Source organism: Cryobacterium cryoconiti (genome assembly GCF_004403065.1).
Taxonomy (GTDB): domain Bacteria; phylum Actinomycetota; class Actinomycetes; order Actinomycetales; family Microbacteriaceae; genus Cryobacterium; species Cryobacterium cryoconiti.
In genome coordinates, this window is the sequence record NZ_SOHA01000006.1 from 1 (window position 1) to 57,671 (window position 57,671).

The 57,671-nt window shown below is 69.7% G+C and carries 47 protein-coding genes and 2 tRNA genes (1 of these 49 running past the window's edge); 32 read left to right on the forward strand and 17 right to left on the reverse strand.

What is annotated here, in order from left to right; genetic code table 11:
• A partial coding sequence (gene galU, locus E3T49_RS04055; protein ID WP_134423686.1) for a UTP--glucose-1-phosphate uridylyltransferase GalU occupies positions 1 to 964 on the reverse strand: 964 nt, incomplete at its 3' end.
• A 156-nt stretch (positions 965 to 1,120) separates the two neighbouring features.
• Between galU and E3T49_RS04060 the strand changes: the two genes are divergently transcribed.
• Entirely contained in the window at positions 1,121 to 2,242 is a 1,122-nt protein-coding gene (locus E3T49_RS04060) for an LCP family protein (RefSeq protein ID WP_166785463.1), read from the forward strand.
• Between the two features lie 203 nt (positions 2,243 to 2,445).
• Here the strand turns inward: E3T49_RS04060 and E3T49_RS04065 are convergent, their stop codons facing one another.
• The 5 genes from E3T49_RS04065 to E3T49_RS04085 form a co-directional block, all read right to left on the reverse strand.
• Complete coding sequence (locus tag E3T49_RS04065) at positions 2,446 to 2,931, reverse strand: VanZ family protein (RefSeq protein ID WP_134423688.1); 486 nt, start codon at positions 2,929 to 2,931, stop codon at positions 2,446 to 2,448.
• 436 nt (positions 2,932 to 3,367) lie between these two features.
• On the reverse strand, positions 3,368 to 4,846 hold the full coding sequence (locus E3T49_RS04070) for a DHA2 family efflux MFS transporter permease subunit (RefSeq protein ID WP_134423689.1): 1,479 nt from the start codon (positions 4,844 to 4,846) through the stop codon (positions 3,368 to 3,370).
• A gap of 82 nt (positions 4,847 to 4,928) precedes the next feature.
• Positions 4,929 to 5,002, reverse strand: a tRNA-Pro gene (locus E3T49_RS04075).
• Positions 5,003 to 5,195: 193 nt separating this feature from the next.
• Positions 5,196 to 6,179, reverse strand: coding sequence for a metallophosphoesterase (locus tag E3T49_RS04080; RefSeq protein ID WP_134423690.1), 984 nt, complete (start codon positions 6,177 to 6,179; stop codon positions 5,196 to 5,198).
• Positions 6,176 to 8,740, reverse strand: a complete 2,565-nt coding sequence (locus tag E3T49_RS04085; RefSeq protein WP_134423691.1) for a transglycosylase domain-containing protein — start codon at positions 8,738 to 8,740, stop codon at positions 6,176 to 6,178. The genes E3T49_RS04080 and E3T49_RS04085 overlap by 4 nt, the downstream gene beginning before the upstream one ends.
• Positions 8,741 to 8,790: 50 nt before the next feature.
• Between E3T49_RS04085 and E3T49_RS04090 the strand changes: the two genes are divergently transcribed.
• Together E3T49_RS04090 and E3T49_RS04095 are read left to right on the forward strand one after the other, a co-directional pair.
• Positions 8,791 to 8,958, forward strand: a complete 168-nt coding sequence (locus E3T49_RS04090; RefSeq protein WP_134362172.1) for a Sp36 family protein — start codon at positions 8,791 to 8,793, stop codon at positions 8,956 to 8,958.
• Positions 8,959 to 8,961: 3 nt separating this feature from the next.
• Positions 8,962 to 9,432 (forward strand): RidA family protein, encoded by a 471-nt coding sequence (locus E3T49_RS04095; protein ID WP_134423692.1) that lies wholly within the window; start codon positions 8,962 to 8,964, stop codon positions 9,430 to 9,432.
• Positions 9,433 to 9,504: 72 nt separating this feature from the next.
• On the opposite strand, the gene acs is transcribed toward E3T49_RS04095, so the two are convergent.
• Positions 9,505 to 11,460 (reverse strand): acetate--CoA ligase, encoded by a 1,956-nt coding sequence (gene acs, locus E3T49_RS04100; protein ID WP_134423693.1) that lies wholly within the window; start codon positions 11,458 to 11,460, stop codon positions 9,505 to 9,507.
• Between the two features lie 451 nt (positions 11,461 to 11,911).
• On the opposite strand from acs, the gene E3T49_RS04105 reads away from it, so the two are divergent.
• From E3T49_RS04105 to E3T49_RS04125, 5 genes are all read left to right on the forward strand, one after another.
• On the forward strand, positions 11,912 to 13,162 hold the full coding sequence (locus E3T49_RS04105; protein ID WP_134423694.1) for a TadA family conjugal transfer-associated ATPase: 1,251 nt from the start codon (positions 11,912 to 11,914) through the stop codon (positions 13,160 to 13,162).
• Positions 13,159 to 14,199 carry a type II secretion system F family protein gene (locus E3T49_RS04110; RefSeq protein ID WP_134423695.1) on the forward strand — a complete coding sequence of 347 codons (1,041 nt, stop codon included), beginning with the start codon at positions 13,159 to 13,161 and terminating at the stop codon, positions 14,197 to 14,199. Before E3T49_RS04105 ends, E3T49_RS04110 begins: the two co-directional genes overlap by 4 nt.
• A gap of 255 nt (positions 14,200 to 14,454) precedes the next feature.
• Positions 14,455 to 14,625, forward strand: a complete 171-nt coding sequence (locus E3T49_RS16815; RefSeq protein ID WP_420898529.1) for a DUF4244 domain-containing protein — start codon at positions 14,455 to 14,457, stop codon at positions 14,623 to 14,625.
• Positions 14,626 to 14,653: 28 nt separating this feature from the next.
• On the forward strand, positions 14,654 to 15,001 hold the full coding sequence (locus E3T49_RS04120; RefSeq protein ID WP_241972634.1) for a TadE family type IV pilus minor pilin: 348 nt from the start codon (positions 14,654 to 14,656) through the stop codon (positions 14,999 to 15,001).
• Between the two features lie 50 nt (positions 15,002 to 15,051).
• On the forward strand, positions 15,052 to 15,474 hold the full coding sequence (locus E3T49_RS04125) for an Rv3654c family TadE-like protein (RefSeq protein ID WP_241972635.1): 423 nt from the start codon (positions 15,052 to 15,054) through the stop codon (positions 15,472 to 15,474).
• Positions 15,475 to 15,501: 27 nt separating this feature from the next.
• Here E3T49_RS04125 and E3T49_RS04130 read toward each other — a convergent pair whose 3' ends face one another.
• Positions 15,502 to 15,741 carry a hypothetical protein gene (locus E3T49_RS04130; protein ID WP_134423698.1) on the reverse strand — a complete coding sequence of 80 codons (240 nt, stop codon included), beginning with the start codon at positions 15,739 to 15,741 and terminating at the stop codon, positions 15,502 to 15,504.
• A gap of 138 nt (positions 15,742 to 15,879) precedes the next feature.
• Here E3T49_RS04130 and topA point away from each other — a divergent pair, with 138 nt between their 5' ends.
• The 17 genes from topA to E3T49_RS04215 all read left to right on the forward strand — a co-directional run bounded on the left by topA (position 15,880) and on the right by E3T49_RS04215 (position 36,992).
• Complete coding sequence (topA, locus tag E3T49_RS04135; protein ID WP_134423699.1) at positions 15,880 to 18,894, forward strand: type I DNA topoisomerase; 3,015 nt, start codon at positions 15,880 to 15,882, stop codon at positions 18,892 to 18,894.
• Positions 18,891 to 19,553, forward strand: coding sequence for a dTMP kinase (tmk, locus tag E3T49_RS04140; protein WP_241972636.1), 663 nt, complete (start codon positions 18,891 to 18,893; stop codon positions 19,551 to 19,553). The genes topA and tmk overlap by 4 nt, the downstream gene beginning before the upstream one ends.
• A 70-nt stretch (positions 19,554 to 19,623) precedes the next feature.
• Positions 19,624 to 20,787 (forward strand): DNA polymerase III subunit delta', encoded by a 1,164-nt coding sequence (locus E3T49_RS04145; protein ID WP_134423700.1) that lies wholly within the window; start codon positions 19,624 to 19,626, stop codon positions 20,785 to 20,787.
• Positions 20,788 to 20,851: 64 nt separating this feature from the next.
• On the forward strand, positions 20,852 to 22,405 hold the full coding sequence (locus tag E3T49_RS04150) for an alpha/beta hydrolase (protein ID WP_174722379.1): 1,554 nt from the start codon (positions 20,852 to 20,854) through the stop codon (positions 22,403 to 22,405).
• A 45-nt stretch (positions 22,406 to 22,450) separates the two neighbouring features.
• Positions 22,451 to 23,089 (forward strand): TetR/AcrR family transcriptional regulator, encoded by a 639-nt coding sequence (locus E3T49_RS04155; RefSeq protein ID WP_134423701.1) that lies wholly within the window; start codon positions 22,451 to 22,453, stop codon positions 23,087 to 23,089.
• A 47-nt stretch (positions 23,090 to 23,136) separates the two neighbouring features.
• Positions 23,137 to 23,212, forward strand: a tRNA-Thr gene (locus E3T49_RS04160).
• A 280-nt stretch (positions 23,213 to 23,492) separates the two neighbouring features.
• Positions 23,493 to 24,491: a Gfo/Idh/MocA family protein gene (locus E3T49_RS04165; RefSeq protein ID WP_134423702.1), complete on the forward strand. Its 999-nt coding sequence runs from the start codon at positions 23,493 to 23,495 to the stop codon at positions 24,489 to 24,491.
• Between the two features lie 183 nt (positions 24,492 to 24,674).
• Positions 24,675 to 26,987 (forward strand): putative bifunctional diguanylate cyclase/phosphodiesterase, encoded by a 2,313-nt coding sequence (locus E3T49_RS04170; RefSeq protein ID WP_166785464.1) that lies wholly within the window; start codon positions 24,675 to 24,677, stop codon positions 26,985 to 26,987.
• Positions 26,988 to 27,058: 71 nt separating this feature from the next.
• Entirely contained in the window at positions 27,059 to 29,344 is a 2,286-nt protein-coding gene (locus E3T49_RS04175; protein WP_134423704.1) for a putative bifunctional diguanylate cyclase/phosphodiesterase, read from the forward strand.
• A gap of 88 nt (positions 29,345 to 29,432) precedes the next feature.
• A complete protein-coding gene (gene dacB, locus E3T49_RS04180) occupies positions 29,433 to 30,845 on the forward strand; it encodes a D-alanyl-D-alanine carboxypeptidase/D-alanyl-D-alanine endopeptidase (RefSeq protein WP_241972637.1) in 1,413 nt (470 codons plus the stop codon).
• Positions 30,846 to 30,873: 28 nt separating this feature from the next.
• A complete protein-coding gene (locus tag E3T49_RS04185; RefSeq protein ID WP_134423706.1) occupies positions 30,874 to 31,464 on the forward strand; it encodes an isochorismatase family protein in 591 nt (196 codons plus the stop codon).
• Positions 31,465 to 32,331 (forward strand): alpha/beta fold hydrolase, encoded by an 867-nt coding sequence (locus E3T49_RS04190; protein ID WP_241972638.1) that lies wholly within the window; start codon positions 31,465 to 31,467, stop codon positions 32,329 to 32,331. It abuts the gene before it with no gap.
• A gap of 101 nt (positions 32,332 to 32,432) precedes the next feature.
• Positions 32,433 to 33,800 (forward strand): MFS transporter, encoded by a 1,368-nt coding sequence (locus tag E3T49_RS04195; protein WP_134423707.1) that lies wholly within the window; start codon positions 32,433 to 32,435, stop codon positions 33,798 to 33,800.
• 132 nt (positions 33,801 to 33,932) lie between these two features.
• A complete protein-coding gene (locus tag E3T49_RS04200) occupies positions 33,933 to 34,769 on the forward strand; it encodes a DUF4397 domain-containing protein (RefSeq protein ID WP_134423708.1) in 837 nt (278 codons plus the stop codon).
• Between the two features lie 14 nt (positions 34,770 to 34,783).
• A complete protein-coding gene (locus E3T49_RS04205; RefSeq protein ID WP_134423709.1) occupies positions 34,784 to 35,440 on the forward strand; it encodes a class F sortase in 657 nt (218 codons plus the stop codon).
• 15 nt (positions 35,441 to 35,455) lie between these two features.
• Complete coding sequence (locus E3T49_RS04210) at positions 35,456 to 36,112, forward strand: RNA polymerase sigma factor (protein WP_241972639.1); 657 nt, start codon at positions 35,456 to 35,458, stop codon at positions 36,110 to 36,112.
• Positions 36,099 to 36,992: an anti-sigma factor domain-containing protein gene (locus E3T49_RS04215; RefSeq protein WP_134423710.1), complete on the forward strand. Its 894-nt coding sequence runs from the start codon at positions 36,099 to 36,101 to the stop codon at positions 36,990 to 36,992. Before E3T49_RS04210 ends, E3T49_RS04215 begins: the two co-directional genes overlap by 14 nt.
• A 77-nt stretch (positions 36,993 to 37,069) precedes the next feature.
• Here the strand turns inward: E3T49_RS04215 and hpaD are convergent, their stop codons facing one another.
• The 7 genes from hpaD to E3T49_RS04250 all read right to left on the reverse strand — a co-directional run bounded on the left by hpaD (position 37,070) and on the right by E3T49_RS04250 (position 45,627).
• Complete coding sequence (gene hpaD, locus E3T49_RS04220; protein WP_134423711.1) at positions 37,070 to 38,146, reverse strand: 3,4-dihydroxyphenylacetate 2,3-dioxygenase; 1,077 nt, start codon at positions 38,144 to 38,146, stop codon at positions 37,070 to 37,072.
• Between the two features lie 111 nt (positions 38,147 to 38,257).
• A complete protein-coding gene (hpaE, locus tag E3T49_RS04225; RefSeq protein WP_134423712.1) occupies positions 38,258 to 39,775 on the reverse strand; it encodes a 5-carboxymethyl-2-hydroxymuconate semialdehyde dehydrogenase in 1,518 nt (505 codons plus the stop codon).
• 2 nt (positions 39,776 to 39,777) lie between these two features.
• On the reverse strand, positions 39,778 to 40,737 hold the full coding sequence (dapA, locus tag E3T49_RS04230; RefSeq protein ID WP_134423713.1) for a 4-hydroxy-tetrahydrodipicolinate synthase: 960 nt from the start codon (positions 40,735 to 40,737) through the stop codon (positions 39,778 to 39,780).
• A gap of 148 nt (positions 40,738 to 40,885) precedes the next feature.
• Positions 40,886 to 41,638: a GntR family transcriptional regulator gene (locus tag E3T49_RS04235; protein WP_134423714.1), complete on the reverse strand. Its 753-nt coding sequence runs from the start codon at positions 41,636 to 41,638 to the stop codon at positions 40,886 to 40,888.
• Complete coding sequence (locus tag E3T49_RS04240; protein WP_134423715.1) at positions 41,635 to 43,164, reverse strand: fumarylacetoacetate hydrolase family protein; 1,530 nt, start codon at positions 43,162 to 43,164, stop codon at positions 41,635 to 41,637. Before E3T49_RS04240 ends, E3T49_RS04235 begins: the two co-directional genes overlap by 4 nt.
• Positions 43,165 to 43,177: 13 nt before the next feature.
• Positions 43,178 to 44,524, reverse strand: coding sequence for an MFS transporter (locus tag E3T49_RS04245; protein WP_134423716.1), 1,347 nt, complete (start codon positions 44,522 to 44,524; stop codon positions 43,178 to 43,180).
• Positions 44,525 to 44,751: 227 nt separating this feature from the next.
• Positions 44,752 to 45,627: an IclR family transcriptional regulator gene (locus E3T49_RS04250; RefSeq protein ID WP_241972640.1), complete on the reverse strand. Its 876-nt coding sequence runs from the start codon at positions 45,625 to 45,627 to the stop codon at positions 44,752 to 44,754.
• A gap of 570 nt (positions 45,628 to 46,197) precedes the next feature.
• Between E3T49_RS04250 and E3T49_RS04255 the strand changes: the two genes are divergently transcribed.
• The 7 genes from E3T49_RS04255 to E3T49_RS04285 all read left to right on the forward strand — a co-directional run bounded on the left by E3T49_RS04255 (position 46,198) and on the right by E3T49_RS04285 (position 54,262).
• A complete protein-coding gene (locus E3T49_RS04255; RefSeq protein ID WP_134423717.1) occupies positions 46,198 to 46,878 on the forward strand; it encodes a hypothetical protein in 681 nt (226 codons plus the stop codon).
• Between the two features lie 451 nt (positions 46,879 to 47,329).
• Positions 47,330 to 48,127 carry a TrmH family RNA methyltransferase gene (locus E3T49_RS04260; protein WP_134423718.1) on the forward strand — a complete coding sequence of 266 codons (798 nt, stop codon included), beginning with the start codon at positions 47,330 to 47,332 and terminating at the stop codon, positions 48,125 to 48,127.
• A gap of 85 nt (positions 48,128 to 48,212) precedes the next feature.
• Positions 48,213 to 49,406 (forward strand): thiolase family protein, encoded by a 1,194-nt coding sequence (locus tag E3T49_RS04265; protein WP_134423719.1) that lies wholly within the window; start codon positions 48,213 to 48,215, stop codon positions 49,404 to 49,406.
• Between the two features lies 1 nt (position 49,407).
• A complete protein-coding gene (locus tag E3T49_RS04270) occupies positions 49,408 to 50,265 on the forward strand; it encodes an SDR family NAD(P)-dependent oxidoreductase (protein WP_134423720.1) in 858 nt (285 codons plus the stop codon).
• A gap of 112 nt (positions 50,266 to 50,377) precedes the next feature.
• Positions 50,378 to 51,427, forward strand: coding sequence for an iron ABC transporter substrate-binding protein (locus E3T49_RS04275; RefSeq protein ID WP_134423721.1), 1,050 nt, complete (start codon positions 50,378 to 50,380; stop codon positions 51,425 to 51,427).
• Between the two features lie 10 nt (positions 51,428 to 51,437).
• A complete protein-coding gene (locus tag E3T49_RS04280; protein ID WP_420898528.1) occupies positions 51,438 to 53,081 on the forward strand; it encodes an ABC transporter permease in 1,644 nt (547 codons plus the stop codon).
• On the forward strand, positions 53,078 to 54,262 hold the full coding sequence (locus tag E3T49_RS04285; protein ID WP_134423722.1) for an ABC transporter ATP-binding protein: 1,185 nt from the start codon (positions 53,078 to 53,080) through the stop codon (positions 54,260 to 54,262). The genes E3T49_RS04280 and E3T49_RS04285 overlap by 4 nt, the downstream gene beginning before the upstream one ends.
• A gap of 5 nt (positions 54,263 to 54,267) precedes the next feature.
• Here the strand turns inward: E3T49_RS04285 and E3T49_RS04290 are convergent, their stop codons facing one another.
• Together E3T49_RS04290 and E3T49_RS04295 are read right to left on the reverse strand one after the other, a co-directional pair.
• The gene (locus E3T49_RS04290; RefSeq protein WP_134423723.1) at positions 54,268 to 56,625 is read right to left on the reverse strand and encodes an arylsulfatase; all 2,358 of its coding nucleotides are present in this window, start codon (positions 56,623 to 56,625) and stop codon (positions 54,268 to 54,270) included.
• Between the two features lie 28 nt (positions 56,626 to 56,653).
• A protein-coding gene (locus E3T49_RS04295; protein WP_478213376.1) for a formylglycine-generating enzyme family protein crosses the window boundary here: on the reverse strand, positions 56,654 to 57,671 show its 3' portion. The gene runs 11 nt beyond the window's last position; only the last 1,018 of its 1,029 coding nucleotides appear in the window; its start codon lies off the right edge, out of view; its stop codon occupies positions 56,654 to 56,656.

Consider the following 57,671-nt stretch of genomic DNA (forward strand, 5'->3'; position numbering starts at 1 on the left):
CCGCGGCCGCCCCGACTGCGGCCGCCCCGACCGCGGCCGCCCCGACTGCGGCCGCCCCGACCGCGGCCGGCTCTACGTGCGAGGCGACGAACGCGTGCAGCCACGCCCGCAGGTCGGGGCCGAGATCCTCGCGTTCCACCGCAAGCTGCACGATGGCCTTGATGTAGTCGAGGCGGTCGCCCGTGTCGTAACGACGGCCGCGGAAGATGACCCCGTAGACCCCGCCGGTGGTCTCCGGGGTCACCGCCATCTCCTGCAGGGCGTCGGTGAGCTGGATCTCGTTGCCCTTGCCCGGCAGGGTGCGCTCGAGCACGTCGAACACCTCGGGGCGCAGCACGTAACGGCCGATGATGGCCAGGTTCGACGGGGCATCCTCGGTGCTCGGTTTCTCGACCAGCCCCGTCACCCGCACCACATCGGGGTCGTCGGTGGCCTCCACCGCGGCGGCGCCGTAGAGGTGGATCTGCGACGGATCGACCTCCAGCAGCGCCACGATGCTGGCGTTGCGCTTGCCCTGCTCCGCCAGCATCCGGGTCAACAGCTCGTCGCGCACGTCGATCAGGTCGTCGCCGAGCAGCACCGCGAACGGCTGGTTGCCCACGTGCATCCGTGCGCGCAGAACCGCGTGGCCGAGTCCGAGCGGATCGCCCTGCCGCAGATAGTGGATGTCGGCGAGCCGAGTCGGGTGGCGCACCTTCGCCAGCCGGTCGTGGTCACCCTTGATCTCGAGCAGCGACTCGAGTTCCGTCATGCGGTCGAAGTGGTTCTCGAGGGCGTTCTTGTGCCGCCCGGTGACCATCACGATGTCGGTCAGACCGGCCGCGGCCGCCTCCTCCACAACGTACTGGATCGCCGGCTTGTCGACGACCGGCAGCATCTCCTTCGGCATGGCCTTCGTGGCCGGAAGAAAACGGGTTCCCAGACCTGCCGCGGGAATGACGGCTTTCGTGATCACGGTGCTCATGAGACTCACAGTAGGGGTCAAGGCATGCCGCCGTATAGCGCCCGGCGCCCTTTCCGTGCCGGCCCGGATTGTTTCCTCGATCGGTATATCTCCCGGTGCAGAGCCGGGCTAGGGTGTCGGCACCGTTCGCTCGAGCGGCCACAGGAGGCAACCCGTATGCCGCACGAAACCCAGGATTCCCCGCGCCCGAAAACGTCCGGCCCGGCCGGCGAGGCCCCGCGCAAACGACACCCGTGGCGCATCGCCCTGGCCGTGCTCGGAACGGTGCTGATCGGCGCCGTCGCCACGGGCGGCATCTACGCATTCAGCCTCACCCGCGCCTTCGACAACGGAACCGAGAAGATCCCGAACGCCTTCCCCGAGGAGGCCTCCCGCCCGTCGGGGGCGCCGGCCGACACCGCAACGGATGCCCCTGCCTCCGCCTCCGCCGACCCGGCCGCGGACCCGGGCGCGGTTCCCGCCGGGCAGCCGCAGAACATCCTCCTGCTCGGATCGGACACCCGCGGTGCCACCGGAAAGAACCTCGCCGACATCCGTGGCGAGCGTTCGGACACCATGATGGTGGTGCACGTGCCGGCCGATCGCAAGAACCTCTTCGTCATGTCGATCCTGCGCGACAGCTGGGTCGAGGTGCCCGGGCACGGGCAGGCGAAGATCAACGCCGCGCTGTCGTGGGGTGGCGTGCCGCTGGCCGTGCAGACCGTGGAGAACCTGCTGGGCACCCGCATCGATCATGTGGCCGTGGTCGATTTCTCCGGGTTCGAACAGGCAACGGATGCCCTCGGCGGCGTCGACATCAACAACCCGATCGGCTTCGACTCGTCCCATCTCAAGGGGCACTACTTCGGTGCGGGCGGGCAGCATCTGACCGGCGCCCAGGCGATCGCGTTTGCGCGGGAGCGGTATGCGTTCCAGGACGGTGACTTTCAGCGGGTGCGCAACCAGCAGCTCATCATCAGCGGCCTGCTGTCGGCGGCGATGCACAAGTCTGTGCTGACCGACCCGGTGAAGACGTCGGGTCTGCTGGAGACGGTCACGCCGTTCCTGGCCGTGGACGAGGGCTTCGACTCCGCCTACCTGACCGCTCTGGCCTGGCAACTGCGTGAGGTGCGGCAGCCGCAGGTCACCTTCTTCACGATGCCGACCGACGGCACGGGAACGTCGGGCGACGGCCAGTCCATCGTGAACGTGGACTGGGACGGCCTCGCCGCCGTGCGGGAGGGCTTCCAGACCGACACGCTCGCCGGCTACCGTCCCGAGCTGCAGACCCTCGGGTAGCGGCGGGTCCGGTGCCGCTCCTCGGGTAGTGGTGCCCCCTGCTGCAGCCCCTGGGGTAGCGGCGGGCGGCTGCTCCGCGGGTGGCTGCCCGAGCTCCCCTGGCATAACTCCTGCAAATTGCCGCCGGAAGGCTGTTTTGGGGCTGAATGGGGCACATCCGTCACAATTTGCAGGAGTTATGCACGCGCGGTGGGGGTAAGGCGTCAGCGCGCGCGGTCGCCGCGCAGCAGAACCAGCCCGATCCCGGCGCCGACGGCCGCCCCGATGGTGTTCGCGATCACATCGGACAGGGTGGCGTAGCGGGCCGGCAGGAAGATCAGCTGCGCGAGCTCGATGGTGCAGCTCGCCGCGAAACCCGTCAGCACGGCCAGCCACCATCCGCGCGCCCCGGCCAGGATCATGACGAAGAGGCCGACCGGAACGAACAGCAGAACATTGGCGGCGAATTCGGCCAGGCTGTAGCGCAGCCAGCCGGGAGCACCGCGCTCCTGCAGCCAGTCGATGACCGACAGCAGCGCGGCGTAGGAGTCCCGGTCGACCGGCGCCGGCCAGAACGCGATCAGCACCAGCGCGGTCAGGTAAACCAGCATGAGCCGGGGCGCCCAGCGGCGAAGCCGAGTTCGCGCGGATCCATCCCGCACGGCCAGACGGGTCCGCGTCGGCGGGGGAGTGCGACTCGAATCGGTCATGACTCCCTCCCACACAGCGCAGTCGGTGAACCGACGGCGCCGGGACCCGACCGCAACACTGACGACCTCACCACCCTAGACGCGTCCGCCCGCGCGGGCGAGGTGCCGGGCTCCCGACCGCCCGAGTCCGGGCATCCGTTCGCGGTCGCGGCTCGCGCGCCCACCGCCCAGACGGATGCCTCAGCAACTGTTCGCGTTTCGGACGAATGTTGCCGATACACGGGCAACATACGTCCGAAACGGCAACACTTGCGAGGGAGAGCGGCGCGGCAGGGCAGCAGCCGGGCAAAGCGCGGCAGCACCGCCGCCATCGTGCGGCCTCGCGAGACGGATGCCTCGCCAACTGTTCCCGTTTCGGACGAATGTTGCCGGCACACGGGCAACATACGTCCGAAACGGCAACACTTGCGGCGGAGAGCGGCGCGGCCCGCGCGCGCTACCGCGCCGGCGCCGGCGCCACGCGCTTCGGCAGCACGAACACGAGCAGCAGCGCGAGCACGCTGAACGCGGCGCTCACACCCATGGCAGCGGTGGCGCTGTCGGTGAAGCCGGCGGCGAGGGCGGCCGGCGACGGGCCGGCCACGACCAGCGTGCCGAAGAACACACTGCCGATCACGGCGATGCCCACGGCGCTGCCGACCCGTTGCATGACGCCGACGACGCCGCTGGCGGCACCGGCCTCGGAGCGGTCCACGGTCGCCACGATGAACTGCGCGTTCGGCGCGATGAAGAATCCGCTGCCGAGGCCTGCGATGAGCAGCGGCGGCAGGAGCTCCCAGTTGGTGATGGCGGGGCCGATCAGCAGCAGGGCGAGCCAGATCCAGACCAGACCCACGGTGACCAGGCTCACGCCGATCACCAGGACGGTGCGGCCGAGCCGCTGCGCCAGCCGGTTGCTCTGTGAGGCGCCGATGATGGTTCCGAACGCGAACGGGATCGACACCAGCCCCGACTCGAGCGCGGTGTGTCCGAGTCCGGCCTGCCAGAGAATCGAAATGGTGAAGAAGATGCTGGTGAACGCCGCGAAATAGACCAGCGCGAGCACAATTCCACCGGTGAACGCCGGATGCCGGAACAGCTTCGGCGGCACCAGCGGGCTTCTGCCCCACCTGGTGTACGCCACCTCCCAGAAGCCGAACGCCACGATCAGCAGTGCGCCCGCGACGAGGGTCAGGTAGGTCCAGAGCGGCCAGCCGCGGTCCTCGCCCTCGATCAGCGGAACCAGCAGCGCCACGAGCCCGGTGGAGATGAGCACCAGGCCCACCCAGTCGATGCCGCCGCTCTTGGTGCCGGGAGCGCGCTGGGAGCCGGCCGGCAGCAGGATCGTCGCCGCGACGAGGGCGACGATGCCGATCGGCAGGTTGACCCAGAAGACCAGGCGCCATCCGTTCTCGTCGCCGAAGGCCTCGATGATCAGGCCGCCCAGGATCGGGCCGAGCGCGGTGGAGACACCGATCACCGACCCCATGATCGCGAACGCCTTGCCGCGGGCCAGCGGCGGGAACAGGATCTGGATCACAGCGGTCACGGCCGGCACGAACATGCCGCCGGCGAGCCCCTGCACGACCCGGGCGATGATCAGCTGCAGGTCGTTCTGCGCGAGCCCGCAGGCGAGACTGGCCAGGGTGAACAGCAGCAGACCGGTGAAGAAGACCCATTTGTGGCCGATGCGATCGCCGAGCCGACCGGCCGGGATCAGCGCGATCCCGAAGGCGAGCGCGTAGCCGGAGATGATCCAGGAGAGGGTGGCCTCCGAGGCGTCCAGGCTGGTACGGATGGTCGGCAGCGCCACATTCACGATCGTGGTGTCGAGCAGTGCCATGAACATGCCGGCCAGCAGCACGATCAGCGCCTGCCAGGCATTCCGCGGAATGACGACGGATGCGGGACGCTCATCCGGGCGGGAATCGGTCATGACGTGATCCTCTCGAGCAGAGCGAAAGCGAAAGTGCCAACACAAAACCCCCACTCCGTAGAGTGGGGGTTTTGTGTATCTGTCGGGGTAACAGGATTTGAACCTGCGACCTCGTCGTCCCGAACGACGCGCGCTACCAAGCTGCGCCATACCCCGATGGCCCGTAAGCCTTGTCAAGTATAACCCCACGGATGCCCCACCTCGACCACGGTGGTCGACCCGGTGGTCGAGCCTGTCGAGACCCGAGACCCGAGACCCGAGACCCGAGACCCGAGACCCGGTGGTCGAGCCTGTCGAGACCCGAGACCCGGTGGTTGAGCCTGTCGAGACCCGAGACCCGAGACCCGCGCTACGCCGCAGTCAGCGTCAGCAGCGTCGCCTCCGGGGCGCAGGAGAACCGCACCGGAGCATAGATCGACGTGCCGAGCCCCGCGGACACGTTCAGGTACGACGTGTGCAGGCCGGAGTCCCAGAGGCTGAGCCCCTTGACCTGCTTGCGCGGGATGTCGCAGTTGGTGACCAGGGCGCCGTAGCCCGGCACGCAGACCTGACCGCCGTGGGTGTGCCCGGCCAGGATCAGCTGGGCGCCGTGGTTCACGAACGAGTTCAGCACCCGCTGGTAGGGCGCGTGGGCCACGCCGATCGTGAGCGTCGGGCGCGGCGGCGAGGCCACCTCGGGGTCGGGCCAGTGTTCCTCGGACAGCGGGTCGCTGGCGCGCAGGTCGTCGATGGCGCGGGTGATCAGGTCGAGACGGTCCAGCCCGATGTGCGGGTCGTCCACGCCGAACAGCTCCAGGTGGGTGCCGTTCAGGTCGAGTGCCGCCGCCGCATTGTCGAGGTCGAGCCAGCCGAGGTCGGCGAACACGCGGTGCAGGTGGTCGATGTCGAGCTTCTCGTGCAGCGCCGAGCGCAACAGCGACGGGGCGCCGAAATATGCCAGCGGGTTCTTCAGCATCGGACCGTAGTAGTCGTTCGACCCGTTGACGAAGATGCCCGGGATGCCGCGGAACGGTTCCAGCGCGTATTCGATCCCGGAGACGCCGTCGGCGTGCCCGAGGTTGTCGCCGGTGTTGACGATCAGGTCCGGCTTGAGCTCGGCCAGGCCGCGCACCCAGTCCTGCTTGTCCCGTTGCCACGGGGCCATGTGCAGGTCGGAGAGGTGCAGCACCCTGATCGGGTCGGAGCCCGGCGCGAGCACCGGAACGGGAACCTCGCGAAGGGTGAACATGCGCCGCTCCACGAGCGAGCCCCACGCGAACGCGGTCACTCCGGCTGCGGCCACCAGGCCGGCGCCGACGGCGAGGGAGGACCGTGCGGAACTGGCGCGGGTCATCCGTTGCCCCCGCCGTTACCGCTGTTACCGCCGGCGAGTTTGCCGATCACGATCTGCACGGCGCTGCCGGTGGCCGCGCCGGTGCCGGCGGCGGGCGTCATCGAGATCACCTTGCCGACCTGCTGGGGGTCGGTGACGTCCTGATCCTTCTTGTCGATGGTGAACCCCTGCAGGGTGGCCTTCGCATCGGCCTCGGTCTTGCCCACGACGTCGGGCACGAGCTTGAGGGCGCCGTTGCTGGAGTAGACGGTCACGGTCGAGCCGCGGCTGGCGTTGGAGCCGCCGGCCGGGTCGGTGCGGGCCACGGTGCCGGCGGGCATCTCGGATTCGGTGACACCGCCGTCGACGACGTCGAAGCCGGCCGATTCCAGGGTGGAGGTGGCGTCAGCCATCGACTTGCCACGCAGGTCGGGAACCGGAACCTGCACGGCCTGCAAGACCTTGCTGGATGCTTCGGCGAACGACTCTCCGCCGTACTTGGCGTTCGCGACGCTCATCACCTCGGGCCACATGCGGTGACGGGCGGTGGCGGCCGTGCCGCCCACCCAGTCAGTCACTTTGCGCTGGTTGATGTCGCCGGTGACGCTGACGACGCCGACCACGGTGGCGACCTTGCTGCTCGCGCCGCTCATCCAGGTGTCCTTGTTGCCGTCGGTCGTACCGGTCTTGCCGATCATCGGCACGCGCGGCGAGGTGTTGCCGTTCGAGACCGTCGCGGTTCCTTCGGTCATCACCTTCTGCATGGCATATGTCATGCCGGCGGCGACATCGGGGGTGACGGCCTGGGTGCATTTGGTCGGCGGCGGAGTGACGTCGGCGCCGTCGGCGCCCACGATCCGGTCGATCACGATCGGGCTGCAGCTGAGGCCGTTGTTGGCGATGCCGGCGAAGGCGACGGCCATGCTCAGAGGCGCGACCTCGTTGGTGCCGAGCACGGCCGAGGGTCCCTGGTCGAGCGGGTCGAGGTCGGCACGGCCCACCCCGAAGTCGTTCGCCATCTTGGCGATGCCGCATTGGTCCAGTTTCTTGGCCATACCGATGAACCCGGTGTTGATCGAGCCGATCGTCGACTGCAGGGCGCTGTAGTTGGAGCCGGACTCGTTCGCGTCGTTCTTGGGGGCGAAGGCGTAGCTCTGGTTACCTTCACAACTGTTCTTGAAGACGCCCCAGTCACTCTTGACGCGGGAATCGACGCGCTCGTTGAGCGTGTGCCCTTCGGCCAGCCACTCGGCCAGGGTGAACACCTTGTAGGTCGAGCCGGGCTGGAAGCCCAGGGAACCGCCCTGGTTGTAATTGGTGTTGTAGTTGATGCCGGTGTAGTTGGCGTTGTTCTCGGTCACCGCCGGGTCCTGGCTGTACTCCTTGTTCTGAGTCATCGCGAGCACCCGCCCGGTGCCGACCTCGACGCTGGTGATCACTCCACCGACATCCCACCCGCCGTACGTCGTGGGCACGTACTTCTTCATGGTGGTCTCGGCGGCGTTCTGCAGGTCCAGGTCGATCGTGGTGTAGATCTCGTAGCCGCCGCGACGGAAGTTGGCCAGGCGTTCCTCTTCGTCGTCGCCGAAGGTCGGGTCGTTCTGCAGGGTGTTCACGACGAGGTCGCAGAAGTAGGCGCTGCCGGCGGCCGTGGCGCATCCCGTGCTGGGTTCGGTGATGACCGGCTCGATCACGGTGGCCAGCGCGGCGTCATAGTCGGCCTGGCTGATCTTCTCGTACTTGAGCATCTCGCCCAGGATGTAGTCGCGGCGTTCCTTGTTGGCGGCGTACCCGTTGGCAGCGCCGTTCGTCTCGCTCTCAGGGTTGTCGAGCTGGAACTTGACCGGGTTGTTCACGATCGCCACGAGGCTGGCCGCCTGCGGCAGCGTCAGCGCGGCCGCGGAGGTGTTGTAGTAGTAGTTGGCGGCCGATTCGATCCCGTAGACCGTGCCGCCGAAACCGGTGATGTTGAGGTACTGGCGAAGGATGTCGTCTTTCGCGTACTGCTTCTCCACACCGATCGACAGGCGCATCTCCTTGAGCTTGCGGTCGGGGGTGGTCTCCGTCGCCGTCTCGTAGCAGGTCATGCGTTTCTCTTCGTCGGCCATCGCCTCGCACTTCTGCACCTGCACGTTCTTCACGTACTGCTGGGTGATCGAGGAACCACCGCGGGCGGTGCCCGTGGCGACGGTGCTCACGACGCCCTTGATGGTTCCCTCGAGGTCGATGCCGCCGTGCTCGTAGTAGCGGGGGTCCTCGCCGGCGATCGCGGCATCCTTCACGAACGGGCTGATCGCATCCCACTCCACTTCGACCCGGTTCTGGTCGTAGAAGGAGGCGAGGAGCGCCTGGCTGCCGTCGGAGTTGGTGGCGTAGATGTTGCTCTTCTGCGCCAGCTGGTCGATCGCAAGGTAGTCGGGGAGGCTCTCGAACATGTTGATCGTGTTCGTGGCCGTCATACCGGAAAGCGCCAGCGCGGGCGTGACAGCGGCGGCGACGAGGACGCCGGCGATGGCGCTCATCCCGACAAAACCGAGGAACCCGCCGAGCGCTCCACTAACCGTACGATTTTTGGCAGACATACACTTGAGACTAAGTGACAAATCTGAAAAACCGCCTGAATCGGAGCCATATGCCTGCCTGGGAGTACCTTACGACGCCGCTGATGATTCACAACACAGCCGCCATCCTGAACAACTGGGGCTCTGACGGGTGGGAGCTCGTGCAGGTCGTCCCCGGCCCCGAGGGTGGGCTCGTCGCCTACCTCAAGCGCCCGGTCGCCGCTGCCGAAGGCGCCTGAGGCGTGTCGCAGATCGAGGACCGCCTGGCCGAGCTGGGCATCGAACTGCCCAGCGTGGTGCCGCCGGTCGCCACCTATGTGCCGGCCGTCGTGTGCGGTTCGCTGGTGTTCACCAGCGGCCAGCTGCCGATGGTCTCCGGGGCACTCCCGGCCACCGGCAAGGTCGGCGACGGCCACGGGCTCGTTCCCGCCGCGGACGCCCACGATTACGCCCGGCAGTGCGCGCTGAATGCGCTCGCCGCCATCCAGGCCGTGATCGGATCTCTCGACCGCGTCACCCAGGTCGTCAAGGTCACCGGATTCGTCGCATCCGACCCGTCGTTCACCGGCCAGCCCGGTGTCGTCAACGGTGCGTCGCAGGTGCTCGGCGACATCTTCGGCGACCGGGGCGTGCACGCCCGGTCCGCGGTGGGCGTCGCGGTGCTGCCGCTGGATTCGCCGGTCGAGCTGGAGCTCATCGTCTCCTTCGCCTGAGCCGGCACTCGGCCGAAGACACACGAAAGCGGGCAGGCCCACCTGGGCCTGCCCGCTTTGTCGTGCCGCTCGCTACTTCAGGGTGGACATGATCGCCGTCATCACCGAGGTGTCGGCGAGGGTGGTGGTGTCGCCGACCTCGCGGCCCTCCGCGACATCCTGCAGCAGGCGACGGATGATCTTGCCGGAGCGGGTCTTCGGCAGCTCGCTCACGATGAAGATCTGCCGCGGCCTGGCGATCGCGCCGATCTGCTGGGACACATGAGCCCGCAGCACGGCCTGGATGTCCGAGTGCGAGGACTCCTCCAGGTGGCTGTACTTGATGATCACGAACGCCACCACCGCCTGGCCGGTCGTGTCGTCGTGCGCGCCGACCACGGCCGCCTCGGCGGTCATCGGGTGCGCCACCAGGGACGACTCGATCTCGGCCGTCGACAGGCGGTGGCCCGACACGTTCATCACATCGTCGACCCGGCCGAGCAGCCAGATCTCGCCGTCGCGGTCGAGGCGGGCGCCGTCGCCGGCGAAGTAGCGCGGGTTCTCCGAACCGAACTTCTCCCAGTACGTCTCCTTGAACCGCTCCGGGTCACCCCAGATTCCGCGCAGCATCGACGGCCACGGTTCGGTCACAACGAGCAGGCCACCGTTGTCGCGGCCCACGTGGTTGCCCTCGTCGTCGAGCACGTCGATCACCACGCCGGGGATCGGGCTCTGCGCCGAACCGGGCTTGGTCGTCGTCACGCCGGGCAGGGCGGAGATCATGATCGCCCCGGTCTCGGTCTGCCACCAGGTGTCGACCACCGGCGCGACGTTGCCGCCGATGACCTCGCGGTACCACATCCACGCCTCGGGGTTGATGGGCTCGCCCACCGATCCGAGCAGGCGCAGGCTGGTCAGGTCGAAGCCCTGCGGGATTTGACGCCCCAGCTTCATGAACGTACGGATGGCCGTGGGCGCCGTGTACAGGATGCTCACCTTGTACTTCTCCACGATTTCCCACCACCGGCCGGGGTGCGGGGTGTCCGGGGTGCCCTCGAAGAGCACCTGGGTCGCGCCATTGGCGAGAGGCCCGTAGACCACGTAGCTGTGGCCGGTGATCCAGCCGACGTCGGCGGTGCACCAGTAGACATCCGTCTCGGGATGCAGGTCGAACACGTTCTTGTGGGTGAAGGCCGCCTGGGTGAGGTAGCCGCCGGTGGTGTGCAGGATGCCCTTGGGCTTGCCGGTGGTGCCGGACGTGTAAAGGATGAACAGCGGGTTCTCGGCCGGGAAGCCGAGCGCCTCGTGCTCGGCCTCCACCGAGGCGAGCTCGTCGTGCCACCACAGGTCGCGGTCGAACCACTCCACGAAACCGTCGGTGCGCTTGACCACGAGCACGTTGCGCACGGTGGTCTCGCCGCCCTCGAGGGCAGCGTCGACGGCCGGCTTGAGCGCGGACGCCTTGCCCTTGCGGTAGCCGCCGTCGGCGGTGATCACCAGCACGGCGCTGGCGTCATCGATGCGCGAGCGGAGGCTCTCGGCGCTGAAACCGCCGAAGATGACCGAGTGCACGGCACCGATGCGGGCCACGGCGAGCATCGAGATGACGGCTTCCGGGATCATCGGCAGGTAGATCGCGACACGGTCGCCGGCGTTGACGCCGAGTTTTTTCAGCACATTCGCAGCACGCTTCACTTCGGCGGTGAGCTCGGCGTAGGTCACGTCACGGGAGTCACCCGGTTCGCCCTCGAAATGCAGCGCGACCCGGTCGCCGTTGCCGGCCAGCACGTGCCGGTCGAGGCAGTTCCAGGCCACGTTCAATTCGCCGTCTTCGAACCATTTGGCGAACGGCGGGTTGGTCCAGTCGAGCGTCTTCGTGAACGGCTTGTGCCAGTGCAGCAGATCGCGTGCCTGATCAGCCCAGAATTTCAAGCGGTCATCGGCGGCATCCTGATAGAGCTGCGGAGTGGCGATGGCCTGAGCGGCGAACTCGGGCGTCGGCGGGAATCTGCGGGATTCGTGGAGAAGGTTGTCGATCTGGACGCTCATACGTATGTCGCTCCTTTGCGATGCAATGCGTTTGGCGGGCGCGTAACCCAGCCCCCTCCTGAACCATACACGGCGGCATGCACCGCTCAGGTTGCGCGGAATTGCGGCGTGTTCGCACCCCCAATTCAGGTCGCACCGGCCGGCCGTGTTCCGTGTCCTCATTTATGAGGACACGAAGGACTTGCGCATCTGTAATCCGCCTTGTACATTGATACTCGTCCGAACGAAAGTTTTGACCTGCGGTGTGTTTGATTCCCCCCAATCGACACACTGCCGAGGCGGCACCTGTTCCCCCCAATAGGTGCCGCCCCCCTTTTTTTAACCGGTCGTTTTTACCGGTGTTTTTGACCGGTGGTTGCGCCCGGCCCTCCCCAGACCAGGCCCGGCCCGGTTGTGCGGAGATCAGCGACGGGCCCGTTCCGGCCCGCGCCCGCGTATTTAGCGTCGGAGCATGCCAGAGCCCTTCGTCGCCGTTCCGTCCTATGGCGGGCCCGCCGGCGCCGGCGCCGGTGCTGGCGCCGGTTCCCGTGTCGGTGCCCGTTCCGGTGCCGGTGCCGGTTCCCGCACCGTTGTGCTGCCGACGGATGCCGCGTCGCCCGCAGGCCGGACGGCGCGGCCCCTCGACGTGTCAGGGCTGGGTCCGCTGGCCGAGTACGCCGCGAACGCAGAGGTCACCGACCTGTTCGTCAACGGTGCCGCCGGACTCTGGGTCGACGCCGGCCACGGCCCGCTGCACCAGCCGGGCTGGAGCTGCCCCGAACCGGCCGTGCGGGAGCTGGCGGTGCGCCTGATCGCCCTCGGCGGGCGGCACATCGACGAGGCCAGCCCCTGCGTCGATGTGCGCTTGTCCGACGGCATCCGGGTGCACGCGGTGCTGCCGCCGGCGTCGAGCACGGGAACACTGCTCTCCATCCGCCTGCCCCGGGCCGAGCGGCTGAGCCTCGCCGCGCTCGCGGCGGGCGGTCTGTTCGGGGTGGGGGAGGCATCCGTCGGCGCCGTCGAGCGGCTGCGCGCGGCCGTGCACCGGCGCGAGAACCTGCTTCTCACGGGCGCCGCGGGCAGCGGCAAGACCACTCTGCTCGCGGCGCTGCTGGGCGAAGCCGCGCCGGGCGAACGCATTGTGGCCATCGAAGACGTCGCCGAGCTGCGCATCGACCACCCCCATGTCGTGGCGCTCGAGGCCCGGCAGTCGAACCTCGAGGGGGCCGGCCGGATCGGTCTCGACAGTCTCCTGCGTGAAGCGCTGCGGATGCGCCCCGACCGGCTCGTTCTCGGCGAATGCCGCGGTGCCGAAATCCGGGAGCTGCTCGCCGCGCTCAACACCGGCCACGACGGCGGCGCCGGAACCCTGCACGCGAACTCCCTGCGCGATGTGCCGGCCCGGTTGGAGGCGCTCGGCGCCCTCGCCGGACTCGGCCCCGAAGCGGTGGCCCGGCAGGCGGTGAGTGCGATCGGGTTGGTGCTGCACCTCGAGCGGAGTGAGGGCCGCCGCCGGCTCGCGCCGATCGGCCGGTTCGCGCTGGACGACCGCGACCGCCTGATCGTCGTCCCGGCGCACCCGGATGGCCCGGTGCCCCCGGCTGACTCGACGCCTGTCGTCCACACCGAACAGCGCTGGCGCACGCACGGGCGGCGGGCCGCCGCGCCACAGGAGCTCGAGGGTCCGCGATCCGGGGCTTTGCGATCCGCGGCTCCGTCATGAGGCGCCCCGAAGCCAGAGGCCGGCGTGGTTCCGCCAGCCCCGCGATCGAGGAGGTGGCGCAGGTGACCCAGCGGCTCGCGGTACTGCTCGCCGCCGGAGTCTCACCGGCGTCGGCGTGGGCGTACCTCGAACCGGTCGGCGGGGCCAAGGAGGAGAAGGAGAGGGAGGAGGCGGCGGTGCCGGCATCGAGGTGGAAGCCGTGGACATCCGTGCGACCGACGCAGCCGTCGCCGGGGTGGCGCATCATCCGGGCGGCGGCCGACGCAGGACGCCGCGGCGACAGCATCGCGGACGCCGTGGCTGCCGAGGCCCGCATGCTCGATGATCAGGTCGGCGACGCGTGGCTGGGCCTGGCCGCGGCCTGGCAGGTGGCCACCGCGGCGGGTGCGCCGCTGGCCGCCTGCCTGCGGCAATTGGCGGCATCCTTCCGGCAAGTCGGCCAGCTGCACGCCGACCTGGCCGTGGCGCTCGCCGGGCCGAGCGCCACGGCGCGGATGGTGGCGTTCCTGCCCGTGGTCGGAGTGCTGTTCGGCAGTCTGCTGGGTTTCAACACGCTGCACACACTCTTCCTCACCGTGCCGGGCTGGGCCTGCCTCGCCGGCGGAGCCGTGCTCATGCTCACGGCCGACCGCTGGAACCGGCGGCTCGTGCGCGGCGCCCGGGCGCGGGACCCGACCCCCGGCCTTGAGCTGGACCTCACGGCGATCGCCATGACCGGCGGTGGTTCCGTCGATCGCGCCCGGTTGCTGGTCGACACGGCGGTGGAGCGGTACGCCCTGCACCGCGCGGATTCGGCGGCCGCCATCGACCGGGTGCTGGCGCTGTCCGTGCGCGCCGGCGTGCCTGCCGCGGAACTGCTGCGCAGCGAAGCCGAGCAGATGCGCCGGCAGGCCGGCAGCGATGGCCAGCGCCGCGCCGCCACCCTCGGCGTCACCCTGATGATCCCGCTCGGGGTGTGCGTGCTGCCCGCGTTCATGCTGATCGGGGTGCTGCCGCTGCTGATGACCGTCCTCTCGTCCACAGGCCTGAGCTTCTGAAGTTCTGCACCGATGGCCCGGGCCCCCGGATCCGGCCCGGCCGACCCGCCAGTCTGAACCCACCATCCACTCGTGCCGCCCCACACACCGCGTCCAAAGATGCGAGAAGGAGACGACCACATGCCCACCATGAAGCCCCTGTCCGAGCCCTTGGCTCAGCGCTTGTCCAAGACCGGCACCGATCCCGGAACCAACGGAACCGCGGGAACCCCCGGGGCCACCGCCCCGCCCAGGGCCGCACCCCGCCTCCGCCGGCTGCGCGGCCTGCGCGGCCTCCGCGACGACACCGGAGCGGCGACGGCAGAATACGCTGTGGCCACCATGGCGGCCGTCGGCTTCGCGGGCCTGCTGATCGTGATCCTGCGCGGCGACGAGGTGCGCGGCATCCTCACCGATCTGGTGCGCAATGCGCTCAGTGTGGGGTAGCCGGCGCCGCCGGGCCGGGCCTCGCGGTGTGCGCCCCGGCACGCCCGACCGGGGCAGCGTCACCGCCGAGTTCGCCACGGTGGTGCCGGCCGTGCTGCTGGTGCTCGCCTGCTGCCTGGGCGCCCTGCAGGTGGTCGGCCAGCAGGTGCGCCTCACGGATGCCGCGGCGGACGCCGCCCGGTCCCTCTCTCGGGGCGACAGTGTCGACCGGGCCGCGGGCCTGGTCGACCGGGCGGTGGCCGGTGCCTCACTGACGCTGGAACGCCAGGGCGAGTTCGTTTGCGCGCGGCTGAGCGCTCCGAGTTCGTTCGCCCCGTTCGCCGCCGTCGGCCTCACCCTGCACGCCGGGTCATGTGCGCTCGGCGGCGGCCAGTGAGGCGCCGGGGCCCGCCGGCCGGGCAGCATCAAGCCGGGCAGCATCCAGCCGTGCAGCACCCAGCCGTGCAGCACCCAGCCGTGCAGCGCCTGGACGGGCAGCGCCTGGCCGGGCAGTCCCGGGCGGGGGAGCGCGGCTCCGGAACGGTGCTCGCGGTGGGGGTGCTCGGCGCGGTCCTGTTGCTCACGGCGGTGGCGCTGCCGCTTGTGGCGGCGTTGGCGGTCAGCCAGTCGGTGCAGGGGGCGACGGATGCCGCGGCGCTCGCCGCCGCCGACACCGCCTCGGGCCGGGTGGCCGGCGTTCCCTGCGCGGCGGCGGCCGAGGCGGCGAGGCTCAACGGGGCATCCGTCACCGTCTGCACGGTGGACGGGCTGATCGTGTCGGTGACGGCGGTTCGCGGCTATCTCGGGTTCGAACTGGGCGCCCGGGCACGAGCAGGTCCGCCCGGTGCGGGCGAGGGGCCGTTCGGCTGACCGAGGGGCTGTTCGGCTGACCGAGGTCTAGTCGAAGAGCGCCTCGATGTAGCGGTAGTCGACGGCGGTGGGCCGATCGGGGAAGTCGGCCGCACCGAATTCGAGGCCGGCGCCGCGCAGATAGAGGTAGCGTTTGCTGCCGTCAGCGGGGATCTCGAGGCGCGGCCGGGGATCGCCGGATTCGAGGAACTCCGTTGTCACTGTCTTGCCTTCGAGGGGGCCGTCCGTGAGCTTCGCGGTGTACGTGCCCGTTGCTGAATTCGCCATGCTTCAATTGTGTCCGCCAGCGCAGACCTGGCAACCCCCAATGCTCCCGCCCGGAGTGTTCGATTAGGTAGGCACCATATTGCAGTGTGTATGGTGTGCCATGGCCCACTTGGACCCGTACCTATAAAGAGGAGTCTGGTGCCAGGCACTAAGAAGCTGGTCATTGTCGAATCGCCGACGAAGATGAAGTCGATCGCCGCCTATCTGGGCGACGGCTACGAGGTGTTGTCCTCGGTCGGCCATATTCGCGACTTGATTGAGCCCAAAAACCTGCCGCCCGAACTGAAAAAGGGCCCGCTGGGCAAGTTCTCGGTCGACGTGGACAACGGGTTCGAGCCGTACTACGTCGTGTCCGACGCGAAGAAGAAGACCGTGGCCGAACTCAAACGGGCCATGAAGAACGCCGACGAACTCCTGCTCGCAACTGATGAGGACCGCGAAGGCGAGGCCATCGCCTGGCACCTGCTGCAGGTCCTTCAGCCCAAGGTTCCGGTCAAGCGCATGGTCTTCCACGAGATCACCAAGGAAGCCATCCTTCAGGCGAAGGACAACACCCGCGACCTCGACACCGCCCTCGTCGACGCGCAGGAGACCCGGCGCATCCTCGACCGCATCTATGGCTACGAGATTTCCCCCGTGCTCTGGCGCAAGGTCGGCCCCGGCCTGTCCGCCGGCCGCGTGCAGTCCGCCGCCACCCGCCTCGTCGTCGAACGCGAACGCGAGCGCCTCGCGTTCGTCTCCGCCGGCTACTGGGACCTGATCGCGCAGCTCGCCCCCGGGGCGTCGGCAACGGATGCCGCGTTCCAGTCCAAGCTCGTGCGCCTGAACGGCGAGCGCATCGCCTCCGGCGGCGACTTCGACGACCTCGGCCGGCTCAAGCCCAAGGTGTCCGCGGTCACCCTCGACGAGGCATCCGCCCTTGCCCTGGCCACCGCCCTCAAGGAACCGTCCGTCGCGCTGACCGTGACCAAGGTCGCCTCTAAGCCCTACCGTCGCAGCCCGGCCGCGCCGTTCACCACCTCGACCCTGCAGCAGGAGGCAGCGCGCAAACTGCGCTTCACCGCCCGCCAGACCATGAGCGTGGCGCAGTCGCTGTACGAAAACGGGTACATCACCTACATGCGTACCGACTCGCCGTCGCTGTCACAGCAGGCGATCACGGCCGCGCGCACCCAGGCATCCGCTCTCTACGGCCCCGAAACGGTGCCCGACAAGCCCCGCCTGTACAAGGGCAAGAGCAAGAACGCCCAGGAGGCGCACGAGGCGATCCGCCCGTCCGGCGACACCTTCCGCACCCCTCCTTCCCTCGCATCCACTCTGCGCGGCAACGACTTCAAGCTCTACGACCTGATCTGGAAGCGCACCGTCGCCTCGCAGATGGCGGACGCGACCGGGTCGACCGCGTCGGTGACCATCGCGGCCGGGCCGACCGGCGCAGCCGAGCACCCGGCGGCATCCGGAGCGCTCGCCGAGTTCTCCGCCAGCGGCACCGTGATCACCTTCCGCGGCTTCATGCTGGCCTACGAGGAGTCCCGGGACGAGGAGCGCAACGCGCCCACCGACGCCACCGAGTCCAAGCTGCCGCCGCTCACCGAGGGCCAGAAGCTGACCCTGCTCGACGTGGAGGCCAAGGGCCACGAGACCACCCCCGCCGCGCGCTACACCGAGGCGAGCCTGGTGAAAAAGCTCGAGGAGCTCGGCATCGGCCGCCCGTCGACGTACGCGTCGATCATCTCCACCATCACCGAGCGCGGCTACGTCACGCCGCGCGGCCAGTCGCTGGTGCCCAACTGGATCGCCTTCTCCGTTGTGCGCCTGCTCGAGGAGTACTTCACGGACCTGGTCGAATACGACTTCACAGCGGAGATGGAAGACGACCTCGACCGCATCGCCGACGGCAAGGCCGACCGGGTGGACTGGCTGACCAGCTTCTACTTCGGCTCCGACAAGCACCGCGGCCTGCGCCAGGTCATCGACAACCTCGGCGAGATCGACGCCCGGTCGATCAACTCGATGCCGATCGGCGACGACATCACCCTGCGCATCGGCAAGTACGGTCCCTACCTCGAGGTCCAGGACCTCGATGCGGCACCGGATGCCCCGCCGCGCCGGGTGAACATCCCGCCGAACCTCGCCCCCGACGAGCTGACCCCGGCGAAGGCCCGCGAACTCATCGACGCGCCGGTCATCACCGACCGCGTGATCGGTGAGAACCCGGAGAACGGCAAGCGCATCGTGGCGAAGGACGGCCGGTTCGGCCCCTACGTCACCGAGCTGGAACCCGAGCCCGAGGTCGTCGAACCCGGCGAGACCATCGACCCGGTCACCGGCGAGGTCACCCTGCTCGCCGACTCGGCCGCCGCCGAGGCTGCGTCGGCGACCACGGCTGCGGCCACCGCCGCCGCCGCGAAGCCCAAGCGCAAGGCCCCCGCCAAGAAGAAGGTCGCCGCGGTCAAACCCCGCACGGCCTCGCTGTTCAAGACCATGGACCTCGCCACGATCGACCTCGACACGGCCCTGCACCTGCTGGCCCTGCCGCGCACGGTCGGGATCGACCCGGAGACGGGCGCGGAGATCACGGCGCAGAACGGCAAGTTCGGCCCGTACCTCAAGAAGGGCGTGGACACCCGGTCGCTGACCAGCGAAGACCAGATCTTCGAGATCGACCTGGCCGGCGCGATCGAACTGTACGCGCAGCCCAAGTACGGCGCCCGACGGGCGTCGAGCGCGCTCAAGGAATTCGAAGCTCCCGACCCCGAGAGCGGCAAGGCCATCAAGATCAAGGACGGCCGGTTCGGCGCGTACGTCACCGACGGCGTCACCAACGCCACCATCCCGAAGGCCGAGACGGTGGAGGAGGTCGACTTCGACCGCGCCGTGCAGCTGCTCGCTGACAAGCGGGCCAAGGGCCCGGTCGTGAAGAAGGGGCCCGCGAAGAAGGCCCCCGCGAAGAAGGCGCCGGCGAAGAAGGCCCCCGTCAAGAAGGCCGCTGCGAAGAAGACGGCGGTGAAGAAGCCGACTCCGTCCGGTGCCACCACGACCGTGCGCGCCCAGCGCACCCCGGCCCAGAAAGCGGCGACCGCGGCCAAGGCTGCGGCGACCCGGGCAGCCACCGCGGCCGCGAAGGCGGCACAGGGCGCTTCGCAGTCGTGAGCCTGGAAGCAGAAGCAGAAGCAGAAGCAGCAGTAGCAGCACCGGCCGGGCTCTTCATCACCCTCGAGGGTGGTGACGGGTCCGGCAAGACCACCCAGTCGCAGCTGCTCACCGACTGGCTCGAACAGCGCGGACGCACCGTGCTGCGCACCCGCGAGCCCGGCGGCACGGAGGTCGGCGTCGCCATCCGTGAGATCGTGCTGCATCACCGCGGTGAGATCGCGCCGCGCGCCGAGGCGCTGCTCTACGCCGCCGACCGCGCCCAGCACGTGGCCACCGCGGTGCGGCCGGCGCTCGCCCGCGGTGAAGTGGTGATCCAGGATCGCTACCTGGACTCATCCGTCGCCTACCAGGGGGCCGGACGGGTGCTCGACGCTACCGAGGTGCGCGACCTGTCGCTCTGGGCGGCGGAGGGGCTGCTGCCCGCGCTGACCGTTCTGCTCGACCTCGACGAAACCGCCGCGCGCGGCCGGCTCGACGCGGCGAACAAGCGCTTCGACCGGCTCGAGGCGGAGAAGAGCGACTTCCACCGCCGGGTGCGCGCCGCGTTCCTCGCCCTGGCCGCCGCCGAGCCGGAGCGCTTCCTGATTGTGGATGCCGCGCGGCCGGTGGCCGAGATCGCCGCGCTCATCCGGGACCGGGTCACCACGCTGCTCTGAGCAGGTCTGCCCCTCCCCGGGCTGCACCGGCTCCAAGCTCCCTGTCACCGACGAAAGGTACTCTGGTCCGATGACTGTGTGGGATGGCCTGACAGGTCAGGCGGACGCGATTGCGATCTTCCGCGCGGCGGCCGAACGGCCCGCCGACGGAGACGCCGAGGCACGCGCCGGCTCCGCCATGACGCATGCCTGGCTGATCACCGGCCCGCCTGGCTCCGGCCGCTCCAACCTCGCGTTCGCGTTCGCGACCGCCCTGCTCAGCCCCGGCACCGAGGCCGGTGACGAGAACGCCCGCCGCCTCGTCGACGCCCGCACGCACCCCGACCTGACGGTGCTCTCCACCGAGGGCGTCATCATCAAGATGGACGCCGTCAAAGAGGCCGTGAAGCGCTCGCAGTACTCGCCGTCGGTGGGCCGCTACCGGGTCGTCGTCGTCGAAGACGCCGACCGCATGGTCGAGCGCACCTCCAACGTTCTGCTCAAAGCCCTGGAAGAGCCGCCGGAGCGCACCGTGTGGATCCTCTGCGCCCCCAGCGAAGCCGACCTGCTGCCCACCATCCGGTCCCGGGTGCGGTCGGTGCGGTTGCGCGTGCCGAGCGTCGACGACGTCGCCGAACTGCTCGTCGCCCGGGACGGCGTCGACCGGGCCACCGCCGAACGGGCAGCGCGGGAGGCGCAGAGCCACATCGGCATGGCCCGCCGCCTGGCCACGAACCCCGAAGCGCGAGCGCGACGTGAGGAGACCCTGCGGGCGGCCCTCGGCATCCGTGGGGTGTCGGCTGCCGTGAATGCCGCCGCCCGGCTGCTCGCCATCGCCGGGGACGACGCGAAGGCGATCACACTCGAACGCGACGCCGCTGAGCGCGAGGGTGTGCTGCGGTCCCTGGGCGTCGAGCCCGGACAGTCGGTGCCGCCCGGCCTGCGCAGCCAGATCAAGGCCCTCGAAGACGACCAGAAACGGCGTGCCACCCGCAGTCTGCGCGACGGGATCGACCGCATCCTGGTCGACCTCACCTCGCTCTACCGAGACGTGATCATGGTGCAGCTCGGCCGCGAGACCAGCGTGATCAACCGGGAACTCCTCACGGAGGTGCGTGCGGCGGGAGCAGTCTGCGCCCCCGCGGCCACCCTGTTCACCCTGGACGCGATCGCCCAGGCCCGGCAGCGGATCGAAGCGAACGTGGCGCCGGCGCTGGCCCTCGAAGCCATGCTCGTGTCGGCGATCCGCCGATGACGCGCTGTGCAGGTCGGTCTCAGAGGCCGGCCGGAGAACGTTCATCCCAGAGAAAGAGAAACCGTTGACCAGACGACCTCGCTTGAGCACCCTGTCGGTGCGAGCCAGGGCCACGGCCGTGGCCCTGGTGCTCACCCTGGGACTGAGCGGCTGTGTGCCCCTGTTCCTGCCGCAGCAGGCCCAGTCCACCTCGGTTCCCACCGGGGAGAAGGTCAGCGCCGACCTCGAACCGTTCTACGACCAGGTGCTCAAGTGGAAGGATTGCGGCTCCGGCCTGCAGTGCACCACGGCCTCCGCGCCGCTCGACTGGGCCGACCCGGGCAGTGGCGACACGGTCGACCTGGCCCTGGTGCGGCACCAGGCCACGGGCAGCCGAATCGGTTCGCTGCTCGTGAACCCCGGCGGCCCTGGGGGCTCGGGCTACGACTTCGTCAAGGATTCCCTCGACTACGCAACGGATGCGAAGCTGCAAGCCGGGTTCGACGTCGTCGGCTTCGACCCCCGCGGGGTGGGCCGTTCCTCGGCGGTGAGCTGCTACGAACCGGCCGAAATGGACGAGTACCTCTACGGCCTCTCGACCACCCAGCGCGGCAGTGACGCGTGGATCCAGGAGCTGGCGGCGTCCGCCGCCGATTTCGGCGCCGCCTGCCAGGAGAACACCGGTGCGCTGCTCGGCCACGTAGACAGCACCAGTGCCGCCCGTGACCTCGATCTGCTGCGTGCCGCGCTCGGCGACGAGAAGCTCAACTACCTCGGCTACTCCTACGGCACTTTCCTCGGCGCGACCTACGCCGACCTCTACCCGGACCGGGTCGGGCGGCTCGCCCTCGATGGCGCGCTCGATCCCGCCACCACGAACGCCGATGTGACCCGGGTGCAGGCCACCGGTTTCGAGAATGCCCTGCGCTCCTACCTCACCGACTGCCTGGCGGGCGAGGAGTGCCCCTTCGACGGCACCGTCGACGACGCCATGAACACCATCGGCGCCTTGCTCGCCTCGGTGGACGTGAGCCCGATCGCAGCCACCGACGGCCGCCGACTCGGCGCGAATTCGCTGCTCACCGCGATCATCTACCCGCTCTACCAGGCCACCGCGTGGCCGAACCTGAGCGAGATGTTCGACAGCGTGCTGCGCGGCGACGCCGACCTGGCTTTCCAGTTCGCGGACGGCTACAACGGCCGCTCCGTCGACGGCACCTACAGTGATAACGCGACCGAGGCGTTCATGGCCATCAACTGTGTCGACTACAGCTACAACGACGACCCGGCGTCCATGCGCGCGCAGGCCGCCGAGATCGAGGCGGCGGCCCCGACCATCGGCAAGTACATGGCCTACGGCGACATCGGCTGTGCCAACTGGCCGTACCAGTTCGACGGGGAGCGCACTGCGATCGCTGCCGAAGGCGCCGACCCGATCCTGGTCATCGGCACCACCAACGACCCGGCCACGCCCTATGTGTGGGCAGAGAACCTTGCCGAGCAGCTCGAGAGCGGCCAGCTCGTCACCTATACGGGTGAGGGGCACACCGCCTACAACAAGTCGAACGCCTGCGTGAACTCGGCCGTCGACGACTACCTGTTGAAGGGCACGGTGCCGGCCGAAGACCCGATGTGCTGAGTATCCGTCTGACTGCAGATGTGCGCGCCGTGCAAGGATTGAGGCATGTCGGGGCATCACGAGGAACCGGGGCTGCGGGAACGCAAGCGGCTCGCCACTCGTCGTGCCATCCAGCGCGCGGTGCTCACCCTCTCCTGCCAGCGGGGCCTGGAGAAGGTCACCGTGGAGGAGATCAGCCGGGAAGCCGACGTGTCTCCGCGTACCTTCTTCAACTACTTCCCGTCGAAGGATGCCGCGCTCGTCGGCGACGAACTCGACCTGGCCTCTGAGCCGAAAATCGATGCCTTCGTGCACGGCGGACCCGGCGGAGACATGCTGGCCCAGCTGGCCGCGCTGCTCTCGGACAGCCTCCGCAACACCGACGGTGACCGGGAGATCCACCAGTTGCGGCGCCGGCTGATGAAGGAGAACCCGTACCTGTTCGGGATGCGGATGGCCACCCTGCGCAACTTCGAGGGTCGCCTGCAGGAGATCATCACCCGGCGTTTCGTCGCCGACAACCCGCACCTCGGCGCCGACTCGGTGCAGCTGCAACAACGGGCGCTGCTCTTCACCCTGGTGGCCGTGGCCGCCCTGCGCCACGCCTGGCGATGCTGGGCCGACTCCGATGTGGCCCGGCCCCTGGCGGAGTACGTCACGGCATCCTTCGCCGACCTGTACGAGATGACGCTGAAGACCAGCTAAGCTTGGTTGCTGTGTCACCGAGGTTTTCCGAGAGGAAGAATCGTGACGCCGCCTTAGCTCAGTCGGTAGAGCGTCTCACTCGTAATGAGAAGGTCATCAGTTCGATTCTGATAGGCGGCTCCAACCCACTCAGGCCGCTCCGGTCATCCGTCGCTTGTCGGCGCCTTGCGCTGTCTGGTCTGGCCGTGCGTCGCCGTGCGTGGCGACGCAAACTCGGAGATTTTCGGGACACGCCTGCTGTGGTGCCCGGCGGAACGGCGTGTCTCGAGAATCTCCGCAGTTAGCGTGCTGTCACGACGGATGCCCCGGGCCGGGTCGCAGCGCGAGCTCGCCGGGTCTCGACGAGCTCGCCGGGTCTCGACGAGCTCGACCACCGGGTTCCCGCACTCGCTAGGCTGATCCCATGACCGACTCAACCCGCACCGACGCAATTCGCTGGGGCATCCTGGCCACGGGCGGGATCGCCCACGCATTCACGAACGACCTCGTGCTGAACGGCTTTCAGGTGCAGGCGGTCGGCTCCCGATCTCAGGCGTCAGCGGATGCCTTCGCGGCCGAGTTCGGCATCCCCACCGCGCATGGGAGCTACGAGGCCCTCGCCGCGGACCCGGACGTCGACGTGATCTACATTTCGACCCCGCATCCGTTTCACGCGGACAACGCCAGGCTCGCCCTGAACGCCGGCAAGCACGTTCTGATCGAGAAGCCGATCACCCTGAACGGCGCCGAGGCCCGTGAGATCGTCGACCTCGGTGCACGCCTGGGGCTGCTGGTGCTCGAGGGCATGTGGACCCGGTTCCTGCCGCACATGGTGCGCATCCGCGAGATCCTCGCCGAAGGAACCCTCGGCGACGTGCGCTCACTGATCGCCGACCACACCCAGGACCTGCCCGATGACCCGGCGCACCGGCTGAACGCCATGCACCTCGGCGGCGGCGCGCTGCTCGACCTCGGCATCTACCCGCTCACGTTCGCCTCCGAACTGTTCGGGCGGCCCGAGACCATACTCGCGAGCGCGACGTTCAAGGCCACCGGCGCCGACGCACAGGTCGCCACCACCTTCCGCTACGCGGGCGGGCAGATCGCGCAGACCCTGTCGGCGAGCAACACGACCGGCCCCAACACGGCCACCATCCTCGGCACCCTGGGCCGGATCGACATCGACCGGGTCTGGTACGCGCCCACGACGTTCCGGGTGCTGAACAGCGCCAACGAGGTGATCGAGACCTTCACCGCCGAGATCAACGGGCGCGGCATGCACTACCAGGCGGCGGAGGCGGAGTCGCTGATCCGGGCCGGGAAGATCTCCAGCGACATTCTGCCGGTCGACGAGATCGTGGCGATCATGGAGACCCTCGACGAGGTGCGCGCACAGATCGGGCTGCGCTACCCCGGCGAGTAGCCGCCGACCCGCACCCGCGCCACCAGATTGGGGGGTGTCCGGCGCGCCGAAATCGGTGCCGGGTGCGCTGGGCTGCAAGCCCGCCACCGATACTCTTTCCAGTACGAGCGGGAAAGGGGAACGATGGCCCTCCGCAGCCCCCGGAGTCCAACTCCCCTGAACCGAACCGTGCGCACTCAATCCATGCCTGCTCTCCGTCCCCGCCGCTCCCACACCTGGCTCCTGTGGCTTCTCGGAGTGCTCGTGGTCTGTTCCGTCGTCACCCCCCTGCTGACCGGTGTCGGCATGCCCGTCGCCGTGGCTGCCGGCGCGAACGTGCTCGCCCAGTGGGTCACGGCCGTGGTGTGCTGGGTGGAAGTGCGGCGTGTGGGCACGGGACGCTACCTGGAACCGCTCGTGGCGTCCGCCGTCACCGCGTTCGCCGCCGGCCACACGGGCTACCTGGTCACACTCGGCGGTGCTCCGGCTCTTCCGTTCCCGTCTCTGGCGGATGCGGGACACCTCCTGTTCAACCCGCTGATCCTGGCCGCCCTGTTCGTTTTGGTCTACCGCCAGCTGCGCACCCTGTCCTGGCCGGTGACGCTGGACAGCGCAGTGGGCGTGTTCGGCGCCGCCGCCGTGCTGTCGGTCGTGCTCGGCCCGGTTCTGGAAACCGACGGCGGGATGCCCTCCCTGGCTGCCCTCGTGGCGGTGGCCTACCCCTCCTGGGACCTCACCATGATGGCGGTCGTCGCCGGGATCGCCTCCGCCCGGGGATTGAGCGTCGGCCGCAACTGGAATCTGCTGATCCTGGGTCTGTTCATCTTCACGGTCACCGACACCCTGTTCGCATTCCGGGTGACGGGCCCCGGCTTCACGATCGGTACCCCCCTGGACCTGGGCTGGACAGTCGGCCTGGCCCTGATCGCGGTCTGGTTGCGCAGCTCCACTCTCCCGTCGAGCCGACCCAGCCGTCCCGTGCGCGGGGCGTGGGCGATGGTGGTGCCGTCGATCGCCATGAGTTGCGGTCTCGTGGTGCTGGTCACGGCGAGCCGGGTCGACGTTCCCATCACCGCCGTTGTGCTGGCCAGCCTGGCCCTCATCGGGGCGTCGATCCGCACGGCCCTCGCCTTCCGGGACCTGGGCCGCATGGTCAACCTGCGCACCCAGACCCGCACCGACGACCTCACCGGGCTGCCCAACCGGCGGTCACTGTACGCCGACGTTCCGGGTCTGCTGGCCGGCGGAAACCGGCGCGCGCTGCTGGTGCTCGACCTGGACCGGTTCAAGGAAGTCAACGACAGCCTCGGCCACGATGCGGGGGACAGGCTCCTGGTGCAGGTCGGCGCGCGGCTCTCCGCCCAGCTGGGGCCCGACGACCTGCTCGCCCGGCTCGGCGGGGACGAATTCGCGATCCTTCTCGACGGCGCGGAGGCAGCGGATGCCGAGACCGCGGCGGTCATGGTGCTCGACGCCCTGGCGGTGCCGTTCACGCTCGCCGGGATCGCCCTGACGACCACGGCCAGCATCGGAATCGCGCTCTACCCGGCCCAGGGCGCCGACCTCACGGTGCTGCTGCGCAAGGCCGACATGGCCATGTACAAGGCCAAGTCCGCCCGCACCGGCCACCACGTCTATCGGAGCACCGACGACAGCCACGGCGACACGCGCCTGCGCACCCTCGAGGAGCTGCGTAACGCACTGGCCGAGAACGAACTGGTACTGCACTTCCAGCCCAAGATCGAGCTGGCCACCGGCGCAGTGCAGGGCGTCGAGGCGCTCGTGCGGTGGCAGCATCCGACGCGGGGCCTGTTGTATCCGGATGCTTTCCTCGAGTTGGCCGAGGAATCGGGCCTCATGCCCGGCCTCACCCAGGTGGTCCTGGCCCAGGCCCTCGACCAGGCGGCGCGCTGGCAGGCGCAGGGCACACCCCTGTCGGTGGCCGTGAACTTCTCGGGCAGTTCCCTCGTGGACGAAAGCCTGCCCGAACGGATCGCCGCCATGCTCCTCGCCCGAGCCCTGCCGTCGTCCGCGTTGCAGGTGGAGGTGACCGAGGACTTCCTGATGGCCGACCGGGCCCGTGCCCATGACATCCTCAGCCGGTTGCGCGTGCGGGGCGTGCGCATCGCCGTGGACGACTTCGGCACCGGGTACAGCTCACTGGCCTACCTGCGCGACCTGCCCATCGACCAGCTCAAGCTGGACCGGTCGTTCGTGTCGCCGATGACCGACGATCCGCGTGCGGCCGCCCTGGTCTCCTCGACCGTCATCCTGGCCCACAGCCTCGGACTGACCATGGTGGCCGAGGGGATCGAAGACGCCGAGGCGTACGCGGCACTGGCGCGCTTCGGCTGCGACCAGGGCCAGGGCTACTACATGTCGCGTCCCGTTCCGGCTGCCGATTTCGATCTGTGGCTCGCCCGGCGTCATCCGGAGTCCCAGGCTCTCTGGCGCGACCATGGCGCCGGGGATCCGATCACCCTGCCTTCGTCTGAAGAACCCCTTGTTCTGGGGTGAGGGCAGGCCACGCCGCTGGCACTTTCGCCCGCGGCCGCTCCGCTAGCGTTGGGGAAACGGCAGGGGGGCCAATGCACGTCACCGCGCACGCGGGCCGCCCGGACGCCCGCTCCGGTCGCCGCGCCCAGGCCGGTCGCTGGCTGCTCGGGAGCACCTGGCTGCTCCTGATCGCCTACGTGCTGTGCCTGCTGGCCGGCGGTGTCGAGGCGACGGTCACCAACGGGCTCTGGGTGATCACCGAGCTGACCCCGGCCCTGGTCTGCTGGGTCGCCGTGGCCCGCGCCGCAACCGGGCGGATGCCGCTGGTCCTGGTCGCGTCCGCCGTCACCGTTTTCGGGCTCGCCACCACCTACTTCCTCCTCGGGGGTGCGGGAACACTGCCGTACCCGTCGTTCGCCGACCTGGGCTACATGCTGTTCTATCCGCTGCTGCTGGTCGGGTTGGTGGTGCTGGTGCATCGTCAGCTCCGGCCGATACCCCGATCCGTTCACGTGGACGGTGCCCTGGGTTCGCTCGGCGCCGCATCCGTGCTGGCCGTTCTGATGGCCCCGGCCTTCGAAACGGCGGCGGCCGGCCCGCCGTCCCTGGCCATTCTGGTGGCCGTCAGCTACCCCCTGTTCGATTTGGTGCTGGTGTCGGTCATCATCGGGATCGCCGCAGCCCGCGGACTCAATCTGGGGCGCCGGTGGGCCTTGCTCGGGCTGGGTCTGGTGGTCTTCACGGTGAGCGACGCCGTCTACGCGTTCCGGGTCGCCTCCGACGAGTACGTGGTCGGCACGGTGCTGGATGCCGGCTGGGCCGTGGGCCTCACCCTGACGGCGACCTGGCTCTGGGAGCTGGCGCGCCCGGGATCCGCCGCCGGGCGTGCGCTGAACGGGGCGTGGACGCTGGCCGTTCCGGCCTTGGCGTCGGCCGCGGGGATGACGGTGCTCGTGCTGGGCACCCAGGTGCGAATCTCCATCCCAGCCGTGGTCCTCGCGGGCGTGACCCTGGTGATCGGGGTCGTCCGCACCCAACTCGGATCCCGCCAGCTGGGACGGATGGCCGACCTCCGCCGTCAGGCGCGCACCGACGACCTGACCGGGCTGCCGAACCGGCGGGCCCTCTACGCCGAGGCAGCCGGGTACCTGTACCCGGCGCACGACAGCCGGTGTGCGTTGCTGCTGCTGGACCTGGACCGGTTCAAGGAGGTGAACGACAGCCTCGGCCACGATGTCGGCGACCTGCTGCTGGTGCAGGTCGGATCGCGGCTGAACGCGGAGCTGCGCCCCGGGGATCTGCTCGCCCGCCTCGGCGGGGACGAGTTCGCGATCATGCTCCGCGATGCCGGCCACGATCAGGCGGTGGCGTTGGCGGAGAAGCTGCAGGCCGTGCTGGCCCGGTCGTTCACCCTCGAGGGAATCGCGATCGAGACCAACGTCAGCATCGGTATCGCCCTGTTCCCCGACCAGGGCACCACCCTCAAGGTGCTCCTGCGCAAGGCCGACATGGCCATGTACAAGGCCAAGGCCACGACGTCGCGCAGCGGGCACCACGTCTTCACCTTCACCGACGACATCCACGGCGATTCCCGGCTACGGATGCTCGAAGACCTGCGGCGGGCGTTCGTCACCGACGAGCTCGTTCTGCACTATCAGCCCAAGGTCGAACTCGGCACCGGCCACGTGCACGGGGTGGAGGCGCTGGTGCGCTGGCAGCACCCCACGCGAGGCCTGCTTCCCCCCGATGCGTTCCTGCCCACGGCCGAGGGCGCCGGCCTCATGCGCGAGCTGACCCGGATCGTGCTGGGCAAGGCCCTCGACCAGGCCGTGGCCTGGCGGGCCGAGGGCCGGCCCCTGGCCGTCGCGGTCAATATGTCCGCCAGCTCGCTGATCGAGGCCGACCTGCCCGAACGGATCAGCGCCATGGTGCAGGTGCGCGGCCTGGCGCCGTCCGACCTGATGCTGGAGATCACCGAGGACTTCCTGATGGAAGACCGGGCCCGGGCCCGGGAAATCCTGTGGCGACTGCGCGAGAGCGGGATCCGCATCGCGGTGGACGATTTCGGCACCGGCTACAGCTCCCTGGCCTATCTCCGGGACCTCCCGATCGACGAGCTCAAGCTGGACAAGTCCTTCGTCTTCCCGATGGCGGACGACACCCGGGCCGCCGCCCTGGTGGCCTCCATCGTTGAACTCGCGCACAGCCTCGGCGTGCGGATGGTGGCCGAGGGCGTCGAGGATGCGATCGCCTACGCCGAGCTGGTCGCGGACGGCTGCGACGAGGCGCAGGGCTTCTACATCTCGCGCCCGCTGCCGGCGGCAGCGCTGGACTCCTGGTTCAGGGCCCGCCAGGTCGCCCTGGCCCCCATGAACTAGGCGCCGCGCCGGGTTGCGGTCCGGCGCTGCGCGGTTGTCGCCGCCTGGAGTGAGCGCACCTCACATGCACGGCAGGTACAGTGCTCGGGTGGTAGAACTGAAGCCCCTGCGCACCCGAGTCACGGCCGCCGCCGCCCTGCTGCTCCTGCTGGGCGCCGGGGCCGTCGCTGCCGGAGCGGCAACCCGGGCCCCGGATGCCGCGGCCACGGCATCCGTCACGGCGGTGGACTCGACCGTGCCACTGGCCGCCCCGGCCGCTGATCCGTCCCGCCCGGTGCCCGTCGACGCCGCCGCGGCCGACGCCCTGCGCACCTGCTCGGTCGCGGCCCTCGCGGCCGACCCGAGGCTGGCGGACTTTCAGGCCCAGGTGCTGAACGCCGCCACGGGCACGGTGCTCTTCGACCGCGGCGGCAGCACCCCCTCGCGCACTGCGAGCGTGCTGAAGGTGCTGACCAGCGCCGCCGCGCTCGACGTGCTCGGACGGGACCACCGGGTCACGACCACCGTCGTCGCCGGCAGCGAGCCGGGATCGGTCGTGCTGGTCGGCGGGGGAGACGTGACCCTGTCCCGCCTGCCCACCGGCACCGAGTCCGTCTATCCCGGCGCCGCCCACCTCGACGATCTCGCCCGCCAGACCGTGGCCGCCTGGCAGGCGAACCCGGCCAACCCGCCGATCACCTCGCTCGTGCTGGACTCCTCCCTCTTCGCCGGCCCCGGCTGGGAGCCGAGTTGGGATGAGCTGGAACGCAACGCCGGGTCGATGTCCGACGTGACCGCCCTCCAGGTCGACGGCGACCGGGACGACCCGGCACGCCACACGTCGGCGCGCAGCACCGACCCGGTCGGGCGTGCCGGGCAGGCCTTCGCCGACGCGCTCGGCGGCGGTGTGAGCATCAGCCGCGGCACCGCCCCGGCCGGGGCTGCCCAGCTCGCCGCCGTGCAGTCCCAGCCGGTGTCCGTGCTGATCGGGCAGACGCTGATCGTGTCGGACAACGCGTTGGCCGAGATGCTCGCCCGGCTCGTCGCGGTGGAGTCGGGCGCGGGCAACACCTTCGACGCACTGCAGCAATCGATCGTCTCCGCGCTCGATTCCTACGGCATCGACACGACCGGGATCGTCATCCGCGACGGCTCGGGCCTGAGCGACGACAACGCGGTGGCGCCGGCCTACCTCACCCGGCTGTTCGTGAAGATCAACGATCGGGAGGGCGACCTCGGCGTGATCTTCGACGGCCTGCCGGTGGCCGGGGGACCCACCGGTTCGCTGTCCTACAGCGACCGGTTCACGGGCGACAACGCGGTCGCCGACGGGGCCGTCTTCGCCAAGACGGGCTGGATCGACACCGGTTACACGCTGTCCGGCGTCATCCGGGCGGCCGACGGCACGCCGCTCACCTTCGCCGTTTACGCTCTCGGTGATGTGAGCGATAATGCCAAGCAGGCGCTCGACACCATCGCCGCGGGGTTCTTCCGCTGTGGCGGCAACCTGTCGAACTCCTGACCTCAACCGGCGAGAGAAGGAGTCATCCGTGACCAGGGCCCTGTTCATCATCGACGTTCAGAACGACTTCACCGAGGGCGGAGCCCTCGCCGTCGAGGGTGGGTCTGCGGTCGCCGAGGGGATCAGCGCGCTGCTCCTGGAGCATCCGGATGCCTATGACGTGATCTTCGCCTCCCGCGACTGGCATGACCCCGACAGCGACAACGGCGGCCACTTCGCCCGGGAGGGAGACCCCGACTACACGGAGTCCTGGCCGGTGCACTGCGTCGCGGGCACCCCCGGCGCGGAGTACCACCCGTCGCTGCTGGTGCCGGACACGACCATCCACATTCGCAAGGGCCAGGGGGAAGCCGGCTACTCGATCTTCGACGGAGTCTCCGAGGGTGGTGAGAAGACGGGCGAACTGCTGATCGCCAACGGCGTCACCGACATCGACATCGTGGGGCTGGCCACCGACCACTGCGTGCGAGCCTCGGGCCTGGACGCCCTCGAACACGGCCAGCACGTGCGGGTGCTGACCGACCTGGTCGCGGGCGTCGCCCGGGAATCGAGCGACGCGGCCCTGGCCGAGCTGGGCTACGCCGGCTCGCTCCTCGTCACCTCCGACGTGGTCGCCTAGGTGGGCGCGGCAGATTCGACGGGATCGACGAGTTCGACCGGATCGACGGGATCGACGGGATCGACGGGATCGACGGGATCGACGGGTTCGACGGGTTCGACCGGATCGACGAGATCAGCCGATTCGGCGACGGGCGACGTGCTCTACGCCCGGCGCCTCGACGGCGTGCGGATCGCCTACGATTTCGTGCCCGGTGACCGCCCGGTGCTGCTCGTGCACGGGTTCGCCTCCACGGCGCAGGTCACCTGGGCCGGCACCGGCTGGGTTCGTGCCGTGCAGGAGGCAGGCCGCGGCGTGATCACGCCCGACCTCCGCGGGCACGGCCGGAGCGACAAACCGCATCGGGCCGAGGACTATCTGCCCCGGCAGTTGGCCGCCGACCTCGTCGTGGTGCTCGACGCCCTGGAACTCGAGCAGGTCGACGTGATCGCCTACTCGATGGGCTCGCGCGTGGCGGCGGCGCTGGCCCGGCTGGCTCCGGCACGGGTGCGCCGCATGGTGCTCGGCGGGGCCGGGCCGGACGAGCTGTTCGAGACCTGGCATCCGGATGCCGTGCAACGGTTCGTGACCGACGGAACCGTCGCCGCCGACCCGTCGATCGTCGCGGTGCTGGGGGCCGCGATCACCGACGGCGCCGACCGTGAGGCCCTCGTGGCCTGCGTCGGCGGGGTGGCCGGCTCCTCGCTCGACGTGCCGGCCGAGATTCCCGTGCTCTACGTCGCGGGCGGCGCCGATTCCATCCCGGCCGGGGTCGCCGACCTCGCCCGCGCGCGCGGGTCCGAGTACCTCGAGCTGGCGGGCCGCGACCACGTCAACTCGCTCACCTCCCGCGAGTTCAAGCGCGCCGCGCTGGAGTTCCTGGCCTGAGTCCGCGGCTGCAGCGGGGGAGTGGTGCCGACTGCCTCGCCTAGGCTGGGTGGGCGCGGGCCTCGCTGCCGAGCCCGCTGGATGCCGACCGGGGGACCGTCATGACTACCGACATTCAGGATGCCGCGGGGGCGGGGGTCTCGACAGGCTCGACCACCGGGGTGGGCTCGACCACCGGGGTGGGCTCGACCACCGGGGTGGGCTCGACCACCGGGGTGGGCTCGGCCGCCGGGGGACGGCGGTTCTGGCTGGCGCCGGCCGCCGCGATCTTCGCCGTGGCCTGGGGCGGCAACGAATTCACCCCGCTGCTGGTGATGTACCGGCAGGCCGACGGGTTCTCGAACCAACTCGCGAACCTGCTGCTCGGCGCCTACGTGCTCGGCATCATCCCGGCCCTGTTGATCGCCGGTCCGCTGTCCGACCGGTTCGGCCGCCGGCCGCTGATGCTGCCCGCACCGTGGATCGCGATCGCCGGAAGCGTGCTGCTGGCCGTCTCGGCCGGGAGTGTTCCGCTGCTGCTATTCGGTCGCATCCTGTCCGGGGTCGCCCTGGGTCTGGCCATGGCCGTGGGCACCAGCTGGGTGAAGGAACTCTCGGCGAAACCCTTCGACCTCCGCGCCGACCGGGCCTCCGGGGCGCGGCGGGCGACCATCGCCCTGTCCCTCGGCTTCGCACTCGGCGCGGCCAGCTCCGGCGTGCTGGCCCAGTGGGCACCCTTCCCCGGCGTTCTGCCCTACGCGGCCCACACGGTGATCGCGGTGGTGTTCGGGCTGCTGCTGCTGCGCACCCCGGAGTCCCAGGGGCAGGGCGTCGCGCCCGGCGCCCGGCCGGCCGCCCACCCGCCCACCTCGCCGTACCCGCGGTTCCTGCTCCTGATCGTGCCGGTGGCGCCGTGGGTCTTCGGCACGGCCACGACCGCCTACGCCATCCTGCCCGCACTCGCCGCCGCCGAGATCCCGTCCGCCCCGGTGGCGTTCGCGGCCCTGCTCTGCGTGGTGGCGCTCGTCGCGGGCGCGTCGCTGCAACTGTTCAGCCACCGGATCACCGCGGGACACAACGCCCGAGGCATCATGTTCGCGCTGATGCTGACCCTCGGATCGCTGCTGCTCGCATCCGTGGCCGTGAGCCCGCCGCGGCTCTGGCTGATCCTGCCGACCGCGGCCCTGCTCGGCGCCGCCTACGGCCTGCTGATGGTGTCGGGACTGCAGGAGGTGCAGCGGATCGCGCCGCCCGACCACCTCGCCCGGTTGACCGCGATCTACTACGGCATCACCTACCTGGGGTTCTTCGTGCCGCTGGCGCTGTCCCTGCTCGAGCCCTGGCTGGGCTATCCGGCGATGTTCGCGGGCGGGGCTGCGGTCTCGGCCGTGTCGCTGGTGCTGGTGCTCGTGATCTTCCACCGAGACATCTCACTGCACCGCGCGGGCAGGACACCGGGGATGCCGGTGCGCACAGACGCAGCGGCCTGATCCGAAAAATTCGTCAAAAAAAGTCGATGCACGTGCATCCGTTTCCGGCTCCCTGGCAGAAGTGAGTGTAAGAGAGGCAGTAAGTCCCTCTCCAGAGTGACCCACTCACTGACCCAATAGCAGGAGGAAACGATGCACAAGTCCCTCAAGATCGGAATGACGGCCGGAACCCTCGGCGCCCTTGTCGCGCTCGGCGGACTCGCTCCGGCGCAGGCCGACGGACACGTCGCCAAGCTGTCCGTGCTCCACGGAGTTCCCGGCCTCACCGTCGACGTGTACGTGAACGATGAGCTCACCCTGGACGACTTCAAGCCGGGCGACCTGGCCGGTCCCCTCGACCTGCCGGCAGGCACCTACAAGGTGGCCATCACCGCGTCGGACGCAGCGGATGCCAGCGCACCCGTCATCGGCCCGATCGACCTCCCGCTGGAGGCCGGCAAGAACTACACCGCCACCGCCAACCTCGACGCGGACGGCAAGCCGACGGCGACGTTGTTCACCAACGACATCTCTCAGGTCGCCGCCGGCGAGGGCCGCTTGACGGTCCGCCACGTGGCAGCAGCCCCCGCGGTCGATGTGCTGGCCAACGGAGCCGCCGCGATCACGGCCCTGACGAACCCGAACGAGTCCGTGCTCACGTTGCCGGCCGGCACCATCTCGGCCGCCGTCGCCGCAACCGGAACGACTGACCCGGTGATCGGCCCGGCAGACGTGAACGTTGCCGAGGGCACGAACACGATCGTCTACGCGTGGGGCAGCCTGGCCGACAAGAACCTCGCCCTGGCCGTTCAGACCATCGACGGGCTTCACTCCAACCCGGACAGCATCCCCGCCGGTGAGGCCGGACTCGTCGCCACCAACCAGGCGAACGAATCCACCGGGCTCATTGTCGGTGGCTTCGCCGTGCTGATGGGCCTGGTCGCCGCAGCCGTCGTCGGCATGCGTCGCCTGTCCGCCGCTCGCCGCTAGTAGAGGAACCTTCGATGAGAGCCACAGCGGGCATCTTCACAGCGCTCGCTGTGGCTCTTGTCCTGCTCACGGGGTGCACCACCGCCCCGAGCGAAGCGTCCTCCACGGCCTACGTGCCTCCCACTGCAGCCACCACGACGCCGGCACCGGCCCCGCCGCCCGCCGCCGCGGACCTGGTGCCCACGGTCAGCTCCGCGCTGGACCAGAACCAGGCGCCCCGAGCCCTGGCTCCCCAGCGCATCCGTGTCGGCTCCCTCGGAATCGACATGGCGATCGAACCTGTGGGTCTGGCCGCCGACGGGGCGATGGAACTGCCCAAAGACCCGTCGATCGCCGCCTGGTACCGGTTCGGCCCGTCTCCGGTGAGCGCCACCGGGGCGACCGTCGTCGCCGCCCATGTCGACTCCCTGGTCTACGACATCGGACCGTTCGCCGAGCTGGCCTCGGCACCGGCCGGCACCGAGATCGTGGTGACCACCGAAGACGGCCAGGAGCGGCGCTACGCGGTCGAATCGGTGCAGACGGTCAATAAGGCGGATGTCCCCTGGGATTCGATCTTCGACCGCACCGGCCCGGGCCGGCTCACGCTCGTCACCTGTGGCGGCGAATTCGACTACGACGCCCGCAGCTACCTGTCGAACGTTATCGTCTCGGCGAATCCGATCGCATGACCCAGAGGTATGGCTATGCTGGTCGTCACGGTGGTCGAGGCTCGCTCTGCGGCGGAGCCTGACATGTACGACCTCCCGATGCGCTCACCAACCGGGGGACACCGATACGACGTGACGGCTCTCACCGACGATGACGACCACGCCCAGCTGTTCCAGGCCTTCCGGGCGGGAGACGAGCGGGCGCTCGCCGAGGCGTACGCCCGCTGGTCATCCCTCGTCTACACGATCGCCGTGCGCTCGCTCGGCGATCCCGGTGAAGCCGAGGACGTGACCCAGAAGGTCTTCCTCGCCGCCTGGAGGGGGAGGGACGGTTTCGATGCGTCTCGGTCGCCGTTGCCGGCCTGGCTCGTCGGGATCACCCGGCACACCGTGGCGGATGCCCATGAGGCCCGTTCGCGGAGGCGTCGCGTTGAGGAGGCTGTTCTCCTCGACACCGAGCTCAGCCAGGCGGACGAGTCGGCCGACGTGGCGGACCGGGTTCTGATGCGTGACGAACTGCGCCGGCTCGGACCGGTTCCGCAACAGGTGATGCAGCTGGCGTTCTACGACGATCTCACGCACACCCAGATCGCCGATAACCTCGGATTGCCGCTCGGCACCGTGAAAAGTCATATCCGTCGAAGTCTCTCGAGACTGCGCACCAGATTGGAGGCGAACGATGACACACATTGACCGGGATGATCTCGCGCTCATTGCCATGGCAGACTTCGACCTCACCGACCCCGAACGCCAGCACCTCGCGGAATGCCCCGAGTGCTCCCTGGAACTCATCGCGCTGCAGCACACCGCCCTCGTCGGCCGGTCCTCCCGCAGCGTGGAACTCGTCGAGCCTCCGGACTCCGCCTGGGCCGGCATCCACTCCGCCCTCGGTCTGTCCGACGCAGTTGCCGCCACCCCCCGCCTGACCGACTACGCCGAGCCGGCCCCGCTGGTCGAGCCTGCCCCGCCGGTCGAGCCTGCCCCGGTGGTCGAGCTTGCCCCGCCGGTCGAGCCTGCCCCGCCGGTCGAGCCGGCCCCGGTGGTCGAGCCTGCCGAGACCCCGGCCGCCACCGCCCCGGTCACCGACATCGGCTCGGCGTCCGGTCTGCGCCCTCGCCCCCACCGCCGGCGCCGCAACTGGATGCCCGTTGCCGTGGCCGCCGGCATCGCCGGTCTGCTCGGCGGCCTCGGCGGCGGCATCTGGTGGCAGTCGGCGCAGCAGCAGGCGCCCGCGACGGTGACGCTCGCCAGGGCGCAACTCGATCCGTTCCCCGGCTGGGACGCCGCCGGCAGCGCCTACGTCGCGAAGACCGCCGACGGTCACCGGGAGGTGGTGCTCGACGTCACCGGGGTGAACGGCGACTCCGATCTGCGGGAGGTCTGGTTGATCAAGGCCGACGCGTCCGGGCTGATCAGTATCGGGCTGCTCAACGGCGAGTCCGGGCACTTCACCATTCCCGACGGCGTGGACCTGACCCAGTACCCGCTCGTCGACGTCTCCGCGGAGCCCGACGACGGAGACCCGCAGCACTCCGGCGACTCGATCCTGCGCGGAGAACTCCGCATCGTCTGACCCCCAGAGTGCCCGTTCCGGTCGAGAGTGCCCGCTCTGCGGGTCACTCTCGACCGGAACGGGCACTCTCATGCGCGTTAGAGCGTGTGGCCGAGTTTGAAGCCGTGCTCCACGTCGTCCTTGCGGGTGTACGAGAAGCCGTCGGCACCGACCGTGACGGCCATCTCGCTGGACTCGGTGCGGGCGATCACCGGCTGGGGGTTGCCGTCGAGGTCGAGCACCAACGACGCATCCGTGTACCAGCTCGGCACGACCGCATTGCCCCACCAGTCGCGGCGCTGGTTGTCGTGCACGTCCCAGGTGACGACCGGGTTGTCGGGGTCGCCGGTGTAGTAGTCCTGGGTGTAGATCTCCACCCGGTGGCCGTCGGGGTCGCGCAGGTAGAGGTAGAAGGCGTTCGAGACGCCGTGGCGACCGGGGCCGCGCTCGATCACATCGGACATCCGCAGGGCGCCGAGCTTGTCGCAGATGTAGATGATGTTGTGCTTCTCGTGCGTGGAGAAGGCGATGTGGTGCATCCGTGGGCCGTCGCCGCCGGTCAGGGCGGTGTCGTGCACGGTGTCCTTGCGGCGCATCCAGGCTGCGTAGGTGACGCCGTCCTCGTCCTGGATGTCCTCGGTGACGCGGAAGCCGAGGTCCTCGAGGTAGCCGCGGCCGCGGCCCACGTCGGGGGTGACCTGGTTGAAGTGGTCCAGGCGCACGAGGGCGCCGGGGCCCTGCAGGTCGTAGCGCCAGGCTAGGCGTTCGACGTGGTCGACCGAGTAGAAGAACTCGTAGGGGAAGCCGAGCGGATCCTCGACGCGCACGGAGTCGCCGACACCCTTGACGAAGCCGTTGGTGCGGCGTTCGGTGCGGCAGCCGAGTTCCTGGTACCAGGCCTCGGCCAGGCCCACGTCTTCGGGGGCGCGCACCCGGAACGCCATCGCTGCGACCGCGGCCACGGGACCCTGGCGCAGCACCAGGTTGTGGTGGATGAACTCTTCGAAGCTGCGCAGGTAGATCTCGGTGTCGCTCTCCTCGGTCACGACGAGACCGAGCACGTCCACGTAGAACGCGCGTGAGCGGGCGAGGTCGGTGACGACGATGTCCATGTAGGCGCAGCGCAGGATGTCCGGCGGGGTCGCCGTGGGTGTGGGGATGGGGATGGTGGTCATGGAATCCTCCTTAATCGGTGGTCGAGCTTGTCGAGACCCGGTGGTCGAGCCTGTCGAGACCCGGTGGTCGAGCCTGTCGAGACCCGGTGGTCGAGCCTGTCGAGACCCGGGTCAGTGGGCGCCGAAGCGGGCCGTGTGCACCGACCCGAGGGTCACGTGCACGGCCTGCTGCTCGGTGTAGAAGTCGATCGACCGGTAGCCGCCCTCGTGACCGAGCCCGGAGGCCTTCACCCCGCCGAACGGTGTGCGCAGGTCCCGCACATTGTGCGAGTTCAGCCAGACCATGCCGGCCTCGATCGACTGCGCGAAGGTGTGCGCCCGGGTGAGATCGCTGGTCCAGATGTAGGCGGCCAGACCGTATTTCACGCCGTTGGCCAGCTCGAGGGCCTCCGCGTCGGTGTCGAACGGCGTGATCGCGACGACCGGTCCGAAGATCTCCTCCTGGAAGATGCGGGCCGTCGGGGCGACATCCGCGAACACGGTCGGGGAGACGTAGTTGCCCTCCGGCAGGTTCGCCGGGCGGCCGCCGCCGGCCAGCAGGCGGCCCTCGCCCTTGCCGATCTCGACGTAGCTCATCACCTTGGCGTAGTGCTCGGGGTGCACGAGCGCGCCGACCTCGGTGGCAGGATCGTGCGGGTCGCCGACCACGATGTTCTTCGCGCGGGCCGCATAGCGGGCGCAGAAGTCGTCGTAGATCGGGCGTTCGACCAGGATTCGACTGCTCGCCGTGCAGCGCTCGCCGTTGAGCGAGAACACCCCGAACAGGGTCGAGTCGAGAGCGGCTTCCAGGTCGGCGTCGGCGAAGACCACGGCGGGCGACTTGCCGCCGAGTTCCATCGACATGCCCTTGAGATTCGCGGCGCAGTTGCGGTAGATGGTCTGGCCCGTGGTGGTCTCGCCGGTGAACGAGATGAGCGGGACATCCGGATGCTTGACCAGCGCGTCGCCGGCCTCCTCACCGAGCCCGTTGACCAGGTTGAAGACCCCGTCGGGCAGCCCGGCCTCGCGGAAGATCTCCGCCCACAGACTCGCCGACAGCGGCGTGAACTCGGCCGGCTTGAGCACGACCGTGCAGCCGGAGGCCAGTGCGGGGGCGAGCTTCCAGCTCTCCAGCATGAACGGGGTGTTCCACGGGGTGATCAGGCCGGCGACGCCGACCGGCTTGCGGAAGACGTAGTTGATCTGGCTGCCGGGCACCTGGTACGTGTCGTCGGTCTGCGCCACGATCAGGTCGGCGAAGAAGCGGAAGTTCTCGGCCGCGCGCTTCGCCTGGCCGAGGGCCTGGGTGATCGGCAGGCCGGTGTCGAACGTCTCGAGTTCGGCGAGGCGGGCATCCTGCGCCTCGACGGCGTCGGCGATCCGGTTCAGGATGCGGGAGCGCTCGCGCGGCTTCATCCCCGGCCACGGACCGTTCAGGAAGGCGTCGGTCGCGGCCGCGACCGCGAGGTCGATATCCTCCTTCTGGCCGGCCGCGGCGGTGGCGTAGGTCTGGTTCGACACCGGGTCGAGCACATCGAAGGTCGCGCCGGAGACGCTGTCGACGAACCGGCCGCCGATGAAGTGCTGGATGCGGGTCGGCAGGTTCTCGGGTACGTGCCGGATGCGCGTTGTGGTTGCGGTCTCAGTCATGGTCAGGCCGCCTTCGGGGTGAAGCCGGCGACCGTGAAGCCGTCGACGGGGGAGAGGTACTGTTCGCCCGCGGTCAGGAGCTTCTTCATGGTGGCGATGCCCGCATCCGTCGGGGTGATCAGCGGCGGGCGCACGAAGCCGCTCTCGATCAGGCCGCGCTGCTCGAGCACCCATTTGCCCGGCGCCGGGTTGGTCTCGACGAAGAGCAGGTCGACGAGCGGGTGCAGGCCGTAGTGGATGCGCCGGGCCGTCTCGATGTCGCCGGCCATCCACGCGTTGTACATGTCGACGTGCGCGACCGGGGCGATGTTGCTCGTCGCGCTGATGTAGCCCACGCCGCCGAGGGCCAGCAGAGGCAGGCAGAGCAGTTCGATGCCGCTCCAGACCAGCAGCTCCGGGCCGCAGAGCTGCAGCACCCGGGAGAAGTGCTCGAAGTCCTTGGTGGTCTCCTTGACGCCGACGAAGTTGTCGAAATCGCGGTAGAGGCGCTGGATGGTCTCCGGGGCGATGTCGACGGCGGTGCGACTGGGCACGTTGTAGGCGACGATCGGCAGGTCGGGGAACTCCTCGGCGACGGTCTTGTACCAGACGTAGAGCGCCTCCTGGGTGGGACGGGCGTAGTACGGGGTGATGATCAGGGCGGCGTCGATGCCGGCGTCCCGGGCAGCGGCGGTGAGCTCGAGGGTCTCGTCGAGCTTGGCGGAGCCGGTGCCGGGCATGAACGGCACCCGGTCGTCGATCGCGGCGGCCACGGTGCGGATCGCCGCCGCCCGCTCGGCGATGGTCTGCGAGCTCGGCTCACCGGTGGAGCCGCCGAGCGAGATGCCGTGCGTGCCGGAGGCGAGCTGCCAGTTCACGAGGTTCGTGAGGCCGGCATGGTCGACGGCGCCGTCGGCCGTGAACGGGCTCATCAGGGGTGCGATGGACCCCTTGATCTGGCTCGGGTCGGTGCGGAACTTCATTGTTCTTCCTTTCGAGGGCGACGGATGCGCTGGCAACTGTTGCCGAATCGGACGAATGTTGCCGGTGTGCGGGCGACTTTTGTCCGATTCGGGAACAGTTACTGGGGAAACTGGGGAAACTGGGGAAACAGGGAGGCGTCAGGGGAGGTCAGGGGGTGGCGGTGGGGGTGTGCTGCTGGGCGAGGAACGCGGTGAGGGTGCCGAGCCGGTGCTCGCGCGCGGCCAGTTCGATCTGCAGCGGATCGGCCCCGTTCTCGATCAGGTCGAGCAGCGCGGTGTGCTCGGCGACGGACTCGTGCGCCCGGCCGGGCACGAAGCTGAACGTGGATTCGCGCAGGGTGCCGAGCCGGCTCCAGCCCCGCTGCACCAGGTCGAGGATGTGGGCGTTGCTGCACGCCTCGAACAGGGCCGAGTGGAACTCGCGGTTCAGGCTGGTGAACCGCACCGGATCGAAGTGGTGCAGGCATCCGGCCATCTCCGTGTTGATCGCCCGGGCCCGCAGCAGCGTCTCCGCGTCGAGCTGCGGCGCCGAGAGGGCGGTCGCGTAGCCTTCGACGAGGGCCAGCGTCTGCATCGTGTGGGTGTACTCGGTGACGTCGAGCATGGCCACCTGCGCGCCGACGTTGCGCTCGAACGTGACCAGTCCCTCCGCCTCCAGCAAACGGATGGCCTCCCGCACCGGCACCGTGCTGACCCCGATTTCCCGCGCGATCTGGCCCAGCACCAGGCGGTAGCCCGGGCTGAAACTGCCGTCGGTGATGCGCGCCCGGATCCACTGGTGAGCGAGCTGCGCCTTGCTCAGCGACGCGTCGCCGCCGGTGGTCGGGCCCCCGGTGGTCGAGCCTGTCGAGACCGGGCCCCCGGTGGTCGAGCCTGTCGAGACCGGCACAGAGACCGTCATGCCTGCTCCTCCAGCCAGACCCGGTAACGGGCCTTCCACTCCGCATTCATCGGGTAGAGCCCGTCGACGCCGTGCCCGGCCGCGACCATCGCGGCGATGAAGGTCTCCTCGCGCTCCTGCACGATCGCGGCGGCCACCACCTCCTCGACCAGGTGCGGCGGGATCACGAGCAACCCGTCGGCGTCCCCGACGATCACGTCGCCGGGTTGCACGGATGCCCCGCCGCAGGCGACCGTCAGGTCCGTGTCCCACGGAACGTGCCGGCGTCCGAGCACGGCAGGGTGCGGTCCGGCGTGGTAGGTGGGGATCTCCAGGGCGGCGACGGCCGCGAGGTCGCGCACACCGCCATCCGTCACGATGCCGGCGGCGCCCTGCACCTGGGCGCGCAGGGCGAGGATGTCGCCGACCGTGCCCGTGCCCCGCTCGCCGCGGGCCTCGATCACCAGTACGTCGTCCGGCCCGAGAGCGTCGAACGCGCGCTTCTGCGCGTTGTAACCGCCGCCGTGCGACTCGAACAGGTCCTCCCGGGCCGGGATGTACCGCAGGGTGCGGGCCCGGCCCACCAGACGGGCCGTTGGGCGGGTCGAACCCAGCCCGTCGATCGACACGGCGTTGAGGCCGCGCTTGCGCAACTGGGCGCTGAGGGTGGCGGTGCCGACGCTGTTGATCCGCGCCTTCAGCTCGGGAGTCAGGTCGAAGGGCGGCGGCTCCGCTGCGGTTCCCGCCGCCGGGGCGGATGCCGGTGCGAGCCCGGCCGCCTCCGCCGAACCCCACGCCTCGGTGCGCTGCAGGTCGTCGACCCGCGGGCCGGCGCCGAACGCGCCGAACGGCACCGTGCCCTGCCGAATCGGGCTGACGAGGCGGCCGGTGCGGGGGGCACCCGGGGCGCCCGGGGCATCCACTTCGACCTCGACCGTGTCGCCGGGCACGACGACCGACGATCCGGCCGGCGTGCCGGTGAGGATCAGGTCGCCGGGCTCGAGCGTGAGCAGCTGTGAGAGGTCGGCCACGAGCCGGCCGAATCCGAAGAGCAGGTCGGCGGTCGTGTCCTCCTGCACCAGCGTGCCGTTGACCCAGGTGCGGATGCGCAGGCCCGCCGGGTCGAGGTCGGCCGCGGGCAGCAGGGCCGGACCGACGGGGGTGAAGCCGTCCGCCCCCTTCGAGCGCAGATTCGAGCCCTTGTCGGCGTAGCGCAGGTCGTACACGCCGAAGTCGTTCGCGGCCGTCACGTGCGAGACCGCCGCCCAGCCCTCCTCGGGCGAGACACCATGGGTGCGGCGACCGATCACCAGGGCGATCTCGCCCTCGAACACCAGCAACTCGCATCCGTCGGGTCGTTCCACCGGGGCGCCGCTGGAACTGAGCGACGAGGCCGGCTTGAGGAAGTAGGACGGCTGCTCCGGCGTGCGGCCGCGCTGGGCGGCCCGGCTCGGGTAGTTGAGGTGCACCGCGATGATCTTGCCCGGCACGGCGAGCACCGGCACGGTGCTGGTGCCGGCGGCGTGCACGGAGGTCGAGTTCGGCATGTTTTCCCGCTTTCTAGTCGTGCTGGGAGATCCCGAGCGGGACCCCGCGGGTTTCCTTCACCAGGGAGACGGCGACGAAGGAGATCGTGGCCAGCACCATGATGTAGATGCCGATCGACGGCGACCAGGCGGTCTCGTCGAGGAGCAGCTGCGCGATCAGCGGGGCGAACGCCCCACCCAGGATGGCACCGAGGGCGTAGCCGATGGATACGCCCGAGTAGCGCACCTGAGCCGGGAACATCTCAGCGTACAGCGCCGCCTGCGGGCCGTAGGAGAAGCCGAGTCCGCTGGCCAGCACGACGAGTGCCACCGTGAACCAGACGATCTCGCCGGTGTCGATCAGCAGGAACATCGGGATGGCCCAGATGAAGAGCCAGACGTACCCGAACTGGAAGGTGCGGATGCGTCCGATCCGGTCGGACAGCATCCCGCCGTACATGGTCGAGGCGAGCCAGAACACCGCGGCGATGGTGCTGGCCAGCAGCACGGGGGAGCGTTCCATGCCGAGGCCGCCGGCCTCGACGGGCTTGGTGGCATAGGAGGAGAAGAACGCGATCAGCAGGTAGCCGGCGGCGTTGTTGGCGATGAAGATCAGCGCGGTCAGGATGACCTGGCGCGAGTGGGTGGTGAACAGCTGGCGGAGCGGGGCGGCCGATTCCTTCTTGCGGTCCTGCATCTCCTTGAAGACGGGGCTCTCGTCGACCGAGCGGCGGATGACGAAGCCGACCACGATCAGCAGCACCGAGACGAGGAACGGGATGCGCCAGCCCCAGGCGAGGAAGGCCTCCTCGCTCATCGAGCTGGTCACCAGGAGCATCACGCCGGTGGCGAGGATGAGCCCGGTCGGCACGCCGATCTGGGGGTAGGCGCCGAAGAATCCGCGCTTGTTCACCGGAGCGTGCTCCACGGACATCAGGGCGGCGCCGCCCCATTCCCCGCCGGCCGAGAAGCCCTGCAGGATGCGCAAGACGATGAGCAGGATGGGCGCCCAGACGCCGATCTGCTCGAAGGTCGGCAGCAGACCGATCAGCGCCGTGGCGGCACCCATGATGACGAGGGTCAGCACGAGCATGGCCTTGCGGCCGAGGCGGTCGCCCAGGTGGCCGGCCACGATCGCGCCCAGCGGGCGGAACAGGAAGCTGATGCCGAGGGACGCCCAGGCGATCAGCTGCGCCAGCCCGGCGTTGTCGTCGGCGAGCGGGGCGAAGTACAGTCCGGCCAGAACGAGGCCGGCCGCCTGCGCGTAGATGAAGAAGTCGTACCACTCGATGGTGGTGCCCACCATCGTGCCGGCCAGGACGCGGCGTTCTTCCCGCCGGGTGGCGGATCGCTCGGTGGTGCGGTCGGTCGTCAATGCCATGGAATACCCCTTTGTATTTCCCTGCGAGTTTCCGCGCGGTGTCGCGCGATTCCGAAACGGTATCACAGATCGTATATTATCCGACAGGGGTTGGGGTTGGGGTTGGGGTTGGGGTTGGGTCCGGGGGACGGCCGCGGTCAGTGCCGGTCAGTGCCGGTCAGTGCCGGTTGGTGCTGGTTAGTGCCGGTTGGTGCTGGTCGCTGCCGGTCAATGCCTCTAGGTGCCGGTCAGCGCAGGTCGGCTGCGATGGAGGCCGCGGCCGTCACGAGGCGGGCGCCGATCCCGGCGGCGCTCTGTCCGCTCGCGAGATAGACGACGGCCAGCGCGGCCGGTGCCTCGCCGGGCACGAAGAGCGGCACCGCCACGGAAGCCAGCCCCGGAATGACCTCGTCGTGGCTGGTGGCGAAGCCGCGCGTGCGCGCGGCGGCGGTCTCGTCCCGGCGCGCTTCGGTGCCCAGGTGTGCCCACTGGTCCGCCGTCAGCAGTGACTGGATGGCGATTCCGGGCGCTCCCCGGCCTAGCGGATGCCGCGTTCCCGGCCGCTGCGCCACCGTGGCAGGTGCCTGCCGCGGTTCGACACTGACCAGGGTCACCACCTCCTCCCGGTCCAGCACGGCGACGAAGGCGGTCATCCCCAGTTCGTTCGCGACGTTCGTCAGCTCGGGCAGGGCTGCGGTCTGCAGGCCGCGGGCGACGCCGCGGGCGAGCGCGGCCATCCTTGGTCCCAGACGCATGGTGCCCGCGGCATCCCGCAGCACAACCCCGTGGTCTTCCAGTGTGCGCAGAATTCGGTAGGCGATCGAGCGATGCACGCCGAGGGCGGCCGCCACGTCGGCGATGCTCATGGCCTGATCGGATTCGGCGAGGATCTCGAGCACGCGAATTCCCCGGGACAGGGTCTGCGAATGCGGAGCACTCTTCGCGGCGCTCCTGCTCGTGCTCGTGCCAGGCTCGCTTTCGCCGTTCGCGCCGCTGGCGTCGGTGCCGGATTCGCGGGCGCCGGGTTCATTCGCGCCGGGCTCGTCATTCGCGCCGGGCTCATTCGGGGCGGGCTCGATGGCGCCGCTCATCCCGCTCTCGCTGGGTTGGATTGCCCCGCTCATCCCGCTCATTGACGTCGCCACGGTGCCATTCTCGCATCCGCGGTTCCGCCCCCGGCGGATGCGCAGGTCCCGGACGCCGGAGCCGGTGGCCAACTCAGGAGATCCAGGTGCCGCGGCATCCGTCGCCCGGACCAGTGCGGCAACCGGTCGATGCCTAAGCCACACGAGCACACCAGCACACCAGCACACCAGCACACCAGCACACCAGCAAGCCAGCAAGATCGGGCTCCCTGGCTCGCGGTTCCCCCGCCCCCTCGTGCATAACTCCTGCAAATTGTGCGGGCCGAATCGTGCTTCCGCGGATTTCCGCGGGTGGGGTCCGGTTCCTGGACCAAATTGCAGGAGTTATGCCGAGCGTGCCGTGGCCAACTCAGGAGATTGTGGATGGGGGCGATTGAAACGGCACGGACCAGTGCGGCCGAGCGCAGGCATGGGGTGACCACCGCACCTTGTCTCCTGAGTTGGCAACCGGGGTCCGGTTGCCCGGTTCGTGCAATCGTGCGCTCCCGCCGCGCATCCGTGCGCCGACGGGCAAGACGGGCGGGCGAGACCGGCCTATCGTGAGCCGAAATGAATGAGATCTGGGTGTCCGCGTGCCTGGTCGCCACGGTTGCGGCAGCCGGCCTGGGCGCGGGCTGTGCGCTCGCCGGGCTCCGGATGCCGGGCCACGCCAGGGTCGCGGCTCCGGCCATGGTCGTCATGGCCGTCTCGTGCGCCGACATGGTGTTTCCCGATATGCGGCTGCTCGCACCCCTGCCCTGGGCGGCACTGCTGGTCGGGTCGGCGTTGCTGGCCCTGCTCGACCGGGCTCACCGCGGGGCCGCCGCTCACCACGCCGCGTCCCTTCTTCTGATGGCGGTGATGTGGGCGGCGATGCTGCCGACCTCGGCGACCTCGGCGACCTCGGCGACCTCGGCGATGTGGGCGACGTCGGGGGCCACCGCCAACGCCGCCGCAGCCGGAACCGCAACTGCAGCCGGAAGCGTAGCGGTCGGGCCCGCCGCGGGAAGCGACCCGCATGCCGGGCATGAGCTGGCGTTCACCGACGGTGATTTGCTGCTGGCCGGGCTCATGGCGCTGGTTGTGGCGGCATCCGTTGCGCTCGCGGCCGGCGCCGTGCGGTCGGCGCGCCGCCCGGCCGAGGAGGGGGCAGCCCCGGTGCTCCAGCTCGAGTCGGCCCAGCATCTGAGCATGGCGGTGGCAATGGCGTCAATGGCGGCGGGGATGTTCTTGCCACTGGTCAGCGGCTGAGCATCAGCCGACCTTGGCTCGGCGCGGACTCAGGGCAGCCGGGAGTATCTCCATCCCGTGGACTGGCCCGCCTCCGCCTTCGGCTGGGGATGCCTGCCTGCGTGTGGGGGCTAACTCTGGAGCTGCGTCGCGGCACCCGCAATTAGCCGCCCCAGTCCGGGCCCCCGCGGTCAACCGCCACCTGGATCCCCTGAGTTAGCCCCACGTTGGAGCCCGCCCCGGTGCATAACTCCTGCAAATCGTAGGACAGCCGGCTGCGTTCCCGGTGTTTCAGGGGACGGCGGATCCGGCACCGATCAAATTGCAGGAGTTATGCACTCACCGCCCGGAAGCCCGGCCGTCCACTCCCGGCCGTCCACTCCCGCCCGCCTGCGCCCACCCTGGCTCCGCCAACCGCCAACGGCCGACGGCCGACGGCCGACGGCCGACGGCCCGCGATTAGACTGAGCGGATGCCCGTCATCGAGATCAGCGACCTCAGCGATCCGCGTCTCGTGGACTATGCCCACCTCACCGATGTGGCGCTCAAGAAGGCGCGCGGCACGGAGCATGGACTATATATAGCCGAATCGGCATTGGTCCTCGAGCGGGCCCTGCGCGCCGGTCACCGCGTCCGCTCGGTGCTCGCGCTCGGGAACACCGCCTCGGAGGCCCACGCCCTCGTCGGTGACGACGTGCCCGTCTTCGTCGGCCCGGGGGAGATGCTCGCCGAGCTCACCGGGTACGTGCTGCACCGCGGCGTGATCGCCTCGATGCACCGGCCCGAGCTGCCCGATGCGGAGGAACTGCTCGCCGGCGCCCGCCGCATCGTGATCCTCGAGAACGTGTCCGACCCCACAAACGTGGGCGCGATCTTCCGCTCCGCCGGGGCCATCGGCGCCGATGCGATCCTGGTCACGCCGCGCTGTTCCGACCCGTTCTATCGCCGCGCCATCCGCGTCTCGATGGGCACCGTGCTGCAGGTGCCCTGGACCCGCGTCGGCGATTGGCCGAGCACCCGCGCGCTGCTCACCCGGCACGGTTTCCACCTCGCCGCGCTGGCCCTGACGACGGATGCCGTCAGCCTCCGCGACTTCCCCGGCCACGAGCACGAGCGGCTGGCGCTGCTGCTCGGCGCGGAGGGCGACGGGCTCACCCCGGACGCGCTCGCGGCATCCGACACCGTGGTGCAGATCCCGATGAAGCACGGCATCGACTCCCTCAACGTGGCCGCAGCCAGTGCCGTCGCGATGTGGGCGCTGTCCAGCTGACGCGCAACACCCCGGCTGCCCCACACATCCACACACGCCCCACGGGATCAGCGCCCGCGGCGACGAGCAAGCCTAGGCTGAGGTCATGAGCAACGAGGCTGTCATTGTCGATGTCGTACGCACTGCGTCAGGTCGAGGCAAGCCGGGCGGCGCCCTCTCGGGCGTGCACCCCGCGGACCTGCTGGCCGGGGTGCTGAGCGAGCTGGTCACGCGCAACGGGCTCGATCCCGCGCTCGTCGACGACGTGATCGGCGGCTGCGTGAGCCAGGTCGGGGAGCAGTCCTACAACGTGACCCGCACCGCCCTGCTCAGCGCGGGCTTCCCGGACACGGTGCCGGGTGCCACCATCGACCGGCAGTGCGGCTCCAGCCAGCAGGCCGCCACGTTCGCCGCGCAGGGCGTGATGGCCGGCAGCTACGACGTGGTCATCGCCTGCGGCGTCGAGTCGATGAGCCGCGTGCCGCTCGGCAGCTCCCTCACAACAGCAGCCGGGCACGACCCGCACGGACTCCGGATGCGCGATCGCTACCCCGACGGCCTCGTCAACCAGGGCGTCGCCGCCGAGCTGATGAACCAGAAGTGGAAGCTGGGCCGCGGCGAGCTGGATGCCTTCGCCGCCCGCTCGCACCGCCTCGCCGCGGCCGCCGCCGAGCGCGGCGACTTCGACGGCGAACTCCGGCCGACGACCCTGCCCGACGGCCGGGTCGTCACCGAAGACGAGACCATCCGTCCCGGCACCACCCTCGCCTCCCTGGCCACCCTGCCGCCGGCGTTCCGCACCGACGCCCTCGCCGCCCGGTTCCCGAAGCTCGACTGGCACGTGACCGCCGGCAACTCCTCGCCCCTCACCGACGGGGCCTCCGCGGCCCTGATCATGAGCGCGAAACGGGCCGCGGAGCTCGGCCTCAACCCGCGGGCGCGGTTCCACAGTTTCGCGGTCACCGGAAGCGACCCGCGGCTGATGCTGACCGGCGTGATCCCGGCGACCCGGCGCATCCTGGAACGCTCCGGGCTCAGCATCGACGACCTCGACGCCTACGAGGTCAACGAGGCCTTCGCCACCGTGCCGCTCGTCTGGCTGCGCGAACTCGGCGCCGACCCCGCCCTGCTCAACCCGCGCGGCGGGGCGATCGCGCTGGGCCATGCGCTCGGATCCTCGGGCACGCGGCTGCTCGGCACCCTGCTCAACCACCTCGAACTGACCGGCGGCCGCTGGGGGTTGCAGACCATGTGCGAGGGCGGCGGCATGGCCAACGCCACCATCATCGAGCGGCTCTGAGATGCGCATCGACGGATGCTCCGCCCTCGTCACCGGAGCGGCGTCCGGCCTCGGGCTGGCGACCGCCGCCGCGCTGGCCGAGGCTGGGGCGGCGGTCGTGCTGCTCGACCTGCCGGGTTCAGCGGGTGAACAGGCGGCGGCCTCGATCGGCGACCGGGCCCGTTTCGTGCCCGGTGACGTCACCCGGGGCGAGGATGTGCAGGCCGCGGTCGACGCCGCGGTCGGGCTCGCCCCGCTGCGCATCGTGGTCAACTGCGCCGGCATCGCCCCCGGCCAGCGCACGGTCGACCGGAACGGCACCCCGCTGCCGCTGGAGGACTTCGACCGCGTCGTGCGCATCAACCTTGTCGGCACGTTCAACGTGGTCCGGCTGGCCGCGGCCGCCATGCAGGCGACCGAGCCCGTCGGCGGAACCCCCGACGGCCACGGCGCGACCGGCTCGATCGGCGCGACCGGCGCGACCGGCGCGACCGGCGCGATCGATCAGAGCGTGACTACCGTCCCGGAGCGCGGCGTGATCATCAACACGGCATCCGTCGCCGCCTTCGACGGTCAGATCGGACAGGCGGCGTACGCCGCGTCGAAGGGCGGTGTCGCCGCGATGACCCTGCCACTGGCCCGCGAATTCGCGCGGTCGCTGATCCGGGTGGTGGCGGTCGCGCCGGGCGTGTTCGACACCCCGCTGCTGCAGGGTCTGCCGGAGAGCGTGCGCGAGTCTCTCGCGGCGCAGGTGCCGCACCCTGCACGCCTCGGCAACCCGGCCGATTTCGCCGCGCTCGTGCGGCACATTATCGAGAACCCCATGCTCAACGGCGACACCATCCGCCTCGACGGCGCCATCCGGATGCCGCCGCGCTGATCGGCGCCGAGCCTGTACATCCCCTACGAGCCGTGCTGTCACTCCTGATATTAGGATAGGCTTACCAAAGTAACACGGGCCCCGCCCGCCGACAGTAGGGACACGCAACACGATGATTTCAACACGCCGCCTTGCACTGCTTGCCGCGATCGGAACGGTGACCCTGCTCGGGGTGACCGGGTGCAGCGCCCCCGAGGAATCCGCCCCCGCCGCCACCGGCGCAGCCACCCCATCGGGCTCGATCACCGTGTACAACGCTCAGCACGAGGAGCTCACCCAGGCCTGGGCCGACGAGTTCACCGCGGAAACGGGTGTCACCGTCACGCTCCGCAACGGCAGCGACTCCGAACTGGGCAACCAGCTCGTGCAGGAAGGCGCCGCCTCCAAGGCCGACGTGTTCCTCACCGAGAACTCGCCCGCGATGAGTCTGGTCGACGGCGCCGGCCTGTTCGCCCCCGTCGATGACGCCACGCTCGAGCAGGTGCCCGAGGAATACCGTCCGTCCACCGGAATGTGGACCGGCATCGCCGCCCGCTCCACCGTGTTCGCCTACAACCCGAGCCTGCTCAGCGAGAGCGAACTGCCGGCCTCACTGCTCGACCTCGCCGACCCGGCCTGGGCGGGCCGCTGGGCCGCGTCGCCCTCCGGCGCCGACTTCCAGGCCATCGTCAGCGCGCTCCTCGAACTCGAGGGCGAAGACGCCACGCGCGACTGGCTCGCCGCCATGAAGCAGAACGCGGTCGTCTACAAGGGCAACAGCACCGTGATGAAGGCCATCAACGCGGGCGAGATCCCCGCCGGCGTGATCTACCACTACTACTGGTTCGGCGACCAGGCCGGCACCGGCGAGAACAGCTCCAGCACCGAGATGCACTACTTCAAGAACCAGGACCCCGGCGCCTTCGTCAGCGTCTCCGGCGGCGGAGTGCTCGAAACCAGTGCCAACCCGGTCGCCGCGCAGGCGTTCCTCGCCTACATCACCGGCAAGGGCGGCCAGGAAATCCTGAAAACCGGCTCCTCCTTCGAATACCCCGTCTCCGACGCGGTCGACGCGAACGACGCGCTCGTGCCGCTGGGTGAACTCGATGCCCCCGTCATCGACCCGTCCAAACTCAACAGCACCACGGTCACCGATCTGATGACCGAGGCCGGTTTCCTCTAGGCTGCAACTGGTGATACCTGCAGCCCCCTCGACCGCGACTCCGGCGCCCGACGAGTCGGGCGCCGTTCGCGGAGCCGTCGCCGAAACCGGCGCCACGGGTTCTGCGGAGCGCACGGATGCCGCGGTCCGGGTCGGCAAACGGCCCTCACCATTCATCGTGGCGGCGGCCATCACCGTGTCGCTGCTCGGGCTGCTTCCGCTCGGCTACGTCATCGTCACCGGTTTCCTGACCGGCTGGCCGGCCCTGTCCGCCCTCGTGTTCCGGCCGCGGGTCGGCGAGCTGCTGGTGAACACGATCGGGCTGGTCGTGATCACCGTGCCGTTGACGGCGGCGATCGGGGTGGCCGCCGCCTGGCTGGTCGGTCGCACATCCCTGCCCGGGCGCCGGGTGTTCGCCGTGCTGCTGGCCACGCCGCTCGCGGTGCCGGCCTTCGTCAACAGCTATGGCTGGGTGAGCGCCGTGCCGTCGCTGAACGGTCTCTGGTCGGGGGTGCTGATCGCCACCCTGTCGTATTTCCCACTGGTCTACCTGCCCTGCGCGGCCGCGCTGCGACGCCTCGACACCACCGTCGAAGAGGCAGCCGAGTCTCTCGGCAGCGGCGCCTGGGGCGTCTTCTTCCGCGTGATCCTGCCGCAGCTGCGGTTGCCGATCCTCGGCGGCGCCCTGCTCGTGGGACTGCACCTGCTCTCCGAATACGGCGCGTTCGCGATGATCCGGTTCGACACCTTCACCACCGCCATCGTGGAGCAGTACCGGTCCACGTTCAACGGTCCCGCGGCCAACGCCCTCGCCGGCGTGCTCGTGCTGCTCTGCCTGTTCCTGCTGATCGGGGAGTCCGGCGCCCGCGGTCGCGCCCGCTACGCCCGTGTCGGCTCGGGCGTGGCCCGGAACGCCCCCCGACGCTCCCTCGGCGCCTTCACGCCGGTCGGCTACCTGTTCCTCGGCGGGCTGTTCGCACTGGCGATCGGGGTGCCGTTCTGGAGTGTCATCCGCTGGCTCGCGCAGGGCGGCGCGGCCGTATGGGCCGATCCCGTACTGGCCCAGGCCCTGCTGCAGACGGTCGGCTACGGCCTCGCCGGAGCCGCGGCCACCTGCCTGCTCGCGTTCCCGATCGCGTTCCTCGCGGTGCGCTATCCGAGCCGGCTGTCCCGCGGCCTCGAATCGGTCAACTACCTCACCAGCTCCCTGCCGGGCATCGTCACCGCCCTCGCGTTGGTCACCATCAGCATCCGTTTCGTGCAGCCGCTGTACCAGACCACCGTGCTGGTGATCGTGACCTACCTGCTGATGTTCCTGCCGCGTGCGCTGGTGAACCTCCGGGCCGGGCTGGCGCAGGTGCCGGTCGGGCTGGAAGAGGCCGCGCGATCGCTCGGCAAACATCCGTTCGCCGCCTTCCTGCACGTGACGACCCGCTTCTTCGCGCCGTCCGCCCTGGCCGCGGGGGCGCTCGTCTTCCTCGGCATCGTGACCGAGCTGACCGCCACGCTCCTGCTGGCCCCGAGCGGCACCCGAACGCTCGCGATCCAGTTCTGGTCGAAGGTGAATGACATCGACTACGTGGGCGCAGCCCCGTACGCCCTGCTGATGATCGTGTTGAGCCTGCCGGTCACCTACCTGTTGTTCGCCCGCTCCCGGCTGACGAGCATGCAATGATCGACCAGGGAGGCGCCGTGGGCGCAATAGACCTATCCGCAGAAACCGAAACGGGCAGCCCGACGGGCGCCGCGATCGAGCTCACCGGCGTCAACAAGAGCTTCGGCAGCACGCGCATCCTGGAGGACATCGCCCTGTCGGTGCCTGCGGGCAGCCGCACGGTCGTGGTCGGTTCGTCCGGGTCAGGCAAGACCACCCTGCTGCGTCTGATCAGCGGCTTCGAACTGCCGGACTCGGGCACCATCACCGTGCTCGGCCGCACCGTGGCCGGTCCGGGTGTGGCTGTGGCCGCGCACCGGCGGGGGATCGGGTTCGTGGCGCAGGACGGCGCCCTGTTCCCGCACCTCACGGTGGGTCAGAACATCGCGTTCGGCCTGGGGCCGGCGTTGCGCGGCGGCACCCGCCGGCAGCGCGCGCGGGCCGTGAGCGAGCTGCTCGAGATGGTGTCGCTGAAGCACGACTTCGCCGAGCGCCGCCCCGACGAACTCTCCGGCGGTCAGCAGCAGCGCGTGGCCCTGGCCCGGGCGCTCGCCCGCCGACCGCGGGTGATGCTCCTCGACGAACCGTTCTCCGCCCTCGACGCCGGGCTCCGGGCCGCCACCCGAGACATCGTGGCCGACACCCTGGAGCGCGCCGGCATCACCACGGTTCTCGTCACCCACGACCAGGCCGAGGCGATGAGCTTCGCCCACCAGCTTGCGGTGCTCCGTGACGGCAACCTCTGCCAGGTCGGGCCGCCGCGCGAGGTGTACTGGCGCCCGGTCGACCTGTTCACGGCCCGCTTCCTGGGCGACGCCGTCGTGTTGCCGGCCACGATCGGCGACGGTTTCGCCGTCTGCGCGCTCGGCACGGTCGCCGTGGCCCCCACGAGCCTGCGCGGCGACGCCTGCATCATGCTGCGCCCGGAACAGATTGTGGTCGACGAGTGCGAGCCCGGCGTGACGGATGCCGCCGCATCCGTGTCCTGCACCGGGCAGGTCGAAGCGGTCGACTTCTACGGCCCCGAGGTGCAGCTGGCGGTGCGTCTGTTCTCCGGCGGCGCCGCGGCACCGGCTTCCGCCCAGAGTTCGGGCGGCACGCTGGTGCACGTGCGGCAGCACGGTGCCATCGGCACCGCCGTCGGCAGTCGCGTCACCCTTGCCGCCCGCGGCACCGCCACCGCCTTCGCCGCCCGCCCCTGATACGCCTACTCGCGCATCAGCATGGCCTGGGCCTCGCGCTCGAGATCGAGGTAGGGCTCACCGCTGACATCCACCGCCACCCGGTGGATCGTGCCGCCGGTGAAGGCCCACGGTGAGGTGCCCGGGTAGTCGCCGGTGACGGCCTCTCCGCTGTCGCGGCCGGCGCAGAGTCCCTCGCCCGCAATCGCGAACCCGCCGGGCTGGGTCTTGATCCGGCCCTCGCCCACCAACCTGTCGCCGTAGTAGAGCGAGAGGATGCCCGTGGACACGTGCGGCGGATCCTCGCCGTCCTTCACGAACGCGGCCGAGATGATCAGCTTCTCGCCGATGGGGAGGTCCTCGGTGGCGTCGATCTTCTGCTCGAACAGCCCCACGAAGTTGTTGACGTAGTGCAGCCGGTTGTCCTTCACGTAGAGGGAGTGGCCACCGAAGCGCGATCCGTGGGCGAAGAGCACTCCCTGGGCGCCCGGAGCCGGGAGGTCCACCAGTGCGCCGATCGAGAACGACCGGTTACGGAGGTTCACGGCCTGCGACTCGGGAACCTCGGAGGTGTTCGGGTAGTAGACGTACCGGTTGCGGGGCCCCGCCATCCTCGGCCGGGGTGTTTGCATGATTTCCAGGGCTGACCGGTCGTCGAGCGGGAACGCCTGGTTCGCGCCGGCCTCGGCGAACCAGAGGTTCACCAGTTCGCGCAGCCGGTCCGGCTGCTCGGCGGCGAGGTTGTGGAGTTCGGCCCGGTCCACGTCGGTGTGGTAGAGCTCCCACTCGTCCGTGTTGAACCGGCCCCACCCGCTGAGGGTCGGATGCGTCGTCACGGCCTTCCACCCCTCATGCCAGATCGCCCGGGAGCCGAGCATGGAATAGAACTGGGTGTGCCGCGTGCCCGTGGCGTCGCGGTCATCGAGGCTGTAGCGCATGCTCACCCCGTCGAACCGGCTCTGCACGTGGCCCTTGATGCGCTCCGGCGGCACGACGCCGAGCACGTCGAGGATCGTCGGCACGATGTCGACGGCGTGGTGGTACTGGTCGCGCAGCTCTCCGCGCGCCCCCGAGCCGGCCGGCCAGGAGATGATGCAGGGGTCGCACGTTCCGCCGTTGTATTCGTAGCGCTTCCACATCTTGAAGGGGGTGTTGAACGCCATCGCCCAGCCGTTCGGGTAGTGGTTGTAGGTGTGCGGGCCACCCAGTTCATCCAGCATGGGCAGGTTGTCGGCCACCTCGTCGGGGAGTCCGTTCATGAACTTCATCTCGTTGACGCTCCCGTTGGGCCCGCCTTCGCCGCTGGCGCCGTTGTCGCTCACGACAACGATCAAAGTGTTCTCCCGCTCCCCGATCTCCTCGAGGTAATCGAGCAGGCGACCGATCTGGTGATCGGCGTGGGAGAGGAACCCCGCGTAGACCTCGGCCATCCGGCTGAACAGGCGCTTCTCGTCGCCCGACAGGGAGGCCCAGGGGCGGGTCTCGTCCATCATCGGGAACGGCTGCCCGTCCGGACCCGACCGCGTCTCGTAGCTGCCGATCGGATTGAGCTGTGGCAGCGCCGTGTCGGGCGGCACGATGCCGAGCTCCTTCTGGCGCGCGAGGATGCGCTCTCGCAGAACCTCGTAGCCGTCGTCGAACTTGCCCGCGTACCGGTCGGACCACTCCTTGGGTGCGTGGTGCGGTGCATGCGCGGCACCCGGCGCGTAATACAGGAAGAAGGGCTTCTCGGGCGCGAGCACCTTGGAGTCCTTGATGAACTCGATGGCCTTGTCGGTGATGTCCACCGAGAAGTGGTAGCCCTCCTCAGGCGATGTCGGCTGGTCGACCGGGTGATTGTCGTGCATGAGGTCCGGATAGTACTGGTTGGTTTCGGCGCCGAGGAACCCGTAGGAGCGTTCGAAACCGCGACCGCTGGGCCAGTTGCGCCGGGTTGCCGCGACGTTCATCTCGTCGGTGGGGCACAGATGCCACTTGCCCACCAGGTAGGTGTTCCAGCCCAGCTCGCCGAGGATCTCCGAGAGCATTCCGTTCTCCGGCGGAACCGTGCCGCTCGCATTGGGGAAGCCCACGGCGGCCTCGGTGATACACGCCATGCTGTTGCGGGTGTGGTTACGCCCCGTCAGCAGGCAGGACCGGGTCGGCGAGCACAGGGCTGTCGTGTGCCACTGCGTGTAGCGCACGCCGTCGTCGGAGATCCGGTCGATGTTCGGCGTCTCGATCGGTCCGCCGTAGCTCGACAGGGCCGAGAAGCCCACGTCATCGAGCACGACATAGACGACGTTCGGCGCCCCGGCCGGAGTCCGGGGTGGTTCGAACGGGGTCCAGTCCGGCTGCGAGTCCCGAATATCGATGTTGATGGTGCCCGTGAACGGTTGTGGCATGGCCTTCCCTTTCGTTTGTCGGGCTTCGTCAGGTCAGGGCGACCGTGCGGAAGCCGATGTTCGCCGCCGAGGAGTCGGGCGTGTTCGAAGCGCGCGCCGAGTTGCGGTAGCGGTTGCAGTACGAGTCGTGGCACAGGTACGAGCCGCCGCGCATCGACTTCTGGTCGCCGGCGGCCGGCCCTGGCGGGTTCCGCCCGGGGGAGTGCGTGTAGTAGCCCTCGCTCCACCAATCGGAGCACCACTCCCACACATTGCCCACGCTCTGCCAGACGCCGTACGCGTTCGGTTCGAAGGTCTCGACCGGCGACGTGGTCAGCCAGCCGTCCTCCCGGGTGTTGACCGTGGGGAAGACCCCCTGCCAGATATTGCAGCGGTGCCGGTCACCCCACTCGTCGCCCCAGGGGTAGACGCGCCCGGTCAGCCCGCCCCGCGCCGCACACTCCCACTCGGCCTCGGTGGGAAGCCTCCGGCCCGCCCACGCACAGTAGGCCTGCGCGTCGTTCCAGCTGACCTGCACCACCGGATGGTCGTCCAGGCCGACCAGGGACGACCGCGGGCCGCCGGGGTGCGCCCAATCCGCGCCGCGCACGCCCAGCCACCAGGGAATCCGCGGCGGCTGCCCGAGCACGTCCTCGAGGTCGGCTTCGAGTGCGAGATGGAACACGGCGGAGTAGCCGAAGGTCTCCGACTCGGTGCGATACCCGGTGGCGGCGACAAACCGGGCGAACGCGGCGTTGGTGACGCTGGTCGCATCCAGTCGGAAGGCATCCACCCACACCGGATGCGCCGGGGTCTCCCCGTCGCCGCGGTTGCCTGGCCCGGTGGAGTCTCCCATCAGGAACGTCTGCCCGGGAATGGACACCTGCCCGACCGGGTGCCGACCGTTCGCGGGAGCTGCCGAGGGCATCGGCCCGGGATGCGGTGACGGATGCGCCGACGCGGGCGGCCCGGAACCGGGAGCGGCATCCGCCCGGCCCGGAGCGCAACACCGGCCGGGCGGCGCCGCTGGGGCCGCCCGGCCGGGTTCGACCGTGTTGCTGGGGGTG

Coding starts and splice junctions, on each gene's coding strand:
- E3T49_RS04060 (WP_166785463.1), top strand. CDS start 1,121: ATGCCGCACGAAACCCAGGATTCCCCGCGCCCGAAAACGTCCGGCCCG.
- E3T49_RS04065 (WP_134423688.1), bottom strand. CDS start 2,931: ATGACCGATTCGAGTCGCACTCCCCCGCCGACGCGGACCCGTCTGGCC.
- E3T49_RS04070 (WP_134423689.1), bottom strand. CDS start 4,846: ATGACCGATTCCCGCCCGGATGAGCGTCCCGCATCCGTCGTCATTCCG.
- E3T49_RS04080 (WP_134423690.1), bottom strand. CDS start 6,179: ATGACCCGCGCCAGTTCCGCACGGTCCTCCCTCGCCGTCGGCGCCGGC.
- E3T49_RS04085 (WP_134423691.1), bottom strand. CDS start 8,740: ATGTCTGCCAAAAATCGTACGGTTAGTGGAGCGCTCGGCGGGTTCCTC.
- E3T49_RS04090 (WP_134362172.1), top strand. CDS start 8,791: ATGCCTGCCTGGGAGTACCTTACGACGCCGCTGATGATTCACAACACA.
- acs (WP_134423693.1), bottom strand. CDS start 11,460: ATGAGCGTCCAGATCGACAACCTTCTCCACGAATCCCGCAGATTCCCG.
- E3T49_RS04105 (WP_134423694.1), top strand. CDS start 11,912: ATGCCAGAGCCCTTCGTCGCCGTTCCGTCCTATGGCGGGCCCGCCGGC.
- E3T49_RS04110 (WP_134423695.1), top strand. CDS start 13,159: ATGAGGCGCCCCGAAGCCAGAGGCCGGCGTGGTTCCGCCAGCCCCGCG.
- E3T49_RS04130 (WP_134423698.1), bottom strand. CDS start 15,741: ATGGCGAATTCAGCAACGGGCACGTACACCGCGAAGCTCACGGACGGC.
- E3T49_RS04145 (WP_134423700.1), top strand. CDS start 19,624: ATGACTGTGTGGGATGGCCTGACAGGTCAGGCGGACGCGATTGCGATC.
- E3T49_RS04155 (WP_134423701.1), top strand. CDS start 22,451: ATGTCGGGGCATCACGAGGAACCGGGGCTGCGGGAACGCAAGCGGCTC.
- E3T49_RS04165 (WP_134423702.1), top strand. CDS start 23,493: ATGACCGACTCAACCCGCACCGACGCAATTCGCTGGGGCATCCTGGCC.
- E3T49_RS04170 (WP_166785464.1), top strand. CDS start 24,675: ATGCCTGCTCTCCGTCCCCGCCGCTCCCACACCTGGCTCCTGTGGCTT.
- E3T49_RS04175 (WP_134423704.1), top strand. CDS start 27,059: ATGCACGTCACCGCGCACGCGGGCCGCCCGGACGCCCGCTCCGGTCGC.
- E3T49_RS04195 (WP_134423707.1), top strand. CDS start 32,433: ATGACTACCGACATTCAGGATGCCGCGGGGGCGGGGGTCTCGACAGGC.
- E3T49_RS04200 (WP_134423708.1), top strand. CDS start 33,933: ATGCACAAGTCCCTCAAGATCGGAATGACGGCCGGAACCCTCGGCGCC.
- E3T49_RS04205 (WP_134423709.1), top strand. CDS start 34,784: ATGAGAGCCACAGCGGGCATCTTCACAGCGCTCGCTGTGGCTCTTGTC.
- E3T49_RS04210 (WP_241972639.1), top strand. CDS start 35,456: ATGCTGGTCGTCACGGTGGTCGAGGCTCGCTCTGCGGCGGAGCCTGAC.
- E3T49_RS04215 (WP_134423710.1), top strand. CDS start 36,099: ATGACACACATTGACCGGGATGATCTCGCGCTCATTGCCATGGCAGAC.
- hpaD (WP_134423711.1), bottom strand. CDS start 38,146: ATGACCACCATCCCCATCCCCACACCCACGGCGACCCCGCCGGACATC.
- hpaE (WP_134423712.1), bottom strand. CDS start 39,775: ATGACTGAGACCGCAACCACAACGCGCATCCGGCACGTACCCGAGAAC.
- dapA (WP_134423713.1), bottom strand. CDS start 40,737: ATGAAGTTCCGCACCGACCCGAGCCAGATCAAGGGGTCCATCGCACCC.
- E3T49_RS04235 (WP_134423714.1), bottom strand. CDS start 41,638: ATGACGGTCTCTGTGCCGGTCTCGACAGGCTCGACCACCGGGGGCCCG.
- E3T49_RS04240 (WP_134423715.1), bottom strand. CDS start 43,164: ATGCCGAACTCGACCTCCGTGCACGCCGCCGGCACCAGCACCGTGCCG.
- E3T49_RS04245 (WP_134423716.1), bottom strand. CDS start 44,524: ATGGCATTGACGACCGACCGCACCACCGAGCGATCCGCCACCCGGCGG.
- E3T49_RS04250 (WP_241972640.1), bottom strand. CDS start 45,627: ATGAGCGGGGCAATCCAACCCAGCGAGAGCGGGATGAGCGGCGCCATC.
- E3T49_RS04255 (WP_134423717.1), top strand. CDS start 46,198: ATGAATGAGATCTGGGTGTCCGCGTGCCTGGTCGCCACGGTTGCGGCA.
- E3T49_RS04260 (WP_134423718.1), top strand. CDS start 47,330: ATGCCCGTCATCGAGATCAGCGACCTCAGCGATCCGCGTCTCGTGGAC.
- E3T49_RS04265 (WP_134423719.1), top strand. CDS start 48,213: ATGAGCAACGAGGCTGTCATTGTCGATGTCGTACGCACTGCGTCAGGT.
- E3T49_RS04270 (WP_134423720.1), top strand. CDS start 49,408: ATGCGCATCGACGGATGCTCCGCCCTCGTCACCGGAGCGGCGTCCGGC.
- E3T49_RS04275 (WP_134423721.1), top strand. CDS start 50,378: ATGATTTCAACACGCCGCCTTGCACTGCTTGCCGCGATCGGAACGGTG.
- E3T49_RS04285 (WP_134423722.1), top strand. CDS start 53,078: ATGATCGACCAGGGAGGCGCCGTGGGCGCAATAGACCTATCCGCAGAA.
- E3T49_RS04290 (WP_134423723.1), bottom strand. CDS start 56,625: ATGCCACAACCGTTCACGGGCACCATCAACATCGATATTCGGGACTCG.